Genomic DNA, 54,546 nt, shown 5'->3' with positions numbered 1-54,546 from the left:
TGGGCGATCTGGGCCGTGGTGCTGATCAACGGAGCGTTTTCCTTCTGGCAGGAATTCCAGGCTGAACGCACCCTGGCCGCCCTGACCCGTGCCCTGCCCCGCCAGGTGCAGGTGTGGCGCGATGGTCAGCTGCAGACCTGCCAGGCCGATCAGCTCGTTCCGGGCGATCGGGTCGCCCTGGAGGAAGGGGATCAGGTGCCGGCGGATGGGCGCCTGCTCGAATCGATCCGGCTCTACCTGGATGTGTCGGTTCTGACCGGCGAATCCCTGCCGGTGGCCCGTCAGGCCGAAACGCTGCCGCCGGAGCGCAGTGACCATCCGATCCCCACGCGCGAGCGCTCCAATCTGGTGCTGGCCGGCACCACCGTGACCGCCGGCCGTGGCATCGCCGTGGTCTATGCCACCGGCGCCGAGACCGAGTTTGGACAGGTGGCCCACCTCACGGCCAGCACCGAACGCAGCCCCAGCACTCTCGAACGGCAGGTGGCCCGCATCGTTCGGGTGATCACCACGATCGCAGTCTCGATGGGGCTGATCGTGTTCGGTCTCAGCCTGGTGTTTGTCGGTATGGGGCCGTTGGAGGGTCTGGTGTTCGCCGTGGGGATCCTGGTGGCGAATGTGCCGGAGGGACTGCTCCCCAGCGTCACCCTCGCCCTGGCCCTGAACGTGCGCCGCATGGCCCAGCGCAACGCGTTGGTGCGGCGTCTGTCGGCGATCGAAACGCTCGGCTCGGTGAGCGTGATCTGCAGCGACAAGACCGGCACCCTCACCTGCAATCGCATGGCGGTGCAGGACACCTGGCTGCCCGACCCGGATCCGCTGCTGCACAACTGGCTTCTGGTCTGGTCGTGCCTGTGTTCCAACGCCCATCTCGAGCTGGCCCCGGCCCGACATGTGGTGGGCGATCCCACCGAGGCGGCCCTGCTGGTGGCGGCCGATGCGGCCGGACTGAACCCCGAGCAGTTGCCCCAGCGCCATCCCCGCCGCCAGGAGATTCCGTTTGATTCGCACCGCCGTCGCATGAGCGTGGTGGTCGAGGCGGGCCCGGGCTGGCAGTCCAGTGGAGAGGGCTGGGGCTGGCTGGAGTCTCAGGCTCTGGTCATCACCAAGGGGGCGCCGCTGGAAGTGCTGGACCACTGCGTGTCGGGCATGGCCGCGGCGGGTCCGACCCCCTTGCTGGAGCCTGATCGGCGCCGCATCCGTGAGGCCAATGACCTGCTGGCGAGCCAGGGTTACCGGGTGATCGCCGTGGCGATACGGCTGCTGCCGGAAGGCGTCGAGTCCGGCACGGAGGCCAGTGAGGCGCTGGAGCAGCAGCAGGTGTTCGTGGGGTTGCTGGGGTTGTACGACCCCCCACGGCCGGAGGTTCCCGAGGCCATCCGGCGCTGCCGCGAGGCCGGCATCAAGGTCACCATGGTGACGGGCGACTACGGCGTGACCGCCCAGGCCATCGCCCAGCAGATCGGCCTGCTCGAGCCCAGTGCCGTCAGTCAGGCGGATCCGGTGCGGGTGATCGAGGGTGACGCGCTGGCCCGGATCAGTGATGTGCAGCTGCGCCAGCTGCTCAAATACCGCACCCGTCTGGTGTTTGCCCGGATGGCTCCGGAGCAGAAGCTACGGCTGGTGCAGGCCTATCGCGCCCTCGGCGAGGTGGTGGCCGTGACCGGCGATGGTGTCAACGATGCCCCGGCCCTGCGGGCCGCCGATGTGGGCCTGGCGATGGGATGCAATGGCACCGATGTCGCCCGGGAAGCGGCGGACATCGTGCTGCTGGACGACAACTTCGCCACGATCATCGAGGCGATCCGCTACGGGCGGGCCGTGGTGAGCAACATCGGCAAGTTTCTCACCTACATCCTTGCCTCCAACGTGCCGGAGATCCTGCCGTTCCTGGCGATGGTGGCGCTGCGCATCCCCGCGGCCCTCACGGTGCTGCAGATCCTGGCGGTGGATCTGGGCACCGATCTGCTGCCGGCCCTGGGTCTGGGGGCGGAGCCACCGGAAGCCGGTGGCATGCGCCGACCACCCCGGAAGCGGGATACGCCGTTGCTGAGCCGAGCCCTGTTGCTGCGGGCCTACCTGTTTCTCGGCTTGATCGAAGCCTTGCTGGCCATGGGGGGCTATCTGCTGGTGTGGCAAGGGGCGGGCTTTGATCTGGCGGCGCTGCGGCAGCTGGCGCCGGCCCTGTTGCATCACAGCGCCCCGGCCGACCTGCTCTGGTTGCAGCGGCAGGCCTCCGCCGTGACCTTCTGCCTGATCGTGTTCTCCCAGGTGGGCGTGTTGCTGGCCTGCCGCAGAGAACGGAGCAGCGGCTGGTCGCTGCCGGCCTGGCGGGACAATCCCCTGCTCTGGATTGGGGTGATGGCAGAGCTGGCCCTCACCGCCGCCTTGATCCTGACGCCGCCCCTGGCGGAGTTGTTCGCCATGGCCCCCTTCCCTGCCGCCTGGCTGCCCTGGATGCTGGTCGCGCCGGTGACCATCCTGCTGGCGGATGATCTGCGTAAAGGCCTGCTGCGCTATCAAGATTCGGGCCAACAGTTTCGGCCCTGGGAGATGTTGAAGGCTCTGGGGCAGCGTTAAACCGAACGGTCTCAATCAGAACGCTCGGAGTCAGCTGGCCATGGTCACGAATTCTTCGGACACGCTGGGGTGCAGGGCCATGGTGCGGTCGAAGTCCGCCTTGGTGGCTCCCATGCCGATCGCAATGGCGGCCATCTGGATGATCTCGGCGGCGTGCTCACCCACCATCTGAACCCCCAGGACCTTGTCGGTGGCCGCCTCCACCACCAGCTTGAGCAGCACCCGCGGGCCGCGAGCGGGCAGGGCCTGGGCCATGGGGCGGAACCGGGCCCGATGCACCCGCAGGCCCTCAGGGCCGCAGCGGGCGATCGCCTCCTCTTCGCTCAGGCCCACCGTGGCCAGTTCCGGCTGACTGAACACGGCACTGGCAACCAGGTCGTGGTTCACCTGCCTGGGCTTGCCGCCATACACCGAGTCGGCGAAGGCGCGCCCCTCATCCACCGCCACCGGGGTGAGGTTGATCACGTCGGTGGCATCTCCCACTGCGTAGATATGGGGCACGTTGGTGGTCTGGTTTCTGTCCACTGGAATGCGCCGGCCGTTGTCTGTGGCCACGCCGGCCGCATCCAGGTGGAGAGGCTCGAGATAGGGATGGCGGCCGGTGGCCAGCAACACCCCACCACAGGCCATTTGTTCACCGCTCTGGGTGGTCACCACCAGGGCCCCCGGCTCTCCTGCGATCTGGGCAGGGCTGTGGGCGAAGCGGATGTCGATGCCGCCCGCCTCCATGCCCTCCTGCACGGCGTGGGCGGCCTCCAGATCAAAGCCGCGCAGCAGGTGATCACCGCGCACCAGTTGGGTCACCTGGACGCCCAGCCCATTGAGGATGCAGGCGAATTCGCAGGCGATGAAGCCCGCACCCACGATCACGACCCGCTCCGGCAACCATTCGAGCAGGAACAGGTCGTCGCTCACCCAGCAGTGCTCGGCCCCCTGGATCAACGGGCGGGTGGGGCGGCCCCCCACGGCGATCAGGATCCGTTCACCGCGCAGGATCCGGGGCGGGCTGCCGGGGGCCGACTCCGCTTCCATGGTCTGCTCATGGAATGTGGCTGGTGTTGCCGTCACCGCCACGCCGTGGGCATCGAGGAAGTGGCCCCAGCCGCGCACCAGCTCCACCCCCGCCTTCTCGAGCAGGCCGATGTGCAACTGGTTGAGCCGATCCACTTCGGCGCGCACGTTGGCGAGCAGGGTGCCGGCGTCGTGGCGCACCTCTCCCGTCGACCAGCCGTAGCTGGCCGCATCGGCCAGCAGGTGCCGGTAGGCGGAGCCGTAGACCAGCAGTTTCTTGGGCACGCAGCCGCGGATCACGCAGGTGCCGCCCACCCGATCCCCTTCCACGATCGCCACGCGGGCGCCGTAGGACGCGGCCCGTTTGGCGGCGGCCAGGCCGCCGGAGCCGGCACCGAGCACGATCAGATCGAAGTGGTCGCTCATGGCAGGGGAGCTCTCGATGCCCATCGCTGCGGCTCAAGCTATGTCAATCGGGTGAGCTCACTCCGGCGAGGTCTACTGAGGTGAGGGGATCAGGGGGCGCTCAGTCGGGCAGCAGGGTGCCTCTGAGGACGGCCTTGTCGAGGCGTGCGCTGGCCATGGATGTGTCGCGCAGGTCGCAGCCGCTCAGATCGGCTTCGCTCAGATCGGCGCCTGAGAGGTTGGCGCCGTAGAGGCAGGCGCTGCGCAGGTCGGCGCCGTGCAGCTGGGCGCCCTGCAGCTGGGCATAGCTGAGATCGGCGCCCCGCAGATCGGCGCGGCCCAGATCGGTGAGCTGGTCGAGGCCGCTGCGGAAATCCGCCTCCACAAGGCGCGTGTCGCGCCAGTGGCTGGCGGCCGCCACCACCCCCCGCAGGCAGCAGCGGTGCATCAGGGCCCCGGAGAAGTCGGCGTTCTGGAGCCGGGCACCGGAGAGATCCGCATCGTGCCAGAAGGACCCCGCGGCCTGTAGTCCGGAGAGATCCGCTCCCCACAGCAGGGCCCCCTGGAAACGGCAGCGGGCCACCTTGGCCCGTTGCCAGCGGCTGCGGCCGAAGCGGGCTTCCTGGAAGGTGCCGCCGCTGAGGTCACAGTCGCTGAGGTCGAGATCGACACCATCGAGATCGCTGAGCTGCAGGCCCGGGAACTGCCGATCTCCAGCGGCGAGGGCCTGGCGCAGGCTCTCGAGATCGGTGGGCAGACCTGGCGAGGCAGGTAAGTCTGCAGAGGAGGGAGACGACACAGCAGCTCGGCAGCCCGTCAGAGAATGGCCGCGAGGGCGTCGAGCTGCTGGCGCTTCGCCGTGAGCATCAACTTCTCGGCGCGGGCCAGCAACTTGAACACGCTTTTATCGATCACCTCGTAGAAGACCAGGCTGCCCTCCGGCCGTCGCCGCACCACGCCGGCGATCGTGAGCAGCTTGAGGTGCTTGGACACCAGGGCCTGGCTGTGGCCTGTCTTCTCCACCACGGCCGTCACATTGAGAGGTCCGGCGCGCAGGGCGTCGAGCACGGAGAGCCGGTTGGGTTCGGAGAAGACCTTGAAGTATTCGGCGAGGGCGTCCATCGCGGAGGGGGCCGCAACAGGCGGCGATGGCTGGGCCCGAAGCTTAGCGCGGATCTCCATCATCTGCTCAACGCGCTCTGCTGTTGCCATGAAACTGGGAAGACGTAGCATCATGATGCTGTTGTTTTAATTCGTCCCAGCCCAGCCCAGCCCGTCCTGTCCTTCCCGTCTCTCTCTCGCCCCGTCTCGCCCTCGTCTCGTCTCCCCTTCTCCCCTTTCGCCCGGCTGATCCCCCTGGCTGCGCGCCTGAGTTGGCGCCTCTGTTTCTTCCGATCTGCTCCTGCCGAACCCTGACCCGCTCCTGCTAAACAGATGACCACCACTGCCCCTGCCATCCCCCCGGCTCCCCATCTGCGTGAAGACCTGCTGACACCGCGCTTCTACACCACGGAAATCGACAAGGCGGCCCGCACCGATCTCACCATCCAGAGCGCCGGCTTCGAGGCCATGCTCGGCGAGATGGAGGCCGACTACAACCGCGAGCACTTTGATCGCAAGGCCCCGCTGAACCGGCTGGGCCACCTTTCAGCAGCGGAGAAGGAGGCCTATGAGAGCTATCTGGTGCGCTCCTGCGTATCGGAGTTTTCCGGCTTTCTGCTGTTCAAGGAGCTCTCCCGCCGATTGCAGAAGGCCGGCCGTCCTGAGCTCAGCCGCCTGTTCAGCCTGATGGCCCGCGACGAGGCGCGCCACGCCGGCTTCCTCAACCGTGCTCTTGTGGCCGAAGACATCGAGATCGATCTGCCCAGCCTCAGCACCAAGCGGCCGATCACCTGGTTTCCGCTCAGCTGGGTGCTGTATTCGGTCTATCTCTCGGAAAAAATCGGCTACTGGCGTTACATCCTCATCGACCGCCATCTCAAGGCCCATCCTGACCATGCCTTCGCGCCGTTGTTCGATTTTTTCGAGCCCTGGTGTCAGGACGAGAACCGTCACGGCGACATCTTCAACCTCTTGATCCGTTGCTGGCCTGGCCTGCGCCAGGGGCTTCAAGGGCGGCTGCTGAGTCGATTCTTCCTCTGGTCGGTTTTTCTTACCCACAGCCTCACGGTGTGTGAGCGGGGTGATTTCTACCGGCTGTTGGGCATGGATCCGGCCGCCTTCGATGCCGAGGTGATGCGAAAGACCAATCGCACCGCCCGGCGGGCCTTTCCGGTGGTCTTCGATCTTAAGGGCAGCGCCTACCTGTCACTGCGCGATCAACTGGTCTCCACCTATCGCGAGCTGCGCCGTGATCAGTCGGCTGGCGTCCTGCGTCGCCTCGGCCTGCGGCTGCGCTTCGCCGGCCTTCTCTGGCGCCAGTTCTGGCAGCCGATGGAACGCAGCGATGCCGGCCTGAACCGCCCCGTCGCCTCCGGGGTGCCCGCTGTGGCCTGAGTTGAGGGGGCTCCCGCCATCGGGGAGCCCGTGCTGCTCAGGTGTCGCTTGTGACCCTGAGCAGCGGCCCTCAGCTCACCACCACATCCACGACCCGGCCGCCGAGGCGATTGACCCGTCGCAGGGCCTCGTTCATGCGGCTGAAGGGAATCCGCAGCACGTAGGCACCACTGCGTACATAGGAATTGTCGGCGATGCCGGTGGCGGTGATCGTCACCACCCGACCGGAGGCGTCGCTGCTGCGGCTGCCTGCATCCACCCGCAGGGCTTCGCGGCGATGGCTCTGGGTGGGGGTGCTGCGGAACTCGCCGGACTGGAACGACTCGCCCAGATCGTGGGTTGTGCTCACCAGGGCCTGGAACGGTCCATCGGTGGACACAATCACCACCCGGGCTGCCGAACCCTGAATGGGCAGGGCCCGATCCTGATGGAGGGCTTTTCCAAGCCGGAACTGGTTGCCGGAGGCGTCGCCCTTGGCTGAGGCGGCGGCGCCACGGGCCAGTTGCATCAGCCAGGAGAACTGGCGGCCCTCATGGCCCTTGGAATAATCCCAGCCGTGCAGATAGGGAACGGTATCCTGACCAAAGCGTTCCTGATATTCGACGCTATCGATGTAGGAATCAATCTCTGCCTCGTAACCCTGCTCCTGCAGGATCGTGAAGTGATGCAGCATCTCCGCCTTGTTCTGGGGAGCCCGGCCCAGCAGATGCTTGTGGTTGAGCTCAATGAAGCGGTAGGGATTGCTGTTCTCGAAGAAGCGGCTGCGGTAGAGGCCGCTCTTGGCGACGGCCCGCACCAGCTCACGGACGTTGAGGTAATCGTTGCGGAACAGGGATTCCACGGCGCTCAGCCGTTCGCTGGCCATCACGTATTGATAGCCGAGAACCTGCCGATAGACCGCCCGGATGATGGTGCTTCGGTCTTCGGAGGAGGCGTGCGACCAGCTTTCCTTGTCGCGATCATTGGCGAAGCGATCAATGCCCAGCTGGGGCGCTCTGACCAGGGTCATGCGAGGTATGGCAAAAGGGCTAGGGGAGGGCACACGACAACAGTCATGGCCGGCGCGATGCTAGGTGTAACCGGCTGAGGGAATCATGCGGAAGTGTTGTTGTATGGATTCTCTACGGGTCCGCTATTCAAATGATGCGTTTCCTTGCGATATGTGTAGCCATGTGGTAAATTTCTCTTGGCATTCGCCAGTGTCAGCAGCGACCTCAGTGCCTGTGACTGCTTTCGCGTCACTGAGCTCTTGTCGCTTTTCACTGAGCGCTCATCCCTGAGCTGTCGCCCTTGATGCCGCGTCAGGCCCGCAGGCGGCTGGCTGGCTGGGTGTCCAGTCGGATCAGATCGGCTGTGCCACCGCTCTGGCGGCGGCGGGCCCGCAGGGCCTGGTCAGAGGGGAGACGCAGCTGGCTGGCCAGGCCGAGCTGCTTCAGCAGCAGGATGAAGCGATAGGTGGGATCGGGCAGCACAACCGGTTCGCCATGGCGCAGGCCCAGGCCCTGGCGGGCTGAGGAGGGGAAGGCATGGTGCAGGTTGTGCCAACCCTCACCCAGGGTGATCAGGGCGACCCAGCGGTTGTTGCGGCTGGCATCGCCGCTCTCGAACGGCTGCTCCCCCCAGAGGTGGGCCGCGGAGTTCACCGTCGCCACCCCGTGGAACAGGACCGTGGTGCTGAGGCAGAAGGCCGCCAGCCAGGGCAGGCCGCCCAGGGCGTAGGAGAGGCCCGCCAGGGCCAGCACCGGCAGCATGTGCAAGCGGTCGATCGCCCGCAGCACCGGATCGGCTTCCACATCCGCAGGCAGCTGTTCCGGGAAGAAGCTGCTGCTCAGCAGCCAGCCCGCCTGGGAACGCCAGAGGCCATGCCACCAGCCCGGCGCCGGCTGCAGTGGGCTGTGTGGGTCGCCGGGGGTGTCCACATGGCGATGGTGCTGCTGGTGATGGGCCTTCCACCAGCTCGGTCCCATCTGTCCGGAGGAGGCCGCCACCAGGGAGCCAAGCCACCAGATCGGCCGCGGTGCCCGGTAACTGCCGTGGGTGATCAGCCGGTGGTAGATCGCCGTGGTGGCCAGCATCCGTGCCAGATAGAGCCCAACGGCCCACAGCGCTGCTCCCAGCTCCAGACCCGTGCTCAGCAGCAGCAGGCAGCCCAGATGGTTGAGGATGATCAGAACGGGGCCACATCCGTAGGCCAGCCGGCGGCGAAGAGGGATCAGAAATCAGCTCATAGCTAGAGTGATCCTAGGCAGCTGACAGGGCTCTACTGAGCCGATGACGCCGGGAATCCCTCATGGAGACTGTCTGGACTGGCAGGTTTCGGGTCTGGAGGTCAGCTCCTGTCAGCCAGTTGCTCCACGGGGTCTGGCATCGGGCAGGCACGCGTCTGGTTGAACCGGGAGAAGTCGATCACCGCGCGGGGACCGTCGGTTTCCACCATGTCCACGAAGCAGCGCCCGTAGGCGATGCAGTCCACCGGATAGCTGGCGTGGGCGTGGATCGGACGCTCCAGGATCCCGTCGGTGCCGCTGAAGGACACCACCACTTCGGCATGGCCCACCGCCAGCTGGTCGGGACCCAGTCCCCACAGGGGGCTGTCGCGGTTGATCGGATGCATCGCCGTCCAGGCCAGGGTGAAGGCGATGCCGTCCTCCCGGCTGAGGCGCAGGGGATGCAGTCGGCGCATCCGGTGGCCTTCGCTGCTGCGCTCGTCGATGCTGAGGTAGGCCTTCAGGTTGGCTCCCAGAATGGTGTTGCGGCGCTCATTGGCCACCCGGAAGGTGAGGGTGGGAACGCCGTTGTAGGGATGCACCGCCGCCAGTCTGGAAAAACGGATCCGGGCCGAGCTGCGGGAAAAGCGGGCAAAGGCCAGGCCGGTGGTGAGGGCGATGAAGATCAGCCCCGTCAGCGCCTCGGCGGTCACGATCAGGTGGGCGGCGAGGCTGCTGGGGTGGAGCACGCCGTAGCCGATCGAGCCCAGGGTCTGGACGCTGAAGAAGAAGGCGTCCGCGAAACTGGCCGCGCCTCCGCCTGAAACCCCGCCGATGCCGGCCGGATCCAGCCGGTACAGCGCGGCGAAGAGCAGGTTGATCAGCAGGTACAGCGTCGTGATCAGCCCCAGGAACAGGGGCCACGACACGGACAGCATCAGCAGGTAGGGCTCTCGCCAGTGGCGGAACCCGCTCTGTGCCTCGGTCATTGTCAACAGGCCCCTCAGGCGTCTGGCCTGCTCCCGTTGCTCGGGTGGTCGGCGCTGTGGCCGCCGCTGGCTCACTCCTCCCCGCCCTCGCCGCCCTCGCCGCCTTCATCTGAACCGTGCATCTCCTGATCCTTGGGCTTGCCCTGCATCGCCCCCTCGCCCTTCGGTTCTTTCTGCATCATCGGTGCCGTCTTCGGAGCCGGCGCGCTCATGTCGGACGACTCTTCACCGCCACTGTCGGAGTCAGGTGCCTTGCCGCAGCCCACGGCTCCGGCCATCAGGCCAGCGGTGGCAAGAAACAGAGCGATGCTGGGGCGGGCCATGGAGGTGGTGCGGCTGGCCACCATTCTTGAGGCCTGCGCGCCCAGTGGTGGCTGCTTTGTTCAGCAGGCCGTTATCAAAAGCACGGTGCGGCGTGATCCAACGGCAAAGCATGGTGGGACCCACGATTTCCTCCGTTCATGCGCTTCGTTGTCGAGCCCCTGTTCAGCCCCGAGGCGACCAGCGCCCTGGCTGAGGCGCTGCGGGCGGACGACGCTCCCTGGCGGCCCGGTGCCGAGACCGCCGGTTGGCACGCCCGCGGGGTGAAACGCAACCGGCAGCTGGAGCGGAGCTCCGACCTGCATCACCAGCTGGAGGCTCAGGTGCGGGAGGCCCTGCTGGCCCATCCGCTGGTGCGTTCGGCGGCCCTGCCGCTGCAGGTCCACGGGGTGCTGTTCAGCCTCACCGGCCCGGGCGAGGGTTATGGGCGCCATGTCGATAACGCCTTCATGGCCGGTGGTCGCTCCGACCTGTCCTTCACGGTGGCCCTCACCGATCCAGCGACCTACGAGGGTGGTGATCTGGTGCTGGAGTCGCCTGATCGGGAGGAGCGCGTGCGTCTCGGCTCAGGCCAGGCGATCGTGTATCCCAGCACCCTGCTGCATCGGGTCGAGCCGGTCACCGCCGGTGAGCGTCTGGTGGCGGTGGGCTGGATCCAGAGCCGCATCCGCAGCAGCGAACAGCGGGAACTGCTGTTCGAGCTGGATGCGGCGCGGCGGGCTCTGTTTCAACAGCAGGGCAAGGGGGAGATCTTCGATCTGCTCTGCCGCAGCTACACCAACCTGCTGCGGATGTGGGGCGAGTGAGGCCGGAGCCCCCGGAAGCCATGTAACAGTCTTTCTGCATAACAACAGTAGCGCTATACAGTTTGACTGTTGCTTTGCCGCTTCCGGCGTGTCCGCCCATGACTGCTGCCATCCCCGGGTCCATCTCGGACCATGCCCGGCCTGCTGATGCCGTGATGCGCAACGGCTTCGGGCCACGCGTCCGGCGGTTGCATGGCCGCATCGGCGCCGCGCACCACAAAGCGGAAGGCATGGCCTTCTCCCGCTCGCTGCTGGCCGGAGAAGCCAGTCCGCTGCAGCTGGCCGCCCTGCTGCGGGCCCTGGCACCCGCCTACGCCCTGATCGAGCGGCGGGGACCGGCCCTGGCTGAGGCTTTCGGAGCCACACTGCCCTGGGCTGATCTGGCTCGCAGCGCCGCTCTCGGCCATGACCTGGCCCAGCTGGAGGCCGCGGCCGTTCCCGCCACGCCACCGTCTGTCGCCGCCAGCGCCTGGCTTGAGCAGCTTTCAACTCTCGCCGAGACCGCACCTCACCGCTTCCTCGCCCATGTGTATGTGCGCTACGGCGGCGATCTCTCCGGCGGGCAGCAGCTCAGTGAGCAGGCCAACGCCATCCTGCGCCGCCACGGCCTGCCCGCCGTGGAGTTCTGGCAATTTGACCGGCCGCTGAGTGAGCTCAAGCAGGGTCTCCACGATGGCTTCGAGCAGCTGCGGCTCAGCGAGTCCCAGGAGCAGGAGCTGCTGCAGGAAGCGGAGGACGCCTTCCTCGCCACCCAGCGCCTGCTGGCCGAACTGGGCGAGCTGGCCTGAGCGGAGCGCCGCCGTCCAGCCGTTTGCCATCCACTCTCGCCGCGCCCTTCGCCCCCCTAGCCCCCGATCTGATGACCGTCGCGCCGTCCCGTTCCGTTTCTGCCGCCACGCCCGGGGCCGTCATGCCCTCGGTTTCCACACCGATCGCGCTGCTGCTCAAGTACGACAAGCCGGTGCCGCGTTACACCAGCTACCCCACCGCCGCCGCCTTCTCGGAGGCGGTGGGCGCCGCCGATCTGGCGGCCCAGCTGGCCAGGCCCGCCGCTGAGCCCCTGTCGCTGTACGTCCATGTGCCCTTCTGCCGCCATGCCTGCTGGTATTGCGGTTGCAACCGGGTCACCACCCAGGCCGGCTCCCGGGTGGTGGCCCCCTACCTGCAGGCGCTGGAGCGGGAGCTGCAGCTGATCGGGGCCGCCGCGGGCCAGCGGCGGCGGGTGGAGCAGCTGCACTGGGGCGGCGGCACCCCCAACTACCTCACGCCGGCGGAACAGGGGCAGCTGTGGGAGCTGCTGGATCAGCACTTCGATCTCGCCACCGATCTGGAGGCCTCGATCGAGGTGAATCCCGAGTTCCTCAGCCGTGACGAGCTGCTCGGCCTGCGCCGGCTCGGCTTCAATCGCATCAGCTTCGGCATCCAGGATGCCGATCCTGAGGTGCAGAAGGCGGTCAATCGGGTGGTGCCCGTCGAGCAGCTCCGCCGGGCGATGGCCTGGATGCGGGAGGCGTCGTTCGAGAGCGTCAACGTGGATCTGATCTGCGGCCTGCCGCTGCAGACACCGGAGCGCTTCCGCACCACCCTGGAGCTGGTGCGGGAGCTGCGGCCCGATCGGATCTCCCTGTTCTCCTTCGCCTATCTGCCGCAGCAACTGCCCCTGCAGCGCAAGATCGCGGCCGAGGACCTGCCCAGCCAGCACCAGCGGCTGGCCATGCTCGAGGCCGCCAGCCAGTTGCTGGCCGCCGCCGGCTACGACGCCATCGGCATGGATCACTACGCCCTGGCGGGCGACAGCCTGGCGGTCGCGGCCCGCGAGGGCCGGCTGCACCGCAACTTCCAGGGCTACACCACCGGTGGTGAGCTCGATCTGCTGGGGGTGGGCCCCACGGCGATCAGCCAGTTCCCCCATCTGTTCAGCCAGAATCTCCGCGATCTGCGCGCTTACTACGCCGCGCTCGAGGCCGGTCGTCTACCGGTGGAACGGGGGCTGGTGGTGCGCGATCCGGCGGTGCTGGAACGGCGCCGGCTGATTCAGGAGGTGATGTGCCGCTTCCGGGTTGCGGTGCCCGTGGAGGGTTTTGGGCAGGAGTGGCACGACCTTCAGGCCCTGGCCGCGGATGGCCTGGTGCGGCTGCAGCGCCAGGGCGATCAGGGCCTGGTGGAGGTCACGCCCCAGGGCCGCTGGCTGATCCGCTCGATCGCCGCGGTGTTCGATCCGGAGCAGCGCCGGCGGGCCAGCGGTTCCCGGCTGGTCTGACACCCGCGCGGCGGTCCGCCGTCAGGATGGCCTGGTCTGGCTGCCTGTGCGATGGCCCCTGCCTCCCCGTCAGCGCTGCCGGCCCCGCCAGCGCTGCTCTCCCTGGCGGATCTGGAACGCCGGGCCGCCTCCTGCGGCCTGCTCCTGCGCCTGCAGGTGTCTGACCGTCTGGGGATCCGGGGCCTGCGGGTGGTGGTGGCCCGGCCCCGACCGCAGCAGCCTCCCCTGCTGCTGGGGGAGCTCAAGGGCTGGGCGCTCCCCACGACCGCGGGCCTGCAGCTCGACACCATGCGGGTCCAGGGACAGGACACCGCCGCGGTGGGCCCCTTGATCTGGGCCGCCACCTGTGCCTGGGCCCTGGAGTGCACGTCCTGCCGCCAGGCGCGCCTGCTCGCCATCCGCGACGATCCGCGTCAGCACCGCCGCTTGGTGCGCTATTTCGAGCGGCTTGGCTTCACGCCGCTGCGCGACCTCGGCGCCGGTCCGCTCGATCTTGCCCTGCGGTTGGTGTGGGGCGGGACGGGGTTGCTGATGCGCGGTGAGCTGGTGGAGGTGTTGCGCCGCAGCGTGCGGCGGCTGGAATCGATCTCCCCAGGGTCGTGAGGGCCATCGCCCGCGCGCCAGGATCTCTGGCCTGCACGGACGGAGCGGCATGCAGGGCTTGCGCGGGGTGGATGGCTGCCGGGCCGGCTGGCTGGCGGTGTCCTGCGAGGCGCCGGGGGAACCCGTCACCGCCCGGCTGTTCCCCTCCGTCCTTGAATTGCTGGATGGGCCGGGCTGGCACCTCACCGCCATCGACATCCCCATCGGTCTGCCCGAGGCCGGGCCCCGCCGCTGCGATCGCGACGCCCGCCGCTTGCTGGGCCCCCGCCGCAGCAGTGTCTTTTCGGCGCCCCTGCGCGGCGTGCTGGCCGCCACCAGCTACCCGGAGGCCTGTGCGTTGTCCCAGGCGGCCCAGGGTCTGAAGCTCAGCAAGCAGGCGTTCCACATCCTCGCCAAGGTGCGCCAGGTGGACGCCTGGTTGCAGCGCGATCCAGGCCAGGCCCGCTGTCTGGTGGAGGTGCACCCGGAGCTCTGTTTCCGCGAGTGGAACGGTGGTGTGCCGATGCCGCACCCCAAGAAGAGCGCCGCCGGCGCCGCCGATCGCCTGGCCCTGGTGGAGCGGATCTTCCCAGGGGCGGCGGCCGCGATCCGCGCCCGTTTCCTGCGCCGCCAGGTGGCTGATGACGACATTCTCGACGCGCTTGCCGCTTTATGGAGCGCCGCGCGCATCGAGGCCGGCACCGCCCTGCGCCTCGGCGGCGACCTCGACGGCACGGGCCTGCCGATGCAGATCCTGGCCTGAAATCTGGTACGGATGAACTACTGTGGGCGGGTTCGGCTGGTTGCCGTGTCCGGATCCCGTCCCAGTTCCTCTTTGCCCGCGCCGCTGACCGTGCTGCCGACCGCGCCGCCACTCGCTCCGCCGACCGTGTCGCCGGAGCCGGCCGTTGCCGGGCCCTGGCGGCTGGAGCCGCAGTGCCCGCCGATGGCCCTGCCCCTCGCGGCCGAGGCGGTGGCGGCTGGCTTCCCCAGCCCCGCGGACGACTACATGGAGGCGGCCATCGATCTCAATGAGGTGCTGATCCGCCATCCCAGCAGCACCTTTTTCCTGCGGGTCAGTGGTGATTCGATGATCGGGGCCGGCATTCACCACGGCGATCTGCTGATCGTGGATCGCAGCCTGGAGCCGCGCCCCGGGCGGATCGTGGTGGCGGTGCTGGAGGGGGCTTTCACTCTCAAGCGCCTGGTGTGCCAGCAGGGACGCTGGCTGCTGGAGGCGGCCCATCCGGCCTATCCGTTGCTGGAGCTGGGAGCGGCGGACGATGACCGTCTCTGGGGCGTGGCCATTCACGTGATCCACCCGCTCTGAGCCTGCGTCCATGGCCCTGGCCACGGTGCTGATCGACGCCAACAATTTCTACGCCTCTTGCGAGGCGGCCCTCGATCCCGCCGTGGCCGGCCGGCCGCTGGTGGTGCTCTCCAACAACGACGGCTGCATCGTGGCCCGCAGTGCCGCAGCGCGGCGCCTGGGCATTCCCATGGGCCAGCCCTATTTCCAGGTGCGTCGTGAGCTGGAGCGGCTGGGGGTGATCGTGCGCAGCTCCAATTACGCCCTCTACGCCGACATGAGCCAGCGGCTGATGGCCACGATCGAGCCCTGGGTGGAGGAGCTGGAGGTCTATTCGATCGACGAGGCCTTTGGTCGCCTGCATCGGCCCGCGGCCAGCGATCCCAGCGGCGCTGATCTCAGGCATGGCGGTGATGCCATGCGCGGCGGTGATCTCACGAGCTGGGGGCTGCGGCTGCGGGCTCAGGTGCAGCGCCATCTGGGTCTGCCGGTGGCGGTGGGCATCGCGCCCACCAAGGTGCTGGCCAAGCTCGCCAACCGCCTGGCCAAGGGCGATCCCCACCACGGTGGGGTGTTCGATCTGGGGGCGGTGGCGGATCCTGACCCCTGGCTGGAGGCCGTCGCCATCGAGGACGTCTGGGGCATCGGTCGCCAGCTGGCGCGCTGGTGCCGCCTGCGCGGCGTCGCCGATGCCCGCCAGCTGCGCGATCTGGCCAGCGGTGAGCTGCGCCGCAGATGCGGTGTGGTGGGTCTGCGGCTGCAGGAGGAACTGCGCGGCCGGAGCTGCCTGCCCCTGGTGAGCCTGCCGCCGGCCAAGCAGGAAACCTGCGTCAGCCGCAGCTTCAGCCAGCCCGTCACCACGCTGACGGATCTGCGCGAGGCGATCGCCACCTATCTCAGCCGCGCCGCCGAGAAGCTGCGGCGCCAGCGCCAGCGGGCCGGGGCGATCACCGTGTTCGTGCGCAGCAGCCCCTTCGATGGCAGCCGCTTCTACAGCAATGCCGCCACGGTGCAGCTTCCCCTGGCCAGCAACGACACCGCCGTGCTGCTGGCCGCCGCCCTTCCCCTGGCCGAGCGTCTGTTCCGGCCCCACAAGCCGTTGCAGAAGGCCGGTGTGCTGCTGCAGCAGCTCCAGCCCCTCGAACAGCTGCAGCACCATCTGCTGGCACCTTTGCCGCTGGAGAAGCAGCAGCGCCGTGAGGCCCTGCTGGCCACGATCGATGCCCTGAACCGCCGCTACGGCCGTGGCACGGTGCAGTGGGCGGCCTGTGGTCTGCGGCCCGCCTGGATGATGCGCCGTTCCCGGCTCTCCCGTGCCGCCACCACGCGTCTGAGCGATCTGCCCTGGGTGCAGACCGGCTGAGAATCCAACGCTGAAGATCCAACGCTGCAGATCAGAAGCGGGCATCTCACCTCTGGTGAGATCAGCAACCCTTGCTGCCGTTGTTTGAATCTGGATGTTGAGCTCCGAATCGCCGTCTACGCCTCCTCCAGCTCGCCGGCCTCCACCCGCTGCTCCAGATCGCCAAGCACATCTTCGATCTGAGCCAAGGCCGAGCGCAGGTCGTCGGCGATCTCCTCGGCGAGCAGGTGCGGCTCCCGCAGATTGGCGGAATCTTCGAGGCTCTTGTCGCGGAGCCAGAAGAGATCGAGGCTCACCTTGTCGCGGGCGAGAATCTCCTCGTCGCTGAAGGAACGCCAGCGGCCCTCGGGATTGGCTTCACTCCAGGTGGCTTCACGGTTGTGGCGGTCGCCGGGTCGGTAGCAGGCCACGAACGCATCGAGATCGGCGCGGGTCATGCGCTGGGTCTTGAGGGTGAAATGCTTGTTGGTGCGGAGGTCATACACCCAGAGCGTCTTCGTCCACGGGGCTTCCGCGCCGGGCCGGCGATCGAAGAACAGCACGTTGGCCTTCACGCCCTGGGCGTAGACGATGCCGGTGGGCAGGCGCAGCAGGGAGTGGACCTCACACTCCTTGAGCATGTTGCGGCGGATAGTTTTTCGCCCTCGTCGTTCACGATCGTGATCGACGACTTCTTGCCGAAGGGTGGATTGGTGATCACCATTCGGGTGCCAGGTTCATGGGGAGCCACCCTCGGCCAGGAAGTATTTTCGCTGCGGATCCTTGGCGCTGGTGCCGATCTCGCGCACCAGTCCACGATCGATCAGACGGGACAGCCGCGTGCGCGTGGCCCGGGCCGACAGGCCGATGATGGCAGCAATCTCACGGGTGGCCAACCCCTTGCCTTCCTTCAGGCTGGCGAGGATTGCCTGCTCAGTGGCGTCGACCACCGTTGGCCCCACGGGGACGGTGGGAATGGTGACACGAAAGCGGGTGGCGATCTCCTCGAAAATCGGTGGCGGCAGGCCGGCGTCTCGGCAGACGGCCGTCATCCGCTGGATGCCGCTGCCCCATTGCTCGATCAGCACCAGCTCCTGGAAGATGCGGCCGATCACGCGGTTGCGCAGCTTGGACACGCCATGCGGCAGGTCTTCCACTGTGAGCCCAAAGGGCAGCAGGCCTGGGTTCTCGATCTCCAGCCGATCATCGAAGATCGACAGCCGGATCGGTGCACCCCGCTGGGAATAGTCGGTGTGGACCACCGCATTGATCAGGGCCTCGCGCACGGCCTCGGGCGGCAAACTCCAGCGGTCGGTGCGGCGCACCGCGCCGATGGTGGCGCCATGCCAGGAATGCTTCTGCACGAAGGCGATGGCTTCCTCCACGGCCTGCACGGGGAAGGAGTGGATCTCGATCCGATCCAGGATGCGGCTCTTGTCGCTGCCGGCGAAGCGTCCGGCCTGGATCCAGGCATCGGGAAAGTGCCGCCCGCGGTCGTGGCCGAAGAGGATCATGCCGGCCACGGTCGGCACGCTCTTTCCCTGGTGGTCGCTCAGGAGACGCAGGGTCTCCAGATCGCGGCGGCTGAGGGCTCGGATGGGTGCGAACGACTCGGAAGCTGCTCGGAAGTCAATCGCTTCCGAGCTGAGTCCCGGCATGGGCTGCTCATCGAAACCTTCGCCGCGGGAGAAACGCCGCAGCTCATCGATCAGCTCGGCATCGGCGCGGCGGTTGGTGGAGCCCACCCGCACATACACGCCAGCGGCAGGCCCTTCTCCGGCACGATCCGTGGACTGATCCGGTCGCTGATCAGGCTCGCGAGACGCTCCTCCTCATCCAGCGGATCGGCAACGCCGCGCACGTTTCGGCTGCGATCCTCCACGCCGATCAACAACGTGCCGCCGGCTGTGTTGGCGAAGGCCACAATCGTTTTCAGCGCCCCATCCGGCGACGACAGGTCACGCTTGAACTCCAGTGTTTTGCCCTCAAGGCGCTTGAGCAGGTCGAGCAGATCCATTCTGCTCGGAAGTGTACTCGGAAACAGTCAGCCTCGCTGAGGTTCCGAGTCTCCTGCTGAGTGCGGCGAATGATGGTGAAGCCAACTGAATCGTGACTGGCGGCCGCTGAGATCTGACCGGATACAACTGGCGCTGGACTGGCGTGATCAGGCCGATAGGGTCGATGTCATCCGGAGCTTCTGGGTTAGATCCGCTCCGCTTGAAATCCTTCTGGGAGGTTGTCATGAGCATGCAGAATCTTCACCGCCTGGTGGTGGATGCCGAGAGCGACGGGCGGATGCGGGCCCGTCTGCGCCGCTGCCGTAACACCGACGATCTGATTCGTACGGCCCGGCGTCTCGGCTACGGGATCAGCGCTGTCGATCTGAGCCGTGCCCGCCAGGACGATCAACGCAGTCGGCAGGTGGTGGCGCGGCTGGTGGCGACCGGTTCAGTCGGCTCCCATCAGGCGTGAAATCTGGTCGCGGCCGTTGGTTTTGGCCAGCCTCAGGGCGCGTTCGGCGCGGTGCAGCAGGTCGCTGAAGCTGCCATCGCCGGCGGTGCGGCTGGTGAGTCCAGCGCTGATCTGCAGCTGGTAGTCCGAATGGGTGAACACACCAGGTAGGTGCCGAACGCCCTCGCGCAGCTGTTCGGTCAGCTCAAGGGCGGACTCACTGTCGCGCTCCAGCATCAGCAGCGCGAACTCGCTGTTCCCCATGCGCACCACCAGATCGTGCTCCGGCAGCAGGCTGTGGCAGAGCTGGCTCACGTCGCGCAGCACCTGATCACCGGCCTCGTGCCCCCAGCGGTTGTTGATCAGGCCGAAGTTGTCGAGGTCGATGCAGAGCAGCGACAGGGGCAGGTCCTGCTGCACGGACCGCTCGAATTCCTTGCTGCCGATCGTGTGCAGCAGGGTGCGCTGCGGCAGTCCGGTCACCGGGCACTGGTGGCTCATCCGCCGGAGTTCGATCTCCCGCATCACCAGTTCAGCCAGCAGCTTCAGTTGATCGATCTGCTCGGGGCTGGGCTGGCGTGGTTCCCGGTCGATCACGCAGAGGGAGCCGAGCCTGTGCCCATCGGGCGTGCGCAGCGGCGCTCCGGCGTAGAAGCGGATATGGGGATCGCCCGTGACCAGGGGATTGGCACAGAAGCGCTCGTCGGCCTGGGCATCGGGCACCACCAGCACCTCGTCGCCGAGAATGGTGTGGCTGCAGAAGGCCTGCTCCCGCGGTGTTTCCCGCACCGTCAGCCCCTGGCGGGAGAGAAACCACTGCCGGTCGGCTTCCACCAGGGAGATCACGGCGATCGGGGTCTGGTAGAGGCTCCGGGCCAGGGTCAGGATCCGATCGAAGTGGGGATCATCGGCATGGCCCTCGAGATCGTGCCGCTCCAGATCACGCAGGCGCTCCTGTTCATCGGCGGGAATCGGAAAGCTGGCCATGGCGGTGCGGGTGCAAACAGGGAGTGCCGGTGAGGCCGGAGGACGGCGATCAGAGCAGGTGGCCGTCCGGCGGCGTATCGCCAAGGGCTTCTCTGATCATGGCGGCGGTCACCGACAGCGTCTCAAGTTCATCGGCGTTGTCGAGAAAGGCGTCGAAGGAGGCATAGCGGCGCACCATCGGATCGGCGCCCGGCGCGGCGCAGGCCTGCTCCCAGTCCTGATCATCCGGCCGAACGGCGGCGAAGCATTCCAGGGCCTCGGCCAGATCGCCGCCGTCGCCGATCTGCTCGCCATGCCAGAGAACCTCGTAGAAGGCCAAGGCGACACCATGCACGCACGATGCCCTCATTTTGTACGGCAGCCAGCTGTCGGGCGGCCAGATGGACGGCAGCCAGCCTCAGGCCGGGCCCGAGCTCAGCTCCGATCTGGCTTCCCGCACCAGCTCCTCATAGCCGGCGCGGCGGCGGGCATCGAGCTGCTCGAGGTAGCGACGCTCGTTGTAATAGTGGTCCTGGAAGCGCAGGGCGTCGGCGTTGAGCTCCGCGAACATGGCCTCGATGCGGCTCTCCATGTCCAGGGCGGCTTCAGCCGGTGCCGTGGGTGGTGTCGGGGCATGGGCTTGTGCCGGGGCATGGGTGGCCGTGGGGGTGTCGATCGTGTTCAGCAGGCGGGCGAGGCAGCGTTCCAGCGTTTCCAGGTTCTGGGACCTCCAGGCATCGAGCAGGTGCCGGCAGCGCTTCAGGGCCCGCTGCCGCTCGAGCACGGCCGTGGTGCCCCGCAGCTGCAGCTCGGGCTGGGCCAGGGCCATGCGATGCAGTTCGCTGGGTTCCAGCAGCGGCGTCAGCCGGCTGAGCAGGGCGCTCTGCTCCACCACCAGCTGATCGCTCAGCAACCGTGGCAGATCCAGATCGGCCAGATCCTCTCCGCCATCACTGCCGCGGTTGATCGCCTCCAGCCGGCCGGCCCCGAGGTTGTCTTCCTCGAGGGCGCTGATTGCGGCCCAGAGCAGGCGATGGTGCTGCAGGGCGAAATCTTCCAGGTCCCGTTGGCGCAGCTCCCGCCGGATCAGGGGCCGGTGCAGCGGGCAGTGGAGGTAGAGCCGCAGCACCTCCGCCTCGGCCCGTTCCCGCAGTCCCGCTTCGCCGGGCTGCTCCCACTTCTGGGAGCGCCCGTGCCAGCGCTGGCCCTTCACCTGCTGGCGCAGGTCTTCCTCCAGCTGCAGGGCCAACCGGGCCTGGCCGCCGCTGAGCCGCTCCGCCACCTGCTGCAGGTAGTGGCTGCGCACGGCGCTCTGGGGGAGTTTGCCGAGCAGTTCGACCAGGCCAGCCACCGCCTGCTGGAACTGGTCGGCCCGGGCGAGATCGCGGTCGGCCAGCACCTGCTCGATCTGCCAGTCGAGCCAGAGGGGCGCGGCTTCCAGCAGGGCGCGGTACTCGCCGGGGCCGTGCTGCTTGAGGAACTCGTCGGGATCCTTGCCGGCGGGCAGCTGCAGCACCCGCAGCTCCAGCTGCCCCTGCAGGGCCAGTTGCTCCACTTCGCCGATCGCCCGCTGGGCGGCCCGCACGCCGGCGCCGTCGCTGTCGAAATTAAGGATCAGCCGCTTGCTGTCGCAGCCGCGGCAGATCTGGGTGATCTGCTGGCTGCTCAACGCTGTCCCCAGGGCCGCCACCGCATTGGTGATGCCGGCGGCATGGAGGGCGATTACATCGAAATAGCCCTCCACCACCACCGCCTGGTCGTCCTTGCGGATCGCGGCGGTGGCCCGGTCGAGGCCGAACAGATGCTTGCCCTTCTCGAACACCTCCGTTTCCGGAGAGTTGAGGTACTTCGGTTCGCCGCCATCGAGGCTGCGGCCGCCGAAGCCGATCACCCGGCCCTGGCGGTCCTTGATCGGCACCATCACCCGATGGCGGAAGCGGTCGTAGAAGCCCTCACCGCCCTTGCGGGCCACCACCATCCCGGCGGCCTCCAGCAGATCGACCCCGAGGCCCTCCACCTGCTGCAGGTGGGTGAGCAGACCGTCCCAACGGTCCGGGGCGTAGCCCAGCTCGAAGGTCTCGAGGGTGCCTTCGCTGAGGCCGCGGTTGTCCTTGAGGTAGGCGAGGGCCGCGGCGCCCTCGGGGCTGCGCAGCTGGCTGCGGAACCAGCCTGCCGCCAGGGTGAGCACCCGATGCAGCTGTTCACGGCGGGACAGCTGCTTGCGCAGCCGCTCCTGCTGCGGTCCGTCGACGGTCTCGATCGGCAGCTGATACTTGCGCGCCAGCTCCAGCACCACATCGCCGAAGCTCTGGCGCTGCAGCTCCATCAGGAACTTGATGGCGTTGCCGCCGGCACCGCAGGAGAAGCAGTAATAGAACTGCTTGGCCGGCGACACCGTCATCGACGGCGATTTGTCGTCGTGGAAGGGGCAGATCCCCACGAACTCGCGGCCCTTCTTCTTGAGCACCACGTGCTCGCCCACCACATCGACGATGTCGGCCCGTTCCTTGACGGCCTCGATCGTGCGGGGGTGGAGGCGGGGCAGGCTCAAGGGAAGGGCGGAGGGGGAAAGGAGAAAAGAAAGGAGAGGAGAAAGCAGAAGGGATCGACAGGCCGGCGAAGCCGGCGGCAGCCGCATCGATGGAGCGCTTCTGGCACCGATGCGGAGCCCAGGCGTGCAGCAGAGGGCCTGACGGCGATTCTGCAGGGATCAGGAGGCGGCCGCTGCCGTTTCGATGGCACTGCGGGCTGATGTCCCGCGCCGATCTGTGATGACAAGGCCGGAGTCGCGATGGCAAGGCCTGAGGTGCACCAGCGAGCCGGAGGGCCTGGTCGCAGAGTGCGATCCTGAGCAGCCCGCCAGGGACACTCGTGCGCGTTCTGCCGCTGGGGTCAACCCCGATCGAGGCCGCCGCCGTGCGGGCGATGCTGCTCAGCGCCCTGAGCTTCAGCCTGATGGGGGTGTGCGTCAAGCAGGTGGGCGCCCGCATTCCCGCCGCTGAGGTGGTGCTGGCCCGGGCGCTGCTGAGCGTGGCCCTGAGCTGGTGGTTGCTGCGCCGCGCCGACATCGATCCCTGGGGCCGCCGGCGTGGCCTGCTGATCGTGCGGGGGGCCATCGGCACCCTGGCGCTGCTGTGCGTCTACGTGGCCCTGGCGGCGCTGCCGCTCGCGTCAGCCACGGTGCTGCAGTACCTCTACCCCACCTTCACCGCCCTGCTGGCCTGGCTGGCCCTGGGGGAGCGGATCGGCCGGCGCGTTCTGGCGGCCATGGCGGTGGGCTGGCTGGGGGTGCTGCTGGTGGCCCAGCCGGCGTTGCTGCTGGGCGGAATCGGCCGCGCCGCCCCCTCCCTGCCGCTGATCCCGGTGCTGATCGCCCTGGCCGGAGCCCTGTGCACCGCCCTGGCTTACGTGAGCGTGCGCCAGCTGGGCCGTAGTGAGCATCCCCTGGTGATCGTGTTCTATTTCCCCCTGGTGGCCGTGCCCCTGAGCCTGCCGCTGGTGGCGCTCGATCCGGTGATGCCCACGCCGGTGGAGCTGCTCTGGCTGGTGGGGGTTGGACTGTTCACCCAGCTGGGCCAGGTGTGGCTCACCCGGGGCCTCACCGCCCTGCCGGCGGCCACGGCCACGGCGATCAGCTACGCCCAGGTGGTGTTCGCCGGGCTCTGGGGCTGGCTCATCTTCCAGGAAGGGATCGACGGCTGGACGCTGCTGGGCGCGGCCCTGGTGCTGCTGGCCACCCTGCTCAGCCTGAGCGGCCGTTCAGGGGCAGGGGGTAGGTCAGCCAGTCCTGGTTGAGACCGTCGCTGCTGCCGGTCGGTTGGGCCAGCCGCCAGCTCTGGCCCCGCTCGCCCCGCTGCAGATAGAGATCGAAGGGGGTATCGACCCGGATGGGATCGCCGGCCAGGCGCCAGTCGAAACGGCCATTGAGGTGCAGGCCCTTGGCCTCACCGATGGCCAGGCTCTCCTGGTGCTCCAGCCGCACCCGGCTCACCTCGGGCGGGCCGGCCGGCTCCAGGGCCAGGGCCTGGGCAATGGCCCCCTGGGTGAGGTCGATCTGCAGGCCCAGGGCGCTGAGCAGCACAGACCGCGGCGGCTGCCCCACGCCGCCACATCCCCCCAGGCTCAGCGGCAGCAGCAGCGCCAGCAGGATCAGGCTGCCTGTGAGCAGCCGGCGCAACTGCGAAGGGGGTGGCAGGGCGGGCAGCATGGGGGCGACGAAGCGAGCTTCCCCATGATCGGTTGGCTGCAAGGGCAGGTGAGCGATCCCTGGCAGCAGGGGGCGCGCTGCGGACTGCTGCTGCTCTGCCAGGGTGTGGGCTATGAGGTGCAACTGAGCCAGCGGCACTGGCGGGAGCTGCCGTCGGCTGGGTCGAGGCTCAGCCTGCACATCCATCACGCCATCCGGGACGATGCTTGGACGCTCTACGGCTTCCCCCAACGGCAGGAGCGCGACCTGTTCCGCGAGCTGGTGGCCGTGAGTGGCGTGGGCCCGCAGATGGCCCTGGGGTTGCTGGGTGCCATGGCGGCCGAGGAGCTGGCCCGCGCCATCGTGCAGGCGGATCTGCGCCAGCTCAGCAGTGCCCCCGGGGTGGGCAAGCGCACGGCGGAGCGGTTGTCGGTGGAACTGCGGGGCCGTCTGCAGGAGCGCTTCGCCGACCTGCTGGACGGCGTGGTGGATGGCTTCGACGACTGGGCGGAGAGTCCGGCCGCTGGAGCGGAGGGCGCGGCGACGGCCTTGGTCGCGTCCACCCGCAGTGAGGTGGAGCAGACCCTGGAAGCCCTCGGCTATGAGGTGCTGGAGATTCACCGGGCTCTGCGGGCCGTGGCGGCCAGTGATGCCGCCGCTGTTGCCCAGGGTGAGCTCGGCCTCTGCGGCGACGCCGAGACCTGGCTGGCGGCCTGCCTGCGCTGGCTGTCGCGGCCAGCGGCCTGATCTCAACAGGAAAGGATTGGCCTGCCAGAGGGTTGCTCTGCCAGAAGGCCGTTCGGCTGGGAGGTTGTTCAGCTGGAAGGTAGGGTGGATGATTGTTCGTTACGGGCCAGACGCCGCCCCCATGCCGCTCAACACCATCCAGAAGCAGGAACTGATCAACAGCCATCAGACCCACGGCACCGACACGGGTTCGGTCGAAGTGCAGGTGGCGATGCTGAGCGAGCGCATCAGTCAGCTCAGCGGACACCTGCAGAAGAACATCCATGATTTCTCCTCCCGCCAGGGTCTGCTGAAGATGATTGGTCGCCGCAAGCGGCTGCTCTCCTACCTGCGCAGCAACAGTGAGGATCGCTACACCTCCCTGATCGCCACCCTCGGCATCCGCGGCTGAGGTCTCGCCATGGCCCGCCAGGGACAGCCCAAGCCGTTTGAACCCCGCGGGTCCACGAAGACTTCAAAGGGCAGCAGTAGATCCACGGGAAGCGCCAAAGACTCAGGCAGCGCCAAAGCGTCGGGCTGCGCCAAAGCGTCGGGCGGCGCCAAAGCCACCCGTGGCAAGCAGGCCATCCCTGAGGCGGTGGCCAACCGTATGGCCCGTCGTATTGCCATTGCCACGGGCATTCCCTCCGCTCTTGGCATGGGGGTGTTCGTGGCTAGTTATTTCCTGGTCAGCCGAGGGGTGGTGGACATTGCTCCCGCCCTCACCCTGGTGACCTCCGGTGGCTTTTTCCTGCTGGGCCTGGTCGGTCTGAGCTACGGCGTGCTGTCTTCCAGTTGGGAGGATGCGCCGGGCAGCCTGCTGGGCTTCGAGCAGATCCGCGTCAATCTCGGACGACTGCGTCAGTCCGTGCGGGCCATGCGCCAGGGCAGCCCGGCTGAGTGAGGTACTACCCCGCCTTGAGGGGAGAGCGCAGGGAGGCCCTGAAGTCTGCTGAGCCCAGAGTGGCGACGGCAGCTTCGGCATCGGCCACACAGAACTGGTGGCCCAGGCGCACATAGACGGTCTTCTCGGCCTGTCGCACCATGGCCACCACCGGCACCCGCAGCCCCGCTTCGTCCTGGGGCGGACGGTGGCGCTGCAGACATTCGCGCAGTCGATGCTGCACACCGATGTCGGCAGCGGCCTCGGCGGGTAGCTCCACCAGCAGCAGTTGCAGGTCTTCGATGCTGCGGCAGTCGTCCACGATCAGCTGAACCCGGTCGTCGCGCCGGTCGACCGAGCCCCAGATCAGCAGCCGTGCATCCACCATCAGGTGATCCGCCAGCCGGGCATAGCTCTTGGGGAACACCACAGCTTCGCAACTGCCGGTGAGATCCTCCAGCTGCAGGACCGCCATTCGGTCGCCCTTGCGGGTGGTGACCTGGCGTATCTCCGGCACCATCACCACCGCACTCACCTTGGCCTTGTCCGCCTGTTCTTCCAGGGCTGCCAGGCTCACCGGCGACAGCAATTTCACCTGCTGGGCCAGCTGCTTGAGCGGATGGTCGGAGAGGTAGAACCCCACCAGATCCTTCTCCAGCCGCAGCTTCTCGGTGGGGGGATAGTCCTTCACCGAGGCCGCCTTGGGGGCGGTGCTGAGGTCGCCGCTTGCCGAACCGCCGGCTGCGGTGCTGTCTTCCGCGGCACCACCACTGGCCATGCCACCACCAAGCAGGTCGAACAGATTGCCCTGGCCGCTGGCCCGGTCCTTGGCGCGGGAACTGGCCCAGTCGAGCACAAGATCCAGATCCGCCATCAGCTGGGCCCGGTTGGCGCTGGGCTCGAGCGCATCGAGGGCACCGCAGTGGATCAGGGCCTCCAGGGCGCGGCGGTTGAGCTGCTGGGAGGGAATCCGGTCGCAGAGATCGGCCAGGGAGCGGAAGGCACCATCGCCAGCACGGGCCTCCAGCAACTGGCGGATGGCGCCATCGCCGAGGTTGCGCACGGCCGACAGGCCGAAGAGGATACGTTCGCCCACGGGGGTGAAATCGATGCCGGAGGCATTCACATCCGGCGGCATCACTTCGATGCCCATGGCGTTGCAGTTGGCGATGTAGCGCTGCACCTTGCTGCTGTCACCGGCATTCACCGTCAGCAGCGCCGCCATATAGGCCACCGGATAGTGGGCCTTGAGGTAGGCGGTCTGGTAAGTCACCGCGCCGTAGGCGGTGGAGTGGCTCTTGTTGAAGCAGTATTCGGCGAACAGCACCATCTGCTCGAACAGGGCTTCGGCGAGTTTGGGATCGACGCCGCGTTCGGTGGCGCCCTGCACGAACAGGCCCTGGTGTTTCTCCATCTCGCTCTTTTTCTTCTTGCCCATCGCCCGCCGCAGCAGATCGGCTTCACCGAGCGAGTAGCCGGCCAGGTCCTGGGCGATCTTCATGATCTGCTCCTGGTAGACCATGATCCCGTAGGTTTCGTTCAGGATCGGCTTGAGGGTCTCGTGGGCGAACTCGATCGCTTCGCGGCCATGTTTGCGGTTGATGAATTTGGGGATCAGCCCTGCATCCAGGGGCCCCGGCCGGTACAGGGCCAGGATCGAGGAGATGTCCTCGAGGGATGAGGGTTTGAGATCCCGCACGATCTGCCGCATGCCGCTCGATTCCAGCTGGAAGATGCCCTCCAGATCCCCGCGGGCCAGCAGCGCGAAGGTGCCTTCATCGGCGGGCGGCAGGTCGTCGGGATCGATGCGTTCGCCACAGCTCTGTTGCACCAGATCGAGCGTCTTTTCGATCATGGTGAGGTTCTTGAGGCCGAGGAAGTCCATCTTCAGCAGCCCCATCGACTCCACATCCTCCATGAAGTACTGGGTGATCACCTGACCATCGTTGTTGCGCTGCAGTGGCACCAGCTCATCGAGGGGATCGGCGGCGATCACCACGCCGGCGGCATGGACGCCGAAGGTCTTGTTGGTGCCTTCGATCCGGCGGGACAGATCCACCCAGTGCTTCACCTTCGGGTCGTTCTCGTACTTCTCGCGAAACTCCGGCGCCGGTGATTCGGGGCCGATCATTTCCTTCAGCTTGGCGGGTTTGCCCCGTACCACCGGGATCAGCTTCGCCAGGCGGTCGGCTTCGCCATAGGGAATGTCGAGCACGCGGGCCACATCCTTGAGCACCGCCTTCGAGGTCATGCGGTTGAAGGTGATGATCTGCGCCACCTTCTCCTCGCCGTAGCGGCGGGTCACATACTCGATCACCTCACCGCGGCGCTCGATGCAGAAGTCGGTGTCAATATCCGGCATCGACTTGCGTTCCGGGTTGAGAAACCGCTCGAACAGCAGGCCATTGGTGACCGGGTCGATGTTGGTGATCCCCAGGGCGTAGGCCACCAGTGATCCGGCGGCCGATCCACGCCCCGGACCCACCGGAATGCCGTTGTCGCGGGCGAAGCGGATGTAGTCCCAGACCACCAGGAAGTAGGTGGGGAAGCCCATCTGCTCCATCACCTGCAGTTCGAAGCTCAGACGTTCGCCATAGGTGGGATCAAACGCCTCCCCCTCCGCCAGCTTCAGTCTTGCCCGCAGGCCCTGCTCGGCCACGGCGGTGAGATAGCTCACGGCCGTGTGGCCCTCCGGGATCGGAAAGCGGGGCATCTGGTAGCGGCCGAGGATGTCGTAGTCCTCCACTTTGTCGGCCACTTTGGCGGTGTTGGCGATCGCCGCCTCGATCACCGCCGGCTCGAGGTGATCGCTGAAGAGCTGGCGCATTTCCGCCTCGCTCTTGATGTATTCGGTACCGGTGTAGCGCAGCCGCTTCTCGTCGGTGATCAGCTTGCCGGTGAGCACGCAGAGCAGGGCATCGTGCGCTTCCACATCACCGACGCTGAGGTAGTGGGCATCGTTGGTGGCCACCAGCGGAATTCCCAGCTCGGCGCCGATCGCGGCGATGCCGGTGTTGACGATCCGGTCTTCGATGCCGCCGTGGTCCTGGATCTCGAGGTAGAAATCGTCTGCGAAGACGCTCTGGTACCAGCTCGCCACCTCCCGCGCCACATCGGGCCGGCCTCGCAGGATCGCCTGGGGAATCTCACCGCCGAGGCAGGCGGTGGCCACGATCAGTCCCTCGCTGTATTGCTGCAACAGCTGTTTGTCGATGCAGGCGCGTGAAAAAATGCCGCGGCCGCGCATGCCGCGCAGGTGGCTGATGCTGGTGAGCTTCACCAGGTTGCGGTAGCCGGTGGCGTTCTTGGCCAGCACCACCAGGTGGTAGCGGCGCTCCTTCTTCGGCTGCGGATCCTCGATCGAGCCGTTGATCACATACATCTCATTGCCGATGATCGGCTTGATGCCGGCGCCCTTGCAGAGCTTCAGCAGCTCGATCGCGCCGTACATCACACCGTGATCGGTGAGGGCCAGGGCGGGCATGCCCAGCTCGACGGCCCGCTGCACCATCGCCGGCAGCTGGCTGGCCCCGTCCAGCAGGCTGTAGTCGCTGTGGTTGTGGAGCGGGACGAAGGCCAAGGTGATGCCTGGGGTGAAACGGGCTGGGGACGGCAGGCCACCGCAGACAACGGAGCCCCGTGCACCCTAGGCCCGCTGGACCTGATTCACCCTAGATACGGGGTGTCAGAGCAGCTGTATCGCTCTGAAACACCGGATCTGGTGCTCCTGGTGCCGCCTGCGATTCCGGGCCAGGGCAGCGGTATGGCTCAGGGCACCAGGGCGGCTTCCGGGCGGCTGGCCATCACAGCGGCGGCTTGCTCGTAGTGATGCGCCACCTGCAGCAGGCGCTCTTCTTCCAGCACGCCCGTGATCAGCTGCAGGCCGATCGGCAGGCCTTTTGAATCGAAGCCGCAGGGAACGCTGATCGCCGGCAACCCCGCCATGTTGGCCGGGATGGTCAGCAGGTCGGCCAGGTACATGGCCAGGGGGTCGTCGCTGTGGGCGCCGAAGCGGAAGGCGGTGGTGGGGGAGGTGGGGGTGAGCAGCACGTCCACCGTCTCGAAGGCGCGATTGAAATCGCGGCGGATGAGGGTGCGCACCTGCTGGGCCTTCTTGTAGAAGGCATCCACATAGCCGGCCGAGAGCGCGTAGGTGCCGATCAGGATGCGGCGCTGCACCTCGTCGCCGAAGCCCTCGGCGCGGCTGCGGGAGGTCATCTCGGCCAGGCCGCCGGCACCTTCGGCCCGGTAGCCGTACTTGACGCCGTCGTAGCGGGCAAGGTTGGCGCTGGCCTCCGAGGGTGCGATCACGTAGTAGGTGGCGATGCCGTCGTTGAAACGCGGGCAGCTCACATCCACCAGGTCGCAGCCGAGGGCTTCGAGCTGGGCTGCGGCGGCCAGCACCGAGGCCTTCACTTCCGGGTCGAGCCCTTCGGCTTCGAAGCACTCGCGCACCAGGCCGACCCGCAGGCCCGCCACCGGCTGGCGCAGCGCGGCCACGTAATCGGGAACGGGTGCCTTGAGGCAGGTGGCATCGCGGGGGTCGGCGCCGGCGATCACCTGCAGAATCTCGGCCGCATCGGCCACGCTGGTGGCGAAGGGTCCCACCTGATCGAGGGAACTGGCGAAGGCCACCAGCCCCCAGCGGCTCACCCGGCCGTAGGTGGGTTTGAGGCCCACCACCCCGCAGAAGGAGGCGGGCTGGCGGATCGATCCACCCGTGTCTGAGCCGAGGGCGGCGAGGCCTTCGCCGGCTGCCACAGCGGCGGAGCTGCCGCCGGAGCTGCCGCCCGGCACGCAGTCGGGGTCCCAGGGATTGCGGCTGGGTCCGAAGGCTGAGGTCTCGGTGGAGCTGCCCATGGCGAACTCATCGAGGTTGGTCTTGCCCAGCAGCACACCGCCGGCGTTCCAGAGCCGCTCGGTGACGGTGGATTCGTAGGGCGGAACGAAGCTCTCCAGCATGCGGCTGGAGCAGGTGGTGCGGATGCCCTTGGTGCAGAGGTTGTCCTTGATCGCCAGGGGAACGCCGGCCAGGGGGGGGAGCTCTTCACCGGCGGCACGGGCGGCATCGATGCGGTCGGCGTCGGCGCGGGCGCGATCGGCAGTCACCTCGAGGAAGGCGTGGATGGTGGGATCCACGGCCTCGATGCGGGCCAGATGGTGATCGGTGAGCTCGCGGGCGGACACCTCGCCGCTGTTCAGCTGCTCACGCCATGCGGCGATCCCCATCCACCCTGATCACGACTGCGATGGACGCTATCAGTCAGCACCCTCGCCAGTGGGCATGGTCCTCAGCCGGCAGCCTCGCCGTCGTCTGGGAATTCGGTCAGCGGTTCGCTCTTGTGGGTGCGCACCAGCTCGTGCTCGATCGAGCCGGGCTTCTCTTCGGAGAGATCGGCGAGGAAGGCCGGCAGGGCGGCCTCCAACGAACGGCGCCGCAGGAAGGGGCCGAACCAGTACACGGCTTCGGGGTCGTGGGTTTCGATCCGGGCCCACCAGGCCAGTCCCAGCCCATTCACAACACTCCGCGTGGGCCAGAGCAGGGGATTCATCAAAAGGGCGCCAGTCCCTTCCATTCTGCCCAGATCACCGGCCCCTGAATCGCCATGCCGTCAGAGGCGGATATCTCCGTCAAAGGCGGAAGCGCCGCCATAGGCGGCCTCAGCCTCAGAGGCGGCGAAGCCGTCGCTGGCCTCAGCATCAGCTGCGCTGCTGTCATCAGAATGGATCTGGGCAGCACTGGCGCCGGCCAGGGGGAGATCGGCAGCGTCGTGATCGGTAGGGTTGGGTTCGACGGTGTCCAGGAGGGGAGTGTCGAGCTGGACAGCCTCTGGAGGGGCAGTCTCTAGATCGGCAGTCTCTAGATCAACGGTCTCGAGATCGGTCGTCTCTGGATGGGCAATGCCGAGATCGGCAGGGCCGTCCTCGAAGGTGTCGAGCTCGTCGTCGGCTTCCTGGATCTGCCCGTGGCTGTGGACGGCTTCCTTGGGCGCGGTGGCCTCGGGCGCGTCTTCGTCGTCCAGTTCGGGTTCGCTGGACATCGCCGGCATCGGGACGGCCGCGGCACTGGGCATGGCCGGACGCACGATCCGCGGAGCCGGAGCGGAGCCAAGCACCGTCTTCATCCAGCCGCGGCGGGCCACCTCGTAGAGCATCAGGGCCGTGGCCACCGAGGCATTGAGGCTGGGGGTGGCGCCCCGTAGGGGAATCCGCACCAGTTGGTCGCAGGAGCGGCGGGTGAGCATCGAGAGTCCGTCACCTTCTGAACCGGTGACGATCACCAGCGGACCATCCAGGTCAGCCTCTTCGAGGGTGACGCTGCCTTCGCTGGCCAGCCCCACGACGCGATAGCCCTCCTTCTTGAGGGTGTCCAGGGCGCGGTTGAGGTTCACCACCCGGGCCACCGGCAGATGTTCGAGGGCTCCGGCGGCCACCTTGGCCACCGAGCCGGTGAGGCCGGCACTGCGGCGTTGGGGCAGGACCAGGCCATGGGCCCCGAGGGCTTCGGCGCTGCGGGCGATCGCGCCCAGGTTGTGGGGGTCGGTGACGCTGTCGAGGGCCATCAGCAGGGGCGGTTCGCCGATCTCCCGACAGCCTTCGATCAGGCTGGGCAGATCGAGGGTTTCGGCCGCGGCGGTCTGCAGCACGATCCCTTGATGCACGGCCCCGCTGGTGAGCTGGCCGAGGCGGGCCCAGGTGACCTCCTCCACGAGCACGCCGCTGGCCTTGGCCTCCCGCAGCAGCTGCAGGAATTTGGGGCTGAAGCGCATCTCCGGCGTGCACCAGACCCGGTGAATCGGCCGGCCGCTTTCCAGAGCCGCCTGGGCGGCATGACGGCCCCAGAGCAGATCCGGCGGGGTGTCGCTGCTGAAGCTTTCCGATTCGCCGCTGGGTTCGGGCTCCTGGCGGCTGGCCGGCGGGCGTTCGTCGCTTCGGCCCGGCCGGCTGAACCGGCTGCCATCGCGGCTGCTGCTGCCGGCAAAACGGGAGCCACCGGCGGCGAAGCGGGAGCCGCCGCCGGCGAAACGGGAGCTACCGCCGGCAGATCGAGAACCACCAGCTGCGAAGCGGGAACCCCCGGCGGCGAAACGGCTGCTGCCGGCTCCACGCCCCTCGTAGCGGCGCGGTTCGCCCCGTTCCATCCCACCCCGACGCAGTTCACCCGTGCTGTCGTCGCCGCGGGCTTCAAAGGGCCGTCGTTCGAAGCTGCGCCCTTCCGGTCGCCGCTCCGGCCGATCACCGCGCTCGTCGCGGGCATCGCTGCGGCCGGCGAAGCGCTGGGGCGGCTTGCCGAAGGGCCGATCGCCGCCGCGATCACGCATCTGGCCGCGGGGCTCGAAACGTCCCCCCTGGCCGGCGGGGCGTCGCCCCTCGCTGCGGCTGCCTTCCGGCCGGGTCCGTTCGATTCGGCGCGCCTCCGGTCGCTGCCCATCAGGACGACCGGCCCCCCCCTCGGCGCGGGCATCGGGGCGTCCTCCTCCCCAGCTGCCCCGACCGATGGTGCCTCCCGGGCGCGGCCGGCCGAAGCGGGGATGTCGCTCCCCGTCCCGTCCACCGTCCCGTCCTGCGTCACGGCCGCCATCGCGGGCTCCGTCCCGTCGACCCTCGCGCCCGCCATCACGTGCTCCGTCCCGTCCTCCCCGGCCGATGGACTTGTCCGGTTGGCGATCGAACCTTGGGCTCATGGTGATGTCGGCGGATGGAACGGGGTTATGGGTCGGTCTCCTCCAGGTGATCGAGCAGCTTGGCGAGCCGCTGCGGATTCTGCAAAAAGAGCCAGCCCACCATTGTCTCAAATCCCGTCGCCTGTCCGTAGATGGCCGGATCACCCCGCCGCGGTCCTCGACCGGCCCGATTGCGACCCCGCCGCACCAGGTCGCGTTCCTGCTCGTCCAGCAGCGGCTCAAGCCGCAGCAGGGCGATGGCCTGGGCCTCCGCCTTCACGGCCCCCACCACGGCCCGGTGCAGGGTGACGGAGCGCTCGGCCCGATCGCAGTGACGCCGCCGCTGATGCAGCTCCCAGACGGCATCCCCAAGCCAGGCCAGCTGCAGAGGGCCCAGAGCCATGCCTGGTGGCAGGGCAGGAATGGCCGCCAGCCAGGCTGTGGAGGAAGCCGCTGCTGAGCTGGCCCTGGCTGCCGTCTCAGGCGGTGGCAAGGCTGGCCAGGGCCGTGGGCAGGTCAGGCTGCAGGTGGAGGAAGGCTTCGAGCCGCACCAGCTTCACGGTCTGCACCACGCGGGCATTGCCCACCACCACGAAGCCGGTGCCATCGGTGGTGCACTGCTTGGCGAGCTGTACCAGGGCGCCGAGACCGGAGGAATCGATGAAATCGATCCGGCTGAGGTCGATCACCACAGGCAGGGCCGCGCCGGTGCGCTGGGCACCAACGAATTCGTTGAACTGCTTGTCCGAATAGGCGTCAAGCTGGCCGGTGAAATGAAACAGCAGACAATCGCTGCGACGCTCGCAACCGCCGCGCAGGGACACCGTGAGTCGTTGCAGGTCGTTGATCGCTCCAGCTCCCGTCACAGGACGAATGCGCGCAGTGTAGGGATATCGCCGCAAACGTCCTGGAGCTGACACAGACTGCAGATGAGACAGGCTGGTCGCAGCCATTTCAGTGCGCCCTCTCCAGACGCCGCTCCGCCATCAGCGCCGCGAAGCGGCCGAAATGGTGATCGGCGTCGTGGGGGCCGGGGCTGGCTTCCGGGTGGTACTGCACACCGAACACCGGTTGGTGCCGCAGGGCCAGGGCCGCCACCGTGCCGTCGTTGAGGTTGAGATGGGTCACCGCCACCCGCTCTTCGGGCAGGGAGGTGGCATCGATCGCGAAGCCATGGTTCTGGCTGGTGATCTCCACCGAACCCGGTGAGCCGCAGGGATGGTTGAGGCCGCGGTGGCCGTAACCGAGCTTGAAGGTGCGGCCGCCCAGGGCAAGGCCGAGGATCTGGTGACCGAGGCAGATGCCGAACACCGGCAGATCGGGCTGCTCCAGCAGACCCTCGGCCAGCCGGATGCCGCTGCTCACCGCCGACGGATCGCCGGGGCCGTTGGAGAGGAACACCCCCTCCGGCTGCAGCGCCAGCACCTGCTTCAGGCTGGCATCGGATGGCAGCACCGTGACCGTGCAGCCGTGGGCCACGAGCCGATCGAGGATGGCCCGCTTGATGCCGAAATCGATCGCCACCACCCGGAAGGGCTGCTCCGGCCCCGGCTGCAGGCGCGTATCGAAGCCGGCCGCGCAGGGACGATCCCAGTCGTAGGGCTGGCGGGTGCTCACCTGTTCGGCCAGGTTCAGGCCAGTCATCGCCGGGGCCTCACGCACCTGATCCAGCAGGGCCTGGGGGGTGGTGCCGTCGCTGCTGATCGCCCCGTTGATGGCGCCGCCCTCGCGCAGATGGCGCACCAGAGCACGGGTGTCGATGCCGCGGATGCCCACGACCCCATGCTGCTGCAGCCAGCCATCGAGATCGCACTCGGACCGCCAGCTGCTGGCCACCGGTGACAGCTGGCGGGCGATCACGCCACGCACGTGGGGCGCTTCCGCCTCCTGATCGGCGGCGTTGACTCCGGTGTTGCCCAGCTCCGGATAGGTGAAGGTGACCAGTTGCCCCGTGTAGCTCGGGTCGGTCATCACTTCCTGGTACCCGCTCATGCCGGTGTTGAACACCACCTCACCCAGGGCGGTGCCGATCGCCCCGAAGGCCGTGCCGCGCAGCAGGGTGCCATCGGCGAGCACCAGCAGGGCGGCGGAGGTGGGCTCAGGCACGGCGCTCAGGTGCGACATCGTCTCGATCATCCCTGAAGACCCTGGCGGGGAGTGTTCGCTGCCAAGCCTCAGGCTTCGGCCAGCTGGTGCCGCAGGGCCAGCAGACGCTGCCAGGCCCCGTCGCCGTTCAGCACCCCCAGTGCCTGCTCGAGACCCGTCGGGATCGAGGCTGCCCGGCCGGCGGCCCAGAGCACCAGGGCGGCGTTGAGGGCCACCACATCGCGCTGGGCGGTGGTGCCGCGGCCCTGCAGCACGGCTTCGAGGATCGCCGCATTGGTGGCGACATCACCGCCGGCCAGGGCCGCCAGTGGGGCCGGGCTAAGGCCAAGCTCGGCGGGGTCGAGCGTCTCCTGGCGAAGCGTGCCGTTCTCCAGCAACCGCAGCGCATTGGGGCCCGACAGGGAGGCCTCATCGAGGCCGCCATGGCCGTACACCACCACGGCCCGCCCCAGGCCGAGGCGTTGCAGGGCCTCGGCCATCGGATCCAGCAGATCGGCACGGGCCACGCCGAGCACCTGGGCATCGGGCCGCAGCGGGTTCACCAGCGGTCCGAGCAGGTTGAACACGGTGCGCACTCCGAGGCTGCGCCGCAGGGGGGCCAGTCCCACCAGGGCCGGATGCCAGCCCGGCGCGAACAGGAAGGTGAGCCCCGTTTCTTCCAGGGCCGCCACCACCTGGGGCTGGGGAGCCTGCAGCCGCAGGCCGAGGGCTTCGAGCACGTCGGCCGAGCCCACCCGCCCGCTGGCACTGCGGTTGCCGTGCTTGGCCACGTGGGCGCCGGCAGCGGCCGCCACGAAGGCCACGGCGGTGGAGATGTTGAAGCTGTCAGCCCCATCCCCACCGGTGCCGCAGGTATCCACCAGGAACAGGGGCGGCCGGGGCCCGGGCAACGGACAGGCCTGGCGTAGCACCATCGCCAGGGCGGCCAGTTCCTCGCCGCTGACGCCCTTGGCCCGCAGGCTGGCCAGCAGGGCCCCGGTCTGCACCGGCTCCAGCTGTTCCTCCAGCCAGGCCCGCATCAGGGCGCTGGCCTGCTCGCCGCTGAGGTCGCGCCCCTGCAGCAACTGCTCCAGCAGCGCCGGCGGCGACAGGGGATGGGCCATCGGAGGGCTACAGCTGACGGCAGGCTAGAGATCGGGGCCGTCAGGTCTCCTGATCGGCCGTATCGAAGCCCGACCCCACCGGTTCGTTGGCGGCGGCGGCGGCTCCAGGCCGGAAGCCCGCCGCCCAGATGGCGCGGCTGCGCTGATGCAACGCCTGCCGCTCCAGCCCCCAGAGGCGCAGCACCTTCTCCAGATCGTCCTGCACATCGCGGGCGCCGGGGAAGCCCTGGTAGCGCATCAGCAGGCGGGCCGCATCGACCAGATCCGCGTCGGTGGGCGTGGCGGCGGCGAGCAGGCGGTCGACCGTGTCACGGTCGCTGGCGTGGAGCGGATGGCTCTGCTCGTTCTGGTTGGGGGCCGTCGAATCGGAGGCCATGGGCTGCGCGGGCAGGGCAGCGTTCCAGCCTGGGGCATGGCGCCGACGCGGCGCTGGAGCACCCTCCGTAAGTTGGACCTTCGCTTTGCCGCACGGCCCTGCCATGAGCGCCCCACGGCTCGCCCTGATCCTTCGCTATCTGCGCCCGCATCGCCGCACGGTGCTGCTCGGGGCGGCTGCGCTGGTGGTGGTGAACCTGTTGAGCGTGTCGATTCCCCTGCTGGTGCGAGGGGTGATCGACGATCTGCAGGATGGCTTCTCCATGCAGGACGTGCTGCGCCAGGCGGCGCTGATCCTGGCGCTGGCCACCGTGATGGGGGCGGCTCGGCTGTGGTCACGGATGCTGGTGTTCGGCGTGGGCCGCCAGGTGGAGGCGACCCTCAAGGAGCGCATCTTCAGCCACTTGCTGCGCCAGGAACCGGGCTGGGTGCAAGCCACCGGCAGCGGTGATCTGATCAGCCGCGCCACCAGCGATGTCGAGAACGTGCGCCGGCTGCTGGGCTTCGCCGTGCTCAGCCTCACCAACACGGCCCTCGCCTATGCCCTGACCCTGCCGGCGATGCTGATGATCGACCCCTGGCTCAGCCTGGCGGCGGTGGGGTTGTATCCGCTGATGCTGATGGTGGTGCGCCTGTTCGGTGGCCGCATGATGCGCCAGCAGCGCCGCCAGCAGGAAAGCCTGGCGGGCCTCAGCGACCTGATCCAGGAAGACCTCTCCGGCATCAGCGCCATCAAGATCTACGGCCAGGAGCGCACCGAGCAGGGGGCCTTCGCGGCCCGTAACCGCGTCTATCGCGATGCCGCCCTGGGGCTGGCCCGGACCCGCAGCACCCTGTTCCCCCTGCTGGAGGGCATTTCCTCGATCAGCCTGCTGCTGCTGCTGGCCCTGGGCAGCGGCCAGCTGGAGAGCGGTCGGCTCACGATCGGCGATCTGGTGGCCCTGATCCTCTTTGTGGAGCGGCTGGTGTTCCCCACCGCCCTGCTCGGCTTCACGCTCAACACCTTCCAGACGGGTCAGGTGAGCCTGGAGCGGGTGGAAGAGCTGCTGCAGCGTCAGCCGCAGATCGTGTCGCCCGTGCAGCCGGTGCCCGCGACCCAGCCGTCCCGGGGGGCGCTGGAGGCCCGCGGCCTCTGTGTGCGGTACCCCGATGCTCCCCGACCGGCCCTGGTGGATGTGTGCTTCCGGCTCGAGCCCGGCGAGCTGGTGGCGGTGGTGGGGCCGGTGGGCTGCGGCAAGACCACCCTGGTGCGGGCCCTGGGGCGGATGGTGACCGTGGAGTCCGGTCAGCTGTTCCTCGATGGCGTCGACGTGACCGATCTGTCGCTGCCGGATCTGCGTGAGCGGGTGGCGGTGGTGCCCCAGGAGGGCTATCTGTTCACCGCCACCCTGGCCGACAACATCCGCTACGGAGTCCCGGAGGCACCGCTGCAGCGGGTCGAGCAGGCGGCCCGGCAGGCCCGCCTCGAAGGCGATGTGAAGGGCTTCCCTGATGGCTACGCCACCCTGGTGGGTGAGCGGGGCATCACGCTCAGCGGGGGTCAGCGCCAGCGCGCCGCCCTGGGCCGGGCCCTGCTGGTGGAGGCGCCCCTGCTGGTGCTCGACGATGCTCTTGCCAGTGTGGACAACACCACCGCCGCTGAAATCCTGGCCTCGGTGCGCCAGCAGCAGGGCCGCACGATCCTGATGGTGAGCCACCAGCTCTCGGCCGCCGCCGCCTGCGACCGCGTGCTGGTGCTGGAGGATGGCCGCCTGGTGCAACAGGGGCACCACCGCGATCTGATCAGCCAGAGCGGCACCTATCGGCGCCTCTGGGAGCGTCAGCAGGCCGAGGAGCGGCTGCAGGTGGTGGAGGCCTGAACCCCACCCTTGCTGGACAGCCCTGCCGCTGGAGAACCTTTTGGCTGGACCCCGCGCCTGAAGTGATGTTGAGGGGTGCGGACAACTCCGCTCTGGCCCGCTTAGGTGAGAGCACCCATCTTCTCTGCCGGGACCCCGTCCACATGGATCCCTCCAAGGGCTACAACCTGCGCTGCACGCTCACCTTCGGTGACATCTACGGCCAGATCCTGATCTGGATGCTGGTGATCTTCGCCAGCCTGGCGGCTGGCATGGCGCTGATGGGAGCCAGCAAGCCGATCTTCGCCCTGGTGGGAGTGGGCGTGATCCTGGTGCTGTCGCTGCCGTTCCTGTTGTTCGCCTTCACCACCACCCTGCTGAACCACATCGCCCTGGAGCCCAGCGCGAGTGGCGGTGGCCCTTCCTAGGCTCGCCTCCACTCTTTTCTAAATCTCTGTGTTCGGGCTCTTTGCCACCTCCCCCTCCGGCTCGTCGACCCGTGATCTCACCCCTGCAGGCGACGTTCTGCACGCCGTGCTGAAAACGCCCCTGGCGGCGCCGCTGGTGGAGGGGCAGGCCGAGGCCCTGTTCGGTTGCGGTTGCTTCTGGGGCGCCGAGAAGGGCTTCTGGCGCCTGCCCGGGGTCGTCACCACGGCGGTGGGCTATGCCGGCGGTGACCCGCCCCATCCCAGCTACGACCAGGTCTGCTCCGGCCGCAGCGGCCACGCCGAGGTGGTGCGGGTGGTGTGGGACACGGCGGTGGTGGATGCCAGCGATGTGTTCAAGCTGTTCTGGGAGTGCCACGACCCCACCCAGGGCAACCGCCAGGGCAACGATCGCGGTAGCCAGTACCGCTCCGCCATCTATGCCAACGATCCGGCCCTGCTGAGCCTGGCCCGGGCCAGTGGTACCGCCTATCAGGAGCAACTGCAGCAGGCTGGTCTGGGCACGATCACCACCGAGATCGCGGCAGATCGGCCCTTCTTCTACGCCGAGGCCTACCACCAGCAGTACCTGGCCAAGCCCGGCAGCCGGCCCTACTGCTCCGCCCAGCCCACGGGTGTGCGCCTCGGTGCCTTCCCCGCCGCCGCCTACCGGCTTGGAGATGCGGTCTGGAAGCAATACGACTGGAGCATCGCCCACTGTGTGCTGCGCAGCGACAACGCACCGATCCAGGCCTCGTAATCCAGTCCTCGTAAGGTCGCTCTTTTCGCCCCGTGCCCCGCTCCACCTTTGCCTACGACTGGGAGCGCCAGGCCTGTTTCTGCCGGGTGGAGGGCGATCTGGAGGCAGAACGCGCCGATCCGATCCTCACCCTTCACCCGATCGGTGTGGGGCTGTCCGGGGCCTTCTGGCAGCGGTTCAGCCGCGAATGGATTGCCCGCGACCTGCCGCAATCTCTGATCCATCCCGATCTGATCGGTTGCGGCCGTTCCGCCATGCCGGATCGGATCCTGCGCCCCGAGCACTGGGCGGCCCAGCTTGCGGTGCTGCTCGATCAGCGGGTGCGCCGGCCGGTGTGGCTGCTGGTGCAGGGCGCGTCCCTGCCGGTGGCCCTGGAATTGCAGGCCCTGCGGCCGCAGGCGATTCGTGGCCTGGTGCTGTTCGGCCCGCCGTCCTGGAAGGTGATGACGGGGCCGGCTGATGAGCGGCTGGCCAACGCCCTCTGGCGTGGCTTCTTTCACACCCCCTTGGGCGACCTCTTCTACCGCTACGCCCGCAGCGAACGGTTCCTGCGCTCCTTCTCGGAAAAGGAATTGTTCGCCCGCGCTGCGGATGTGGATGCCGAGTGGCTGTCGATGCTGCGGGACGGGTCCCGCGATCTGGCCAGTCGCCATGCGGTGTTCTCGTTTCTGGCCGGGTTCTGGCGCCGCGATTACAGCGCTCGCTTCTGCCAGTTGGATGTGCCGGTGCTGGCCCTGTTCGGCGATCAGGCCACCGGCATCAGCCGCCGTGGCAAACGCGACAGCCCCCAGACCAAGGCGGCGGACTATGCGGGCCGCCTGCCCAGAGCCTCCGCCCGTCTGCTGGGAGGCCGCAACGTGATCCCCTGGGAAGCACCGGGCCTGGCGGTCGAGGCGGTGCACACCTGGATGGCCCAGCAGGCCTGAGGACCGGATCTGAGCCATTCTCGCTGGAGCCCCATGGGCTGGAGTCCTTCACGCTGCAGCTGGATGCGGCCATACATTGAGTTCCGGTCGTCGCCAGTCCCCTGAACCGCTCGCCCGATCCCGATCCCCATCCAGGCAGGCAGCGGGATCCCGATCTGATCCGGCGGCTGATGCCACTGTGGGGCTGGTTCTACCGGTATTACTTCCGGGTGCAGACCAGCGGTTGGGAGCACGTGCCGGCCTCGGGCCAGCTGATGTTCGTGGGCTCCCACAACGGCGGTCTGGCGACACCGGATCTGCCGATGTTTCTCTACGACTGGTTCCGCCGCTATGGCACGGACCGGCGGGTCTACGGGCTGACCCACGCCAAGGCTTGGCAGGCCTATCCGTCTCTGGCGGATCTGGCGGCCCGGGTGGGCGCGATTCCCTTCTATCCGCGCCAGGCCCTGGCGGTGCTGCGGCAGGGCGACAGCCTGTTGGTTTACCCCGGTGGTGGTCAGGACGCCTTCCGGCCCCATCGGCTGCGGGGTCGCATTCACTTCGGTGGCCGCACCGGTTTTCTGCGGCTGGCCATCTGGCACGGCCTTCCGTTGGTGCCCCTGATCTCCTGGGGCAGCCATGACAGTCTCTATGTGATCGACGACTGCTACCCCGCCGCCCGGCGCCTGCATGACCACGGCATGCCCTGGCTGCTGGGCCTCGATCCGGAGGTGATGCCGCTCTACCTGGGGCTTCCCTGGGGCTTGGCGGTGGGTCCCCTGCCCAATCTCCCCCTGCCCACGGCGATCCATACGCGGGTCTGCCAGCCGATTCAGCTGCCCCGCAGCGGCTATGCCGCCAGCCGTGATCGCGCTTACGTGCAGGCCTGCTACGACCGGGTGGTGGGGTGCATGCAGACCGAACTCGACCAGTTGCGTGCTGAGGTGACCGGCAGCCGGCGGGGGTCATGGTTCAAGCCATGATCGGCCGCAGAGGATTCCCTGCAGGGCCTGGCTATGGTGCTTTTCGCACGGGCCGGTGCCGGAGTGCCGTGGCTGGGTTATGAACGCTGTTCATCAGCCAGCCAAAACTCTGCGGAGGATGCCTGTCCCCCTGTTCGGCCTGCTTTTTGGACCCCTGATCGCCATGTCCTCCCCTTGGTGGGAGGACTACGGCATCAAGGAGAAGTTTCTCTGCGCTGACAAAGCCCAGCTCGTGCTGGAACGCAACGACGCCCAGGCTTCTCTGATCGCCGGCCGCTTCCGTTCCACCCTGTTCCGCGAGGATTCCACCGAACCCGGGATTCGCTACCGCAACGACGGCATGCTGGTGATCCTGCGCGGCGATGAGCTCACCTTGGAGAAGCTGCCGATGCGGTTGCAGTGCATCCGCACGGAACAGGTATGACGCCGCTTCCCGATCGGATTGTGATCGTGGGCCTGATTGCCACGGTGGGCCTCTGTTTCGCCCTGGTGTTCTGGACCGTGCGCCTCAACCCCGGCGGAGAACCCCCGATGCAGTGGCGCGATTCCGCCCCATCTGCCCCCATCGGCCGCCCGCCGTCTGGAGCAGCGGAGCGGGGTCTGTTGTGACCCCTTCCAGGCCCCCTGGCGGCCGCCGCCAACTGCATCCCCTGCCCCGTGGGCTGGTGGAGCTTTACGGCCTGCTGGCGGTGCTGTTCGTGCTGGTGCCTGAGTGGATGGCTGGCAGTGCCCTGGTCGGATTCCGGGAGGGGCGCGGCGGCGCTGATCTGCCGGTCACCAGCCAGGCCTGGGAGCGGTTGCCGGAGTTGCGGCTCGCCACCATGACCCTGGCCCAGCTGCGCCTGCTGGCCCGTCAGCTGCGGGTGTGCGGCTACGCCGGTCTGAGCCGCGACAAGCTCACGGCCCGGCTGCTGCGTCGCCTGAAGCGCCGGCAGAAGCAGGGCCGGGGCCGGCAGACGCTGTGATAATTTTCATTCGCCGGGGCGTAGCGCAGCTTGGTAGCGCACCACTTTGGGGTAGTGGGGGTCGTGGGTTCAAATCCCGCCGCTCCGATTCAATCAACGGCATCAATTGAGTGGTTCTATTCAGCCGCTTTTTTACCCCATACACCGTCCTGAAAAGGGCGGTTTCTTTATGCCTACTGTTTTGAGTCAGATCTGAGATCTCTGATTCTGAACCCTGAACCCTGAACCCTGAGCCCTGAGCCCTGAGCCCTGAGCCCTGAGCCCTGAGTCCAGAGCTCAGAACTCCAAACTCTGACTCTGAACTCTTGCGCTGTCCAGGCAGCCAATGGGCACCTCGAAAAATTGGCCCTGGCGTGGCCTTAGACTCCATTCACTTCCGTTGCCGCAGTGGGTCTCGTTGGTCGGCCCGCGCGGAACCCGAATTTTTCGAGGTGCCGCAATGTCAGAACTCTGGCTCTGAACCCTGAATTCTGAACTCTGAGATCTCAATTTCAATCTCATTTTCAATCTCAATCTCAATTCTTACGCTGCATTGGCAGCCAGTCGATTCCTTCTCGTCCTTTTGCTTCTTCCCCTTGTCCTACCCTTACCAGTGCTTCTCTTCAGTGCCTGGTTCTGGTTGACAAGTGCGCCCTGGATGGATAGAGGCTCATCTCCCCAGGCAGGCCTCCAGGGCACTCAGCAGGTTCTCGATCAGCCGCGTTGCGCTGAGCTCGGTGCTGGCCTGCCAGTGCCGCCCGTCGTGGCGGATGCGCTCGACGCCATCTGCCCCGAGGGCTTCGATCACATAGCCCTGATCCTCCAGCAGCCAGGGCTCCAGCAGCTCCGGTGTGACCTCGAGATGAAACTGCAGGCCCCAGGCGTGCCGGCCGATCCGGAACATCTGCTCGACGCAGTGAAGGCTGGATGCCAACAGGGTGGCGCCTTGTGGCAACGCAATCCGATCGCCGTGCCAGTGCAGCACCAGTTCACTGGCAGCCAGCCCCTGCAGCACCGGTTCCTGCTTGGCCGTCTCGGTAAAGGTCACGGCGCCCCAGCCCACTTCCCGCAGAGGCCTTGGCGGCTCCCCCATCTGCAGGGGCAGGGCATCGCCCCCCATGGCCCGCGCCAGCAACTGGGCGCCCAGGCAGATTCCCAGCACCGGCTGCTGCGCCTCCACCCGCTGGCGAATCAGCTCCAGCTCCGCCTCCAGCCAGGGAAAGGCGTCGTTGCCGAGATCGGCCACGCCCATCGGGCCTCCCAGCACCAGCAGCACCTGATCAGTGGCAGTGGCAGTGGCGGCGGAGTTGGAGGACGAGGTGGTGGCTGCCGGCAGAGCCTCGCCCCGATCCGGCCGGCAGACGCTCACCTGCCAGCCCCGGGCGCGGGCAGCGTCGGCGAAGCGGCCAGGCCCTTCCCGCTCGAGGTGCTGGATCACGAGAAGTTCGGTCATCGCCCTGGGTGGCTCATCCCAGCCGTGTCACCACGCCCATCCTGCGCAGCCAACGATTGACACGTCGCCGCAGGCGCGGCGGCACCTCCTGCAGCAGCTGGCCCAGTTCGAGGGCCGCCAGCCGGTGCAGGGCCCGCACGTCCACGCGCCAGAGCGCTTCGGCTTCCCGGATCAGCCGCGCCCAGGTGCGCACGTTCTTCCACCGGCGGATGCGCTGCTGCGGCACATCGACCAGAGACCAGTGGGGGCTGGGCTCGATTCCGCTGGTCATCACTGCAGCCCGGCACGTGGCTTCTCCAGCCTGTTGAGTCCTGGCTGTTTTGTCTTCCACTCAGTCGCAGGAGTTCGAAGTTGGACGGCTGCTCGAGTCAGGCTGAGCGAGGTAGCTTCCGCCGCGTGGACTGCCCGCTGCCGGCGATGGCTCCAGAGCCTGCCGGGCCCTCCTCGCCTTCGAGCTCCACCTGCTGGACGGGAAAGCCCAGGGCCTGCACCTCGGACTCGCTCAGCCGGCGGCTCCAGGCTCCTGGCACGGGGTCGTTCCAGCGGAAACCCGCCTCCTTGGCGCGGTGGCGTTCCGCATAGCTGAGGTTGGCGCGGTAGAGATGGCGCGGTTCCTGGGCCGCGGCCAGCAGCGTGTCCAGATCGCTGCAGCGCTCGAACACCTGGGCCAGATAGATGCAGTCGGTGAGGGCGCGATGGGCAGCCCAGACGGGGATCCCGTAGGCCAGGGCCAGATCCCGCACGGAGGGGTTGGAGCGCAGGTGCTTCTCGGCCGGCCAGCGAATGTCTTCCATCGAACAGATCCAGGGCTGCTCCAGGGCCGGCAGCTCCCCATGGCCGAACCACTGGCGATCGAAGGCCGCGTTGTGGGCCAGCACCGCATCGGCGGCGGCGGCCATCGCCAGGAAGCACTGCAGCCCGGCCTGCCAGGGCTGCTCCAGGCGTGTCCACTCGGCGGCGATGCCGTTCACATGCTCTGCCGGATTGATGTTGCACGGCAGCAGGAACGACACCTGGCTGAGCACGGCGCGGCTGGGGACATGGAACAGCACCGCCCCCACCTCAATGCAGCTGCCATCGGCAGGGGAGAGTGCCGTGGTTTCGGTGTCCAGGATCAGGAGGCGCTGCGGCATTGCTGATCGCGCTGCTGAAGGCACCGCTGGTGGCGCCTCAGGTGACGCAGCCAGCGGCGCGGCAGGTTGCACAAAAGGTTGCTCAGCAGGTTGCGAAGCGGGTTCTGAAGCCGGTTGTGACGCAGTGGTGGATGGGGTCTGGGACTCGGTGTTGGAGATGGCCACGGTTCTGGAGATCTCAACCGGCATTGGTGCTGGCGTAGGCGCCGGGTTCTGCGGCTCCGGCGCAGGCTCTGTCGCCTCGGGAGCAGGACCGTCCGCCTCCCCAGTCCCACCCAGCAGGCTGAGCAGGTCGTTCTGGTGCCACTGACCGGGGTGCGACTGACTGGAGTGCGACGCCATCACCGCCCTGCTTGCCGCCCCATGCTCTCAGCCCCCGGGGCTCTGCGCAGCAGCAACGCATCGCACCAGTGGGATCCGCAGCGCCCGGCCGGCCAGCCTGTCTAGGGTTTGAACTCTCTCCACAGGCCCTTGGCACGCCCACTTGCCCCCGGTGATCGGGCCCCCCTGGTGGCCCTGCCTGATCAGAACGGCGTTGAGCGGCGCAGCGATCAGCTGGGCGGCAAGGCCCTGGTGCTGTTCTTTTACCCGAAAGACGACACCCCCGGCTGCACCATGGAGGCCTGCGCCTTTCGTGACAGCTACGCCGACCTGCAGGGCCTCGGCGCTGAGGTGTGGGGCGTCAGCGGCGATGACACCGCCAGCCATCAGCGCTTCGCCACCCGCCACCAGCTCCCCTATCCGCTGTTGGTGGATCGGGGCAATGGCCTGCGCAAGGCCTTCGGGGTGCCGGGGGTGCTGGGCCTCCTGCCGGGGCGCGTCACCTATGTGATCGATGGGCAGGGCATGGTGCGGCATGTGTTCAACAACCTTCTCGATGGGCCCGCCCACCGGCGTGAGGCGATCCAGGCGCTGCACCAGCTTCAGGACACCTGAGGCAAGGGTTGTCGGTCATCAACAGGAGCAGCCGGGATGGCTCGATGGAAGCAGCAGGGAGAGCTCTGGCAGCTGGAGCCGGCCGGTCGGCCCAGGGGGCTGATCGAGTTCATCGGCGGCAGTTATCTGGCGGCTACCCCCCAGCTCAGCTATCGGCGCTTTCTCGAGGCCCTGGCAGCCCGCAACTGGCGTGTGCATGCCTGGAGCTATGTGCCGGGGTTTGACCATCAGGCTCAGGCCAGTGCCGCCTGGCGGTTATTCCGTCAGGCCCGATGCGGCGATGACACCCCTGCAGCCGCTTCTTCTACCCCGGGTTCGGCTGCCAGTCCCTTGCTGCGGCTGGGTCACAGCCTCGGCTGCAAGCTGCATCTGCTCGCCCCGGATGGTGGCCGTCGCTGTGACGCTCTGGTGGCCCTGAGCTTCAACAACTTCTCGGCGGAGCGTTCGGTGCCTTTGCTGGCGGAACTGGGGCAACAATTCAAGTTCCGCAGTGAATTCAGTCCCTCGCCGGAGGAAACCCTGCTCCAGGTTGGGGCCACGTACCGCCAGCCGCGCAACCTGCTGGTCCGGTTTAACCGCGACGGCATTGATCAGAGCAACCGCTTGCTGGGGGTGCTGCAGGCGCGGCCGGGGGATGCCTCCGAGCTGCTGGAGCTGCCCGGCGACCACCTCACCCCCGCCAGCGGCGGCCTGCGCAAGCAACTGCTGGGCGCCTGGGCCGACGATCCTGCCCGGCAACGGGCGATGGAACGGCTGGTGGATCAGATCACCGTCTGGTCTGTGGCGGAGTAGCTGTGCTTTCTCACCATTTAGTTCAGCGTTCAGCACCCACCTCAGTAGTGCTTCTGCCAGTGCGGCTGCCCTGAGAAGATCTGCAGCCACCGGGGCACTGTTAGGGTCTCAGTACCCGGTTGATCACCACGGTCACCTTGTCGCCCTCATAGGTGCGAGGCCGGCCGGGACGGAGCTCGTCATGCAGCCCTTCCAGCGGCCCAGCTCCCGATCACGCTTGCGCCACTTGCCGACTGTCATCCCTGCCAGCCCCATGCGCTTGGCGATAGCGGTGTTGGTTTCGCCGGATCCGCAGGCCAAGACGATCTGGGCGCGCTGCACGATCGAATGCGGCAGCGAGGAGGGCCTGCAACTGTTGAACCTAGTCCTCGCTGAAGACCAGTGGAGGCATCGGACGACCAAGCGCCACGCAGCATCTCAAAAGACACTTCTTATTCTGGTTGCTATTCCGGGACCACACACTAGCGTCGCAGGCTGGTAATCATGGCTTCTTTGTGGTATGTATGCATTGCTGGTCAGCCTGTTCTGGGACTGTTTGAGGTGGCTTGCCACGCGGTCATTGATTACTGCAAATGCAAACGTCTTTATAACCTTGCGTTTGGCCAAGTGCTACATATATTCCACAAGCCGCTGTGGGCGGTAGCTTTAATGTTGAATCTTCGCACTTAACGCTAACATTTCTTTAATCATTCCATCTTGACTGATGAGCAAGCTCAACCATCCCTCTGCAAGTGACTTTGCCTTGCTTTTTGCGCTCGCTGGTCAAATCGTAAGGGAACCGAATCTAGATGGACTGCTACAGCGTATTCTGGTTGAAAGTAGACCATGGATGAACTGTGAAGCTTGTTCGATATTTCTACCAGAGCCGGTAACCGGAGACCTGATGATTCACTCCGCGCAGGGAGGTGCGGCCGCCAAGATGAGTTCGTTCAGGATTCCTGAGGGGCAAGGTGTTGTTGGAAGCGCGATGACAGACAAAACGATAGTACGTGTTGATGATGTGTCAAAAGACAGTAGATTCTTTGGCGGGGCCGATGAGAAAACGGGTTGGACAACTCGTGCTTTAATTGCGGCTCCCTTGCTAGATGGTGATAACTGTATAGGGGCAATTGAATTTCTAAATCCAGTTGGTCGTGCTTCATTCTCCGATCGTGATGAACTTCTTATTGAGTACTTTGCACTTATGGTCTCGTCTGCCCTCGTCCGTATTCAGTCACATCAAGCGGCACTTGATCGCGCCTTGGTTCAAAGAGATCTTGATTTAGCAAGGGAACTACAGGAGGGACTTCTGCCTACCAACTTTCCCATCTGTAGGAGGCCGGGTGACTTGGATCTCTTTGCCACAATCAAGCCAGCACTTGAAGTGAGTGGCGATCTCTATGACTTCTTCGAGTCAGCTGACGGACGCATCTTTTTCCTTGTTGGCGATGTTTCAGGGAAGGGTGTAGCAGCTGGCCTTTTTATGGCTGTAACAAAGACCTTGATCCGCGGTATCTCAAAGACCACCTCTGATCCTGCAGAGATCCTGAAATTAGTTAATCAAGAACTTGTCAACCAGAATGCTGCTTATCTCTTCGTTACTATTATCCTCGGCATCTATGACCCCCAGACAGGCCTTGTGTCATATGCTCAAGGAGGTCACAGCCAGCCAATAGCTGTTAATTCTGCTGGTTTTGCCTCGTACCAGCCACCTGGAGGGCAGCCTCTCGGCGTTTTCGACAACGCTTTCTTCAGTCCTTTATCCATTATACTCGATCAAGGTGAGACACTGATTCTCTATTCTGACGGGGTTACGGAGGCCATGAACCAACTCAGTGAGTTATATGGAGATGAAAGACTTCTGAATCTTATCAATGGTCACACATGTGAGACAGCAAATGAAATAGCCGCAAAAATACTAGACGACGTTCATGCTTTTGTTGATGGAGCTGAGCGGTCCGATGATATCACCATCCTTGTTGTCAATCGGCGCAAATAAAAACAGGCATTTAGTGTCCCGTCCCAGAGATTTGTGAGCAAAGTCGCTTGAGCTTCTCCAGGATAGATTCCCCGTCGCGATCCAGTTGAAGGGGGCCTTGCTCTTGTTGTAGGCCGCCACAACGGTGACGAGCGGCATCGAGACGGCTTTGGCGATTCGACGAAGGGTGCAGCGCTGATGCCACCAGTGCCGCTGAACCACCGTGACGGAACCGCACCAGCCACTTGTAAGCCGTACGCAGACTGATACCAGCCTCACCTGCATGGGTCTTCAGGGGCAACCCTTATTGAGTTGTCGGCGGATCAGCCGCGTTCTCGGCTCAAGGGTGTGAGTCGAGCATTGGGGTGGCGATGCATGAGGGGTTAGGTCTTGGGACGGGCGGTGACACCCCGACCCTGACGACCTCACACCTCCTTAGATCAGGGCTCCCACGTCTGGGAGCCCAGGTAGGTCAGCTCCACGAAGTCGCTGGCTTGCCGATCGGTGGGGCTCAGTTCCAGGGAAAAGCCGCCCAGGTCCACGCGCCCCATCGATTCCAGGGCCTGGGCCAGCCCCTTGCGACTCGGGTTGGGCCCGGCCCGCTGCAGACCTTCGCTGATCAGGCGGGCGGCGAGGAACCCCTCCAGGCTCGTGAAGCCGTATTGGGGCTCGGTGGCCTGCCGCTGCATCAGCCTCTGGTACTCCGCCACCACCGGGATTCGGCGGTTCCAGGGGAAGGGCACCACCTGGCTGATGCCGATTCCACTGGACTGGCCATCGGGCAGGGCCTGCTGCAGGGCCCGGGTGCCCACGAAGGAGACCGTCATCAGCTGCGCCTTGCTGCCCAGGTTCAACAGGTCGCGGCTGATGGCCGCCGCACCGGGGTAGGAGCTGATGATCACCACCCCGCTGGGATTGGCCGCCTGCAGGATGCGGGCCGCTGCCTTGGTGGCGCTGGAGTTGCGCTCCACGCCGGCCGTGGCCAGCGGCTGGAGTCCATGGCGCTGCAGGGCCCGCCGCGTGGCGGCCAGTCCGTCGTCGCCGAAGGCATCGTTCTGGTGCAGCACGGCGATCCGGTGCCGGCCGGCCCGTACCAGGGCATCGACGATCAGGTCGAGTTCTGCCTGGTAGCTGGCCCGCAGGTTGAACACCAGCGGCTGCCGAGGCTCCCGCAGCAGCATCGCCCCGGTCAGGGGGGCGACCAGGGGGATGTGGTCGCGCTCCAGCATCGGCAACACGGCCTTCACGGTGGGGGTGCCGACGTAGCCGAACAGGGCCAGGACCTTGTCCTGCTGGATCAGCCTGTCGGTGTTGCGGCGGGTCAGTTCCGGTTCGTAGCGGTCGTCGTGGCTCACCAGGCGGATCCGGCGTCCATGGATCCCACCGCGGCGGTTGACCTCCGCGAACCAGGCCTGGGCGCCGAGCCGGTACTCCTGGCCCAGCTGGGCTGAGGGTCCACTGAAGGGCGCTGACTGACCCAGCACCAGCTCCGGTCCGCTTGCTGCCGATCCCGAAGCACCGGAGATTGTTGCTGGCACTGCGGTCGCCATCGAGGGCAGGCGCAGCAAGTTCGGCAGCAGGGCAGCCAGGGGAAGGACGAGCAGGGCCAGGGCTGCCTTGCCGGCAGTGCTGCCGGTCATCCCTAGGGTCAGGCGTGGTGGGAAGGCGCCAATGCACTCCGATGAGCCCTTGCCCGAGTCCGATCTTCCGGAACCGCCAGGTCCAGAACTGCGAGGTCCAGAACCGCGAGGTTCCGAAGGCAGGGCACTCGGTCGACGGCGAAAGCGTTGGAATGGTCTGGCCATTGGGTCCGTTGTTCTCGCCATCGCCCTGGTGATTCTGGGCCTGATGCGGATCGATGTCGCCCAGGTGCGCAACCGTGATTCGCTGCGGCTGTCCTCGGCCTCCCGGGCCCTCAGCACCGATCCGGCCCTGCTGGCCAAGGCTGGGTGGACTTCCCTGCGCGGTGAGCGGTTGAACGCGACGGAAGCCCGCGAGGACCAGGTGGCTCTGGAACGGGCCGCGAACCATGTGCAGGTGGGGGTGTATGCCAACAGCACCTACGACCTCGAACTGAACATCCCCAGCTATTCGTCCAATGGCTACGTGTGGCTGCGCTGGGACGAGCCGTTACAGCGCTATTTCGATGCGCAGAACACCAGCATCGACCGCCGCTTCACCCTGCTCAACGGCCTGCTGTCCAATGCCGATCCGGTGCTGCGTCCCCTGGTCGAACGTCCGGTACGCCTTGCTGATGGCAGCTTTTACCAGTTGTTCAACTACCTCGGGCGCTTTTACATCGACCGTGCCAGCTTCCGCCACTTTCCGTTCATGACCGTGAGTCTGCCCCTGGTGCTGGAGGTCGAGGATGTTGATGGCGGCCTCGACTACACCAGCCTCCGGCTCGAACCGGATCTTCAGAACAGTGGGATGGGGCTCTATGCCGGCATCATCGGCTGGCTCAACCGGGGCTGGTCGATCGCGGAATACCGGCACCACTACGCCACCAACTTCGGCCTGGGCGGTGCCGAGAATGATTACAGCCAGGTGGTGTTCGACATCTCCTTCGGCATCTCCGCCTGGGCCGCCTTCTGGCGCCTGCTGTTGCCCCTGGCGGTGCTTATGGTGATGGTGCTCCTTGTATTCAAAGTGCGGCCCGATGAACAGGATGCCCGCGCCAGTATCCCGGTCACGGTGCTGCTGACCCTGGTGTTTCTGCAGCAGACCTACCGCGCGGAGTTGCCCCAGCTGCCGTTCCTCACCTTTCTTGACCAGGTGTACGTCGTGGCCTACGTGATCACTCTGATGGCCTTTGTGCTGGTGATCTGGATCGGCCGCCGCTACGCCGACATGGAGGCCATGCCCGATGGGGAAGGCAAGGAGATCCTGCAGCAGCGGCTGCATCGCCTCGATGACATCTGGCCCCTGGCCATGGTGTTGATCAGTGGCCTGAGCATCTGGCTCTGTTGGGTGAGCTTGCCGCCAGGCGGATGACAACTCCTTTGTTGACAGTGATGGCCCAAGCACCCGCCCCCTACAGGGTTGATGAACACAGGCGGAGCAGCAGCTCCTGCCGGAGCAGGACTCTCGGGGCCCTGGCCGTTCTGGCCGGGTTGGTGACGCTGCTTCTGCCCCTGCCGGCCTTCAGCCAGATCAAGGCGCCCGCACCCCACAGCGGGGCCTCCCCGGCGACCTCGGCCGATCAGGCCATGGTTCGAAGCACCGAGGCACGAACCCAGGCCTTCCTTGAGGATCTGCGCAGCCTGGTGGCGATCGACAGCGGCAGCGGCCAGCAGGACGGGCTTGATCGGGTGGCGACCCTGCTGGCGAACCGACTGCGCCGCCTCGGTGCGGAGGTGGAGCGTCTGCCGGCCAAGCCGTCCGTGGGAGACATCGTGGTGGGCCGCATCCGAGGCACCGGCAGCCGCCGGATCCTGCTGATGGTCCACTACGACACCGTGTTCCCGGAGGGGGAGGCGAGCCGGCGCCCCTTTCGGCTGGAGGGGAATCGCGCTTACGGCCCCGGTGTGGTAGATGCCAAGGGCGGGGCCGTGATCATCCTGCAGGCCCTGGAGCTGGCGGCCGAACGGAACGTCCGCGATTTCGCCACGATCACGGTGCTGTTCAACCCCGACGAGGAGATCGGCTCGCGGGGATCGGCGGATCTGATCGCCCGCCTGGCCCGCCAACAGGATGTGGTGCTGTCGTTCGAGCCCAGCCCCATGGATGCGGTGATCGAGGCCACCAAGGGCATTGCCTACCTGACTCTGGCGGTGCAGGGCCGCGCGGCCCATGCCGGCGCTGCACCCGAGAGTGGCCGCAATGCCGCCGTGGAGCTGGCCCACCAGATCCTGGCTCTGCAGACCCTGGGCGATTCAGCCAAGGGCACCACGGTCCACTGGACCCGCATCCGCGCCGGCGAGCGCCCCAACGTGATCCCCGACCAGGCGAGCGCCACTGCCGACCTGCGCTTCAGTGATCCCGCGGAACCTGCGCGGGTGCAAGCGGAGATCAACCGGATCATCCAGACGCCTCTGGTTCCAGACACCACGGCGACGCTGGCCGTGCAGCTGCAGCGGCCCCCGTTTCCCCGCAACCCTGCCACGGAGCAGCTGGTGCGCCAGGCCCAGACGATCGCTGGGGAACTCGATCGCCCCCTGGAGGCGGTGGCGATGGGATTCGGCACCGATGCCGGCCATGCCTTCCAACCTGGCAACCCCAGGCCCGCCGTGCTCGAAGGGCTGGGTGTGATCGGCGGCGGGCTGCACTCCCCCAAGGAGTGGGCCGATCTGGAGAGCCTGCCGGCCAGGCTCTACCTGGTGGTGCGCCTGCTCGAGACCCTGCCCTGAGCCCTGTCTGGTCCTGATCCATGACGCGCGTGAAGATCTGCGGCATCCGCCGCCTCAGCGATGCCCTGCTGGCGGTGCACGGCGGCGCCAATGCGGTGGGCGTGCTGGTGGGTCAGAAGCACGCCAGCAGTGATTTCATCGCGGCGGATCTGGCGGCGCAGATCCTCGCTGCCCTGCCCCCGTTCGTGAGTGGGGTGTTGGTGTCACACCTGGAGGATCCCGCCGCCCTGATCGAGCTGATCGAGCAGACCGGAGCGCGGGTTGTGCAGGTGCATGGCGCGATGTCGCCGCAGGGGCTGCGCGAGCTGCGCCGCCGCATCGACGGCCTGACGCTGCTCAAGGCCATTCACATCCAGGGTCCCGAGGCGCTTGAGGCCGCGGCAGCCTTCGCGCCCTGCGTGGATGCCCTGCTGGCGGATAGCGCCAATCCCCGCACCGGCCAGGTGGGAGGCACTGGTCTGACGCATGACTGGCATCTCACGGCCCGCATCCGGGCGAGCTTGCCGGTGCCGCTCATCCTGGCCGGCGGCCTCGATGCCTCGAACGTGGGCCAGGCGATCGAGCAGGTTCAGCCCTTCGGTGTGGATGTGAATAGCGGTGTCAAGGGATCCGATGGCTTCAAGGATCCGGCCAGCTTGCACGCATTTTTGGCGGCCGTGCGGCACAAGGATTTCAGGCACTGATCGGAGCCATCAGAACATGCGGTAGGAAGGCTGCGCGGGAATTCGATGAATGGAGCCCAAGAAGGCTCCTCTGTTGGTATTAAGCTCTGCGGCTTTCAGCGCTTCTGCAGCCTCAAAGACCTTGGCATTCATCCAGCTGTTGTAGTCTGCCAGCAAAAAGATGTGGTACCCGTTTAGGGGCCGTGACGCCGCAGCGCAGCAGTCCACCCCTGATCACTGATCAACGAGCGGCCACAAACACCACGATCGATGACAGCCGATTCAGGGATTCGGCAACAGCGATGGCATCTTGCCGCCGCGATGATGGGCGATCAAGGCCTGCTCCAGGAACTGCCAGATCTCACGGCCCTGTTGCCGCAGGCTGGTGGTGACCGTGAGCAGCCTGCTGCGGCAGATCGCACCCTGGCGGGATTGGACGCCATGGCTGATCTTGCGCTGAATCACCGAATGGCGCAGGGCACGTACTCCTGCGGAGAAGACTTCGTCTACTTGTGCCACGAGTCAAACGTTCTCTATGAACACTGACGCAACTGTATCGAGGATGGGAGTTTGGCCTCCCGGAGCCGGCCTGCAGGGGCAGGCTCCAAACCGCCCCATGCTGCTGCGTTTAAGAGGCGTGG

The 54,546-nt window shown here is 67.0% G+C and carries 58 protein-coding genes and 1 tRNA gene (1 of these 59 only partly in view); 29 read left to right on the top strand and 30 right to left on the bottom strand.

From position 1 onward, the window contains the following. Positions 1–2,580: the 3' portion of a cation-transporting P-type ATPase gene (locus KQ310_RS13275; RefSeq protein WP_259722202.1), read on the top strand. Its footprint begins 255 nt before the window's first position; only the last 2,580 of its 2,835 coding nucleotides appear in the window; its start codon lies beyond the left edge, outside the window; its stop codon occupies positions 2,578–2,580. A gap of 30 nt (positions 2,581–2,610) precedes the next feature. Here the strand turns inward: KQ310_RS13275 and gorA are convergent, their stop codons facing one another. The 3 genes from gorA to KQ310_RS13260 form a co-directional block, all read right to left on the bottom strand. Continuing rightward, positions 2,611–4,017 (bottom strand): glutathione-disulfide reductase, encoded by a 1,407-nt coding sequence (gene gorA, locus KQ310_RS13270; RefSeq protein ID WP_259722236.1) that lies wholly within the window; start codon positions 4,015–4,017, stop codon positions 2,611–2,613. A gap of 100 nt (positions 4,018–4,117) precedes the next feature. After that, positions 4,118–4,795: a pentapeptide repeat-containing protein gene (locus KQ310_RS13265; protein ID WP_259722201.1), complete on the bottom strand. Its 678-nt coding sequence runs from the start codon at positions 4,793–4,795 to the stop codon at positions 4,118–4,120. A 17-nt stretch (positions 4,796–4,812) separates the two neighbouring features. Beyond that, the gene (locus KQ310_RS13260) at positions 4,813–5,118 is read right to left on the bottom strand and encodes a helix-turn-helix transcriptional regulator (RefSeq protein ID WP_259722200.1); all 306 of its coding nucleotides are present in this window, start codon (positions 5,116–5,118) and stop codon (positions 4,813–4,815) included. 312 nt (positions 5,119–5,430) lie between these two features. Between KQ310_RS13260 and acsF the strand changes: the two genes are divergently transcribed. Continuing rightward, entirely contained in the window at positions 5,431–6,492 is a 1,062-nt protein-coding gene (gene acsF / locus KQ310_RS13255) for a magnesium-protoporphyrin IX monomethyl ester (oxidative) cyclase (RefSeq protein WP_259722199.1), read from the top strand. 70 nt (positions 6,493–6,562) lie between these two features. Here the strand turns inward: acsF and KQ310_RS13250 are convergent, their stop codons facing one another. The 4 genes from KQ310_RS13250 to KQ310_RS13235 all read right to left on the bottom strand — a co-directional run bounded on the left by KQ310_RS13250 (position 6,563) and on the right by KQ310_RS13235 (position 10,011). Continuing rightward, positions 6,563–7,501 carry a phycobilisome rod-core linker polypeptide gene (locus tag KQ310_RS13250; RefSeq protein ID WP_259722198.1) on the bottom strand — a complete coding sequence of 313 codons (939 nt, stop codon included), beginning with the start codon at positions 7,499–7,501 and terminating at the stop codon, positions 6,563–6,565. Positions 7,502–7,793: 292 nt separating this feature from the next. Continuing rightward, on the bottom strand, positions 7,794–8,597 hold the full coding sequence (locus tag KQ310_RS13245; protein WP_259722235.1) for an acyl-CoA desaturase: 804 nt from the start codon (positions 8,595–8,597) through the stop codon (positions 7,794–7,796). Positions 8,598–8,821: 224 nt separating this feature from the next. After that, a complete protein-coding gene (locus tag KQ310_RS13240) occupies positions 8,822–9,688 on the bottom strand; it encodes an ion channel (RefSeq protein WP_259722197.1) in 867 nt (288 codons plus the stop codon). Positions 9,689–9,759: 71 nt separating this feature from the next. Next, the gene (locus KQ310_RS13235; protein WP_259722196.1) at positions 9,760–10,011 is read right to left on the bottom strand and encodes a hypothetical protein; all 252 of its coding nucleotides are present in this window, start codon (positions 10,009–10,011) and stop codon (positions 9,760–9,762) included. A 138-nt stretch (positions 10,012–10,149) separates the two neighbouring features. Here KQ310_RS13235 and KQ310_RS13230 point away from each other — a divergent pair, with 138 nt between their 5' ends. The 7 genes from KQ310_RS13230 to KQ310_RS13200 all read left to right on the top strand — a co-directional run bounded on the left by KQ310_RS13230 (position 10,150) and on the right by KQ310_RS13200 (position 16,329). Next, positions 10,150–10,815, top strand: coding sequence for a Fe2+-dependent dioxygenase (locus tag KQ310_RS13230; RefSeq protein WP_259722195.1), 666 nt, complete (start codon positions 10,150–10,152; stop codon positions 10,813–10,815). 98 nt (positions 10,816–10,913) lie between these two features. Then, complete coding sequence (locus KQ310_RS13225; protein ID WP_259722194.1) at positions 10,914–11,603, top strand: biliverdin-producing heme oxygenase; 690 nt, start codon at positions 10,914–10,916, stop codon at positions 11,601–11,603. Positions 11,604–11,725: 122 nt separating this feature from the next. Next, entirely contained in the window at positions 11,726–13,075 is a 1,350-nt protein-coding gene (gene hemN / locus KQ310_RS13220) for an oxygen-independent coproporphyrinogen III oxidase (RefSeq protein WP_259722193.1), read from the top strand. 51 nt (positions 13,076–13,126) lie between these two features. Continuing rightward, entirely contained in the window at positions 13,127–13,678 is a 552-nt protein-coding gene (locus tag KQ310_RS13215; RefSeq protein ID WP_259722192.1) for a hypothetical protein, read from the top strand. Positions 13,679–13,727: 49 nt separating this feature from the next. Continuing rightward, complete coding sequence (locus tag KQ310_RS13210) at positions 13,728–14,420, top strand: DUF429 domain-containing protein (protein ID WP_259722191.1); 693 nt, start codon at positions 13,728–13,730, stop codon at positions 14,418–14,420. Between the two features lie 183 nt (positions 14,421–14,603). Beyond that, positions 14,604–14,987: a LexA family transcriptional regulator gene (locus KQ310_RS13205; RefSeq protein WP_259722234.1), complete on the top strand. Its 384-nt coding sequence runs from the start codon at positions 14,604–14,606 to the stop codon at positions 14,985–14,987. A 10-nt stretch (positions 14,988–14,997) separates the two neighbouring features. After that, positions 14,998–16,329 (top strand): Y-family DNA polymerase, encoded by a 1,332-nt coding sequence (locus tag KQ310_RS13200; RefSeq protein ID WP_259722190.1) that lies wholly within the window; start codon positions 14,998–15,000, stop codon positions 16,327–16,329. Between the two features lie 116 nt (positions 16,330–16,445). Here KQ310_RS13200 and KQ310_RS13195 read toward each other — a convergent pair whose 3' ends face one another. The 3 genes from KQ310_RS13195 to KQ310_RS13185 form a co-directional block, all read right to left on the bottom strand. After that, positions 16,446–16,949: an N-6 DNA methylase gene (locus tag KQ310_RS13195; RefSeq protein ID WP_259722189.1), complete on the bottom strand. Its 504-nt coding sequence runs from the start codon at positions 16,947–16,949 to the stop codon at positions 16,446–16,448. 96 nt (positions 16,950–17,045) lie between these two features. Continuing rightward, positions 17,046–18,053 carry an ATP-binding protein gene (locus tag KQ310_RS13190; protein ID WP_259722188.1) on the bottom strand — a complete coding sequence of 336 codons (1,008 nt, stop codon included), beginning with the start codon at positions 18,051–18,053 and terminating at the stop codon, positions 17,046–17,048. Next, positions 18,017–18,325: a helix-turn-helix domain-containing protein gene (locus tag KQ310_RS13185; protein ID WP_259722187.1), complete on the bottom strand. Its 309-nt coding sequence runs from the start codon at positions 18,323–18,325 to the stop codon at positions 18,017–18,019. The genes KQ310_RS13190 and KQ310_RS13185 overlap by 37 nt, the downstream gene beginning before the upstream one ends. 224 nt (positions 18,326–18,549) lie before the next feature. On the opposite strand from KQ310_RS13185, the gene KQ310_RS13180 reads away from it, so the two are divergent. Continuing rightward, positions 18,550–18,780: a Nif11 family protein gene (locus KQ310_RS13180; protein WP_259722186.1), complete on the top strand. Its 231-nt coding sequence runs from the start codon at positions 18,550–18,552 to the stop codon at positions 18,778–18,780. Here KQ310_RS13180 and KQ310_RS13175 read toward each other — a convergent pair. From KQ310_RS13175 to dnaG, 3 genes are all read right to left on the bottom strand, one after another. Then, a complete protein-coding gene (locus KQ310_RS13175; RefSeq protein ID WP_259722185.1) occupies positions 18,757–19,746 on the bottom strand; it encodes a sensor domain-containing diguanylate cyclase in 990 nt (329 codons plus the stop codon). The genes KQ310_RS13180 and KQ310_RS13175 overlap by 24 nt on opposite strands. Before the next feature lie 49 nt (positions 19,747–19,795). Beyond that, positions 19,796–20,065, bottom strand: coding sequence for a hypothetical protein (locus tag KQ310_RS13170; RefSeq protein ID WP_259722184.1), 270 nt, complete (start codon positions 20,063–20,065; stop codon positions 19,796–19,798). Between the two features lie 78 nt (positions 20,066–20,143). Next, entirely contained in the window at positions 20,144–22,276 is a 2,133-nt protein-coding gene (dnaG, locus tag KQ310_RS13165; RefSeq protein ID WP_259722183.1) for a DNA primase, read from the bottom strand. 374 nt (positions 22,277–22,650) lie between these two features. Here dnaG and KQ310_RS13160 point away from each other — a divergent pair, with 374 nt between their 5' ends. Further along, complete coding sequence (locus tag KQ310_RS13160; RefSeq protein ID WP_259722233.1) at positions 22,651–23,520, top strand: DMT family transporter; 870 nt, start codon at positions 22,651–22,653, stop codon at positions 23,518–23,520. On the opposite strand, the gene KQ310_RS13155 is transcribed toward KQ310_RS13160, so the two are convergent. After that, positions 23,468–23,932 (bottom strand): hypothetical protein, encoded by a 465-nt coding sequence (locus KQ310_RS13155; RefSeq protein ID WP_259722182.1) that lies wholly within the window; start codon positions 23,930–23,932, stop codon positions 23,468–23,470. The two genes, KQ310_RS13160 and KQ310_RS13155, sit on opposite strands and share 53 nt — an antisense overlap. A 24-nt stretch (positions 23,933–23,956) precedes the next feature. Between KQ310_RS13155 and ruvA the strand changes: the two genes are divergently transcribed. From ruvA to KQ310_RS13140, 3 genes are all read left to right on the top strand, one after another. After that, complete coding sequence (gene ruvA / locus KQ310_RS13150) at positions 23,957–24,658, top strand: Holliday junction branch migration protein RuvA (RefSeq protein WP_259722181.1); 702 nt, start codon at positions 23,957–23,959, stop codon at positions 24,656–24,658. A 121-nt stretch (positions 24,659–24,779) separates the two neighbouring features. Then, positions 24,780–25,049, top strand: coding sequence for a 30S ribosomal protein S15 (gene rpsO, locus KQ310_RS13145; protein WP_259722232.1), 270 nt, complete (start codon positions 24,780–24,782; stop codon positions 25,047–25,049). Between the two features lie 9 nt (positions 25,050–25,058). After that, on the top strand, positions 25,059–25,541 hold the full coding sequence (locus KQ310_RS13140; RefSeq protein WP_259722180.1) for a PAM68 family protein: 483 nt from the start codon (positions 25,059–25,061) through the stop codon (positions 25,539–25,541). 4 nt (positions 25,542–25,545) lie between these two features. On the opposite strand, the gene KQ310_RS13135 is transcribed toward KQ310_RS13140, so the two are convergent. The 9 genes from KQ310_RS13135 to KQ310_RS13095 form a co-directional block, all read right to left on the bottom strand. Further along, a complete protein-coding gene (locus tag KQ310_RS13135; protein WP_259722179.1) occupies positions 25,546–29,100 on the bottom strand; it encodes a DNA polymerase III subunit alpha in 3,555 nt (1,184 codons plus the stop codon). 188 nt (positions 29,101–29,288) lie between these two features. Further along, on the bottom strand, positions 29,289–30,749 hold the full coding sequence (gene gatA / locus KQ310_RS13130; RefSeq protein WP_259722178.1) for an Asp-tRNA(Asn)/Glu-tRNA(Gln) amidotransferase subunit GatA: 1,461 nt from the start codon (positions 30,747–30,749) through the stop codon (positions 29,289–29,291). A gap of 62 nt (positions 30,750–30,811) precedes the next feature. Beyond that, positions 30,812–31,072: a DUF1816 domain-containing protein gene (locus KQ310_RS13125; RefSeq protein ID WP_259722177.1), complete on the bottom strand. Its 261-nt coding sequence runs from the start codon at positions 31,070–31,072 to the stop codon at positions 30,812–30,814. Positions 31,073–31,132: 60 nt separating this feature from the next. Further along, complete coding sequence (gene rlmB, locus KQ310_RS13120; protein WP_259722176.1) at positions 31,133–33,205, bottom strand: 23S rRNA (guanosine(2251)-2'-O)-methyltransferase RlmB; 2,073 nt, start codon at positions 33,203–33,205, stop codon at positions 31,133–31,135. Between the two features lie 25 nt (positions 33,206–33,230). After that, entirely contained in the window at positions 33,231–33,587 is a 357-nt protein-coding gene (locus KQ310_RS13115) for a ribonuclease III domain-containing protein (protein ID WP_259722175.1), read from the bottom strand. A gap of 76 nt (positions 33,588–33,663) precedes the next feature. Further along, positions 33,664–34,050 carry an STAS domain-containing protein gene (locus KQ310_RS13110; RefSeq protein WP_259722174.1) on the bottom strand — a complete coding sequence of 129 codons (387 nt, stop codon included), beginning with the start codon at positions 34,048–34,050 and terminating at the stop codon, positions 33,664–33,666. A gap of 88 nt (positions 34,051–34,138) precedes the next feature. Further along, positions 34,139–35,320 carry a glutamine-hydrolyzing carbamoyl-phosphate synthase small subunit gene (gene carA / locus KQ310_RS13105; RefSeq protein ID WP_259722173.1) on the bottom strand — a complete coding sequence of 394 codons (1,182 nt, stop codon included), beginning with the start codon at positions 35,318–35,320 and terminating at the stop codon, positions 34,139–34,141. Positions 35,321–35,358: 38 nt separating this feature from the next. Beyond that, positions 35,359–36,393 carry an anthranilate phosphoribosyltransferase gene (gene trpD / locus KQ310_RS13100; RefSeq protein WP_259722172.1) on the bottom strand — a complete coding sequence of 345 codons (1,035 nt, stop codon included), beginning with the start codon at positions 36,391–36,393 and terminating at the stop codon, positions 35,359–35,361. A 40-nt stretch (positions 36,394–36,433) separates the two neighbouring features. Beyond that, the gene (locus KQ310_RS13095) at positions 36,434–36,769 is read right to left on the bottom strand and encodes a DUF3288 family protein (RefSeq protein WP_259722171.1); all 336 of its coding nucleotides are present in this window, start codon (positions 36,767–36,769) and stop codon (positions 36,434–36,436) included. A gap of 103 nt (positions 36,770–36,872) precedes the next feature. Between KQ310_RS13095 and KQ310_RS13090 the strand changes: the two genes are divergently transcribed. The 9 genes from KQ310_RS13090 (at position 36,873) to KQ310_RS13050 (ending at position 42,732) form a co-directional block, all read left to right on the top strand. Further along, a complete protein-coding gene (locus KQ310_RS13090; protein WP_259722170.1) occupies positions 36,873–38,627 on the top strand; it encodes an ABC transporter ATP-binding protein in 1,755 nt (584 codons plus the stop codon). A 143-nt stretch (positions 38,628–38,770) separates the two neighbouring features. Continuing rightward, positions 38,771–39,034: a hypothetical protein gene (locus KQ310_RS13085; protein WP_259722169.1), complete on the top strand. Its 264-nt coding sequence runs from the start codon at positions 38,771–38,773 to the stop codon at positions 39,032–39,034. Positions 39,035–39,062: 28 nt separating this feature from the next. After that, positions 39,063–39,791, top strand: coding sequence for a peptide-methionine (S)-S-oxide reductase MsrA (gene msrA, locus KQ310_RS13080; protein WP_399238334.1), 729 nt, complete (start codon positions 39,063–39,065; stop codon positions 39,789–39,791). Between the two features lie 32 nt (positions 39,792–39,823). Beyond that, a complete protein-coding gene (locus KQ310_RS13075) occupies positions 39,824–40,717 on the top strand; it encodes an alpha/beta fold hydrolase (RefSeq protein ID WP_259722168.1) in 894 nt (297 codons plus the stop codon). A gap of 170 nt (positions 40,718–40,887) precedes the next feature. After that, positions 40,888–41,679, top strand: coding sequence for a lysophospholipid acyltransferase family protein (locus KQ310_RS13070; protein WP_259722167.1), 792 nt, complete (start codon positions 40,888–40,890; stop codon positions 41,677–41,679). A gap of 163 nt (positions 41,680–41,842) precedes the next feature. After that, the gene (locus KQ310_RS13065; protein WP_259722166.1) at positions 41,843–42,103 is read left to right on the top strand and encodes a hypothetical protein; all 261 of its coding nucleotides are present in this window, start codon (positions 41,843–41,845) and stop codon (positions 42,101–42,103) included. After that, entirely contained in the window at positions 42,100–42,288 is a 189-nt protein-coding gene (locus tag KQ310_RS13060; RefSeq protein WP_259722165.1) for a hypothetical protein, read from the top strand. The genes KQ310_RS13065 and KQ310_RS13060 overlap by 4 nt, the downstream gene beginning before the upstream one ends. Continuing rightward, entirely contained in the window at positions 42,285–42,644 is a 360-nt protein-coding gene (locus KQ310_RS13055) for a hypothetical protein (protein ID WP_259722164.1), read from the top strand. Before KQ310_RS13060 ends, KQ310_RS13055 begins: the two co-directional genes overlap by 4 nt. Positions 42,645–42,658: 14 nt before the next feature. Then, a tRNA-Pro gene (locus tag KQ310_RS13050) sits at positions 42,659–42,732 on the top strand. A gap of 561 nt (positions 42,733–43,293) precedes the next feature. On the opposite strand, the gene KQ310_RS13045 is transcribed toward KQ310_RS13050, so the two are convergent. The 3 genes from KQ310_RS13045 to KQ310_RS13035 form a co-directional block, all read right to left on the bottom strand. Next, entirely contained in the window at positions 43,294–44,076 is a 783-nt protein-coding gene (locus KQ310_RS13045) for a type 1 glutamine amidotransferase (RefSeq protein ID WP_259722163.1), read from the bottom strand. A gap of 13 nt (positions 44,077–44,089) precedes the next feature. Then, a complete protein-coding gene (locus KQ310_RS13040; RefSeq protein ID WP_259722162.1) occupies positions 44,090–44,347 on the bottom strand; it encodes a hypothetical protein in 258 nt (85 codons plus the stop codon). 97 nt (positions 44,348–44,444) lie between these two features. Further along, positions 44,445–45,209 carry a 3'-5' exonuclease gene (locus tag KQ310_RS13035; protein WP_399238330.1) on the bottom strand — a complete coding sequence of 255 codons (765 nt, stop codon included), beginning with the start codon at positions 45,207–45,209 and terminating at the stop codon, positions 44,445–44,447. 471 nt (positions 45,210–45,680) lie between these two features. On the opposite strand from KQ310_RS13035, the gene KQ310_RS13030 reads away from it, so the two are divergent. Next, on the top strand, positions 45,681–46,145 hold the full coding sequence (locus KQ310_RS13030) for a peroxiredoxin (RefSeq protein ID WP_259722160.1): 465 nt from the start codon (positions 45,681–45,683) through the stop codon (positions 46,143–46,145). Positions 46,146–46,181: 36 nt separating this feature from the next. Further along, a complete protein-coding gene (locus KQ310_RS13025; protein WP_259722159.1) occupies positions 46,182–46,937 on the top strand; it encodes a DUF1350 family protein in 756 nt (251 codons plus the stop codon). A gap of 132 nt (positions 46,938–47,069) precedes the next feature. Here the strand turns inward: KQ310_RS13025 and KQ310_RS16055 are convergent, their stop codons facing one another. After that, positions 47,070–47,258 (bottom strand): helix-turn-helix domain-containing protein, encoded by a 189-nt coding sequence (locus KQ310_RS16055; protein WP_399238327.1) that lies wholly within the window; start codon positions 47,256–47,258, stop codon positions 47,070–47,072. A gap of 382 nt (positions 47,259–47,640) precedes the next feature. Between KQ310_RS16055 and KQ310_RS13020 the strand changes: the two genes are divergently transcribed. Next, positions 47,641–48,915, top strand: a complete 1,275-nt coding sequence (locus KQ310_RS13020) for a PP2C family protein-serine/threonine phosphatase (protein ID WP_259722158.1) — start codon at positions 47,641–47,643, stop codon at positions 48,913–48,915. Positions 48,916–48,925: 10 nt separating this feature from the next. Here KQ310_RS13020 and KQ310_RS13015 read toward each other — a convergent pair whose 3' ends face one another. Together KQ310_RS13015 and KQ310_RS13010 are read right to left on the bottom strand one after the other, a co-directional pair. Next, positions 48,926–49,132 (bottom strand): hypothetical protein, encoded by a 207-nt coding sequence (locus KQ310_RS13015; RefSeq protein ID WP_399238356.1) that lies wholly within the window; start codon positions 49,130–49,132, stop codon positions 48,926–48,928. Between the two features lie 202 nt (positions 49,133–49,334). Continuing rightward, positions 49,335–50,534 carry an ABC transporter substrate-binding protein gene (locus tag KQ310_RS13010; protein WP_259722156.1) on the bottom strand — a complete coding sequence of 400 codons (1,200 nt, stop codon included), beginning with the start codon at positions 50,532–50,534 and terminating at the stop codon, positions 49,335–49,337. A gap of 193 nt (positions 50,535–50,727) precedes the next feature. Between KQ310_RS13010 and KQ310_RS13005 the strand changes: the two genes are divergently transcribed. From KQ310_RS13005 to KQ310_RS12995, 3 genes are all read left to right on the top strand, one after another. Then, positions 50,728–51,888 (top strand): hypothetical protein, encoded by a 1,161-nt coding sequence (locus KQ310_RS13005; RefSeq protein ID WP_259722155.1) that lies wholly within the window; start codon positions 50,728–50,730, stop codon positions 51,886–51,888. A 122-nt stretch (positions 51,889–52,010) separates the two neighbouring features. After that, on the top strand, positions 52,011–53,243 hold the full coding sequence (locus tag KQ310_RS13000) for a glutamate carboxypeptidase (RefSeq protein ID WP_259722230.1): 1,233 nt from the start codon (positions 52,011–52,013) through the stop codon (positions 53,241–53,243). 20 nt (positions 53,244–53,263) lie between these two features. Next, complete coding sequence (locus KQ310_RS12995) at positions 53,264–53,926, top strand: phosphoribosylanthranilate isomerase (protein WP_259722154.1); 663 nt, start codon at positions 53,264–53,266, stop codon at positions 53,924–53,926. Between the two features lie 261 nt (positions 53,927–54,187). Here the strand turns inward: KQ310_RS12995 and KQ310_RS12990 are convergent, their stop codons facing one another. After that, a complete protein-coding gene (locus KQ310_RS12990; RefSeq protein WP_259722153.1) occupies positions 54,188–54,424 on the bottom strand; it encodes a hypothetical protein in 237 nt (78 codons plus the stop codon). Positions 54,425–54,546: the final 122 nt, after the last annotated feature.

The sequence above is a fragment of the Synechococcus sp. CS-1328 genome (assembly GCF_025128095.1).
GTDB lineage: Bacteria > Cyanobacteriota > Cyanobacteriia > PCC-6307 > Cyanobiaceae > CBW1002.
Note: the sequence above shows the minus strand (reverse complement) of the source record. Positions and strands in the feature narration are given on the sequence as shown.

What these genes read in the sequence shown, in the direction of transcription:
- gorA (WP_259722236.1), bottom strand. Translation starts at nt 4,017, where the DNA reads ATGAGCGACCACTTCGATCTGATCGTGCTCGGTGCCGGCTCCGGCGGC.
- KQ310_RS13260 (WP_259722200.1), bottom strand. Translation starts at nt 5,118, where the DNA reads ATGGACGCCCTCGCCGAATACTTCAAGGTCTTCTCCGAACCCAACCGG.
- acsF (WP_259722199.1), top strand. Translation starts at nt 5,431, where the DNA reads ATGACCACCACTGCCCCTGCCATCCCCCCGGCTCCCCATCTGCGTGAA.
- KQ310_RS13250 (WP_259722198.1), bottom strand. Translation starts at nt 7,501, where the DNA reads ATGACCCTGGTCAGAGCGCCCCAGCTGGGCATTGATCGCTTCGCCAAT.
- KQ310_RS13240 (WP_259722197.1), bottom strand. Translation starts at nt 9,688, where the DNA reads ATGACCGAGGCACAGAGCGGGTTCCGCCACTGGCGAGAGCCCTACCTG.
- KQ310_RS13235 (WP_259722196.1), bottom strand. Translation starts at nt 10,011, where the DNA reads ATGGCCCGCCCCAGCATCGCTCTGTTTCTTGCCACCGCTGGCCTGATG.
- KQ310_RS13230 (WP_259722195.1), top strand. Translation starts at nt 10,150, where the DNA reads ATGCGCTTCGTTGTCGAGCCCCTGTTCAGCCCCGAGGCGACCAGCGCC.
- KQ310_RS13225 (WP_259722194.1), top strand. Translation starts at nt 10,914, where the DNA reads ATGACTGCTGCCATCCCCGGGTCCATCTCGGACCATGCCCGGCCTGCT.
- hemN (WP_259722193.1), top strand. Translation starts at nt 11,726, where the DNA reads ATGCCCTCGGTTTCCACACCGATCGCGCTGCTGCTCAAGTACGACAAG.
- KQ310_RS13215 (WP_259722192.1), top strand. Translation starts at nt 13,127, where the DNA reads ATGGCCCCTGCCTCCCCGTCAGCGCTGCCGGCCCCGCCAGCGCTGCTC.
- KQ310_RS13210 (WP_259722191.1), top strand. Translation starts at nt 13,728, where the DNA reads ATGCAGGGCTTGCGCGGGGTGGATGGCTGCCGGGCCGGCTGGCTGGCG.
- KQ310_RS13205 (WP_259722234.1), top strand. Translation starts at nt 14,604, where the DNA reads ATGGCCCTGCCCCTCGCGGCCGAGGCGGTGGCGGCTGGCTTCCCCAGC.
- KQ310_RS13200 (WP_259722190.1), top strand. Translation starts at nt 14,998, where the DNA reads ATGGCCCTGGCCACGGTGCTGATCGACGCCAACAATTTCTACGCCTCT.
- KQ310_RS13195 (WP_259722189.1), bottom strand. Translation starts at nt 16,949, where the DNA reads ATGCTCAAGGAGTGTGAGGTCCACTCCCTGCTGCGCCTGCCCACCGGC.
- KQ310_RS13185 (WP_259722187.1), bottom strand. Translation starts at nt 18,325, where the DNA reads ATGGATCTGCTCGACCTGCTCAAGCGCCTTGAGGGCAAAACACTGGAG.
- KQ310_RS13180 (WP_259722186.1), top strand. Translation starts at nt 18,550, where the DNA reads ATGAGCATGCAGAATCTTCACCGCCTGGTGGTGGATGCCGAGAGCGAC.
- KQ310_RS13175 (WP_259722185.1), bottom strand. Translation starts at nt 19,746, where the DNA reads ATGGCCAGCTTTCCGATTCCCGCCGATGAACAGGAGCGCCTGCGTGAT.
- KQ310_RS13160 (WP_259722233.1), top strand. Translation starts at nt 22,651, where the DNA reads ATGCTGCTCAGCGCCCTGAGCTTCAGCCTGATGGGGGTGTGCGTCAAG.
- KQ310_RS13155 (WP_259722182.1), bottom strand. Translation starts at nt 23,932, where the DNA reads ATGCTGCCCGCCCTGCCACCCCCTTCGCAGTTGCGCCGGCTGCTCACA.
- ruvA (WP_259722181.1), top strand. Translation starts at nt 23,957, where the DNA reads ATGATCGGTTGGCTGCAAGGGCAGGTGAGCGATCCCTGGCAGCAGGGG.
- rpsO (WP_259722232.1), top strand. Translation starts at nt 24,780, where the DNA reads ATGCCGCTCAACACCATCCAGAAGCAGGAACTGATCAACAGCCATCAG.
- KQ310_RS13140 (WP_259722180.1), top strand. Translation starts at nt 25,059, where the DNA reads ATGGCCCGCCAGGGACAGCCCAAGCCGTTTGAACCCCGCGGGTCCACG.
- gatA (WP_259722178.1), bottom strand. Translation starts at nt 30,749, where the DNA reads ATGGGGATCGCCGCATGGCGTGAGCAGCTGAACAGCGGCGAGGTGTCC.
- KQ310_RS13125 (WP_259722177.1), bottom strand. Translation starts at nt 31,072, where the DNA reads ATGAATCCCCTGCTCTGGCCCACGCGGAGTGTTGTGAATGGGCTGGGA.
- rlmB (WP_259722176.1), bottom strand. Translation starts at nt 33,205, where the DNA reads ATGAGCCCAAGGTTCGATCGCCAACCGGACAAGTCCATCGGCCGGGGA.
- KQ310_RS13115 (WP_259722175.1), bottom strand. Translation starts at nt 33,587, where the DNA reads ATGGCTCTGGGCCCTCTGCAGCTGGCCTGGCTTGGGGATGCCGTCTGG.
- carA (WP_259722173.1), bottom strand. Translation starts at nt 35,320, where the DNA reads ATGATCGAGACGATGTCGCACCTGAGCGCCGTGCCTGAGCCCACCTCC.
- trpD (WP_259722172.1), bottom strand. Translation starts at nt 36,393, where the DNA reads ATGGCCCATCCCCTGTCGCCGCCGGCGCTGCTGGAGCAGTTGCTGCAG.
- KQ310_RS13095 (WP_259722171.1), bottom strand. Translation starts at nt 36,769, where the DNA reads ATGGCCTCCGATTCGACGGCCCCCAACCAGAACGAGCAGAGCCATCCG.
- KQ310_RS13090 (WP_259722170.1), top strand. Translation starts at nt 36,873, where the DNA reads ATGAGCGCCCCACGGCTCGCCCTGATCCTTCGCTATCTGCGCCCGCAT.
- KQ310_RS13085 (WP_259722169.1), top strand. Translation starts at nt 38,771, where the DNA reads ATGGATCCCTCCAAGGGCTACAACCTGCGCTGCACGCTCACCTTCGGT.
- KQ310_RS13070 (WP_259722167.1), top strand. Translation starts at nt 40,888, where the DNA reads ATGCCACTGTGGGGCTGGTTCTACCGGTATTACTTCCGGGTGCAGACC.
- KQ310_RS13065 (WP_259722166.1), top strand. Translation starts at nt 41,843, where the DNA reads ATGTCCTCCCCTTGGTGGGAGGACTACGGCATCAAGGAGAAGTTTCTC.
- KQ310_RS13060 (WP_259722165.1), top strand. Translation starts at nt 42,100, where the DNA reads ATGACGCCGCTTCCCGATCGGATTGTGATCGTGGGCCTGATTGCCACG.
- KQ310_RS13045 (WP_259722163.1), bottom strand. Translation starts at nt 44,076, where the DNA reads ATGACCGAACTTCTCGTGATCCAGCACCTCGAGCGGGAAGGGCCTGGC.
- KQ310_RS13040 (WP_259722162.1), bottom strand. Translation starts at nt 44,347, where the DNA reads ATGACCAGCGGAATCGAGCCCAGCCCCCACTGGTCTCTGGTCGATGTG.
- KQ310_RS13035 (WP_399238330.1), bottom strand. Translation starts at nt 45,209, where the DNA reads ATGCCGCAGCGCCTCCTGATCCTGGACACCGAAACCACGGCACTCTCC.
- KQ310_RS13025 (WP_259722159.1), top strand. Translation starts at nt 46,182, where the DNA reads ATGGCTCGATGGAAGCAGCAGGGAGAGCTCTGGCAGCTGGAGCCGGCC.
- KQ310_RS13020 (WP_259722158.1), top strand. Translation starts at nt 47,641, where the DNA reads ATGAGCAAGCTCAACCATCCCTCTGCAAGTGACTTTGCCTTGCTTTTT.
- KQ310_RS13010 (WP_259722156.1), bottom strand. Translation starts at nt 50,534, where the DNA reads ATGACCGGCAGCACTGCCGGCAAGGCAGCCCTGGCCCTGCTCGTCCTT.
- KQ310_RS12995 (WP_259722154.1), top strand. Translation starts at nt 53,264, where the DNA reads ATGACGCGCGTGAAGATCTGCGGCATCCGCCGCCTCAGCGATGCCCTG.